This is a genomic window from Pseudomonadota bacterium (assembly GCA_022572885.1).
Taxonomy (GTDB): domain Bacteria; phylum Pseudomonadota; class Gammaproteobacteria; order Steroidobacterales; family MnTg04; genus MnTg04.
This window is the reverse complement of the sequence record JACZVC010000014.1, coordinates 1-57,671: the sequence shown is the minus strand read 5'-3', so window position 1 is coordinate 57,671 and position 57,671 is coordinate 1. Positions and strand designations below refer to the sequence as shown.

Here is a 57,671-nt window from a genome sequence, read left to right as displayed (position 1 = left end):
ATAAGAATACTCTTTTTTACTCTTTTAAAATCAATGCATTATGGTGGCGATCAGACTTGGAAATGAGAATTTTTTGCGCGCGACACGAGTGATATTTTTTTGCATTTTCTTCAATTCAAACCTCAACACATTGCAGCAACTCTTTGATAAATCGCATCTAAATTTTTCTCAAAAAAGGGTAGGAAGTGTGCTTTTCTCCATCGAAAACGAATGAAAACGAAGAAAAAAGTCCCCGAATCATTCTTTTTCTGATATGCACCGCTTATCCACAAACTTCCCACAAGTTTTGCTATTGGCAGGATTATTTTTAGTGATATATTAAATCCACGGCAACTGGAAAACCTCGGTTGGAAGGAAGCCGGGCTCCAATTGGCTGGGGCAGGGTCACACGCCAGGAGTGACCAACCGGTAGACGAAGTCTACACGTGGGTAGGGCCCGAAAGGGCAATATGCGCGGCAGAGTAGTCGGATGAATAATCGGGCTGCGATGTAGAGGGAAGCTGCCAGGGCTCGTGAAAGCGTTACCGGAATGCTTTGGCGGGGGACGTAGCTAAGCGTCCAAAAAGAAATTCCAGGGGACTGAGGTTCCCGAGCCGGTATCGGGCTAAGTCATGGACTACGTCGGTGGCTAAGTCAGGGGCCGAGTTGGAACCGACCGGGACAGAAGCGATTCACCTCGCGGATGAACTGGAAAGAGAAAACTGAACGGGGGATGAGGTATTCGTACTTCATCCCCTTTTTTATTGCCTGGATCTTTGGTGGCCAGCAGTTTTCCTGACCCCAATTTTTTCCAGGCCAATATCACCTTGGACGGAAACAGCATTTGATGGCGATACTCCCTGCTATCGACATCGAATCCATTGTGACAGGCTGATCTTACTTGCCCACCACCTGGTCACGAAGCGACAGCAAAATTGCCTGCACCTCGTCACGCTCGGCCTGTCCATCGTCGACGTTAGCCATTACTGCAGCCAGCACGTCTGACACGGCCGCGTCAAATTCTTCGTGGCTCAACATCATGCCGGCATGCGCAGTGGCCATGTCCGGGCCCGTATAGTTGTTTGGTCCGCCGGTACCCGCGGAAAAAAATGCCGATACGGAGGCCACCAGGTATTTCAAGTCAACGCCTTCCATCCGGTGCTTGATTGTCGGGTTCTCCAGATGTAACGAGATCGCATCGCTAATGATTTTCTGTACGCCCTCGCCACCACCCAAGCGCTCATACAAGGTTGGGCCCGTATCGACCACTGGATCGTCGGCTGTTTGTTCGGCGAACGCTGGCGCACCGATCAAAACGAGCGTAGCCATAATCACGCCAAAAAAGAAACTCGAAATTTTCATATCCTGCTTCCCCCCCTTTTTTTCCGGTTGCCAGTTTTCCTTTATTGTGCAGTATCTGACCCCGGTGTCTGTCTTTAACTTTACAGCATCGAATAAGGCACTGCCATACAGTGAAAATGCTGTGCCTGTGTTTATGCCATTGCCTGGCTTCGTTGGATTATTCTTCCAGCGAAGGTATGAATTGCGGATTTCTCCTGGCTTTTGTGGCCTGTTCCAGCACGAAGGCGTACCGGATCAGTTTTTCTTCGCTAAACGGGACGCCAAACAACGTAATGCCCACCGGCAGGCCCAATACATCACCCGCAGGCAGTGTGATTGCCGGGTAACCGGAGACCGCTGCCGGCTTGGAACTGGAAAGGCTGAAGCGGTCACCATCGAGGAAATCCGTCTGCCATGCCGGTGCATTGGTTGGCGCAACGATCGCATCCAGCTGGTGCCGACCCAAAACCTCATCGAGCGCCTGGCGCATCGCTAACTGACTATCCTGCAAGGCCTGCAAATACCTGGGCTCATCCAGCTTACCCTTGCCCGCGGCCTTTTCCAGGATGTCCTGGCCAAACCAGGGCATCGATTGCTCAGCGTTATCGCGGTTAAATGCGATGATCCCGGACAAATCGTTGATAGACGGGTCGACGCCGGCATCAGCGAGATACTTGGTGAGGCCCGCCTTGAATTCGTACAACAATAACTCGTACTCAGCATCGTTGGCGCCTACCGGGATATTAAAACCGATCGGATCGATAATTGTCGCGCCAAGATCATCAAGCCGGGTAATAGTGCGCTCGAAAATTGCTTTTACCCTGGGGCGACGATCGGCACCGTGATACTTACGCCAGACGCCAATGCGCACGCCATCGAGGGAAGCTGAATCAAGCCCCGCTGTGTAGTCCCGATCACCCGGATGGTTCGAGGACGCTGGATCCGTTTCGTCCTCTTTCGCCATGGCGGTCAACAGAATGGCCGCATCCCGGACGCTTGTCGCCATCGGACCGGCGGTGTCCTGCGTATGAGAGATCGGGATGATCCCGTCACGGCTGACCAGCCCTACCGTTGGCTTGATCCCGACGATACCGTTGATACCGGATGGGCAGGTGACCGACCCGTCGGTCTCGGTACCGACTGCCAGCGGCACCAGCCCCGCCGCTACTGCAACCGCCGATCCACTCGATGAGCCGCAAGGGTTGCGGTCCAGCACATAAGGGTTTTTGGTCTGCCCACCGATCCCGCTCCAGCCGCTGGACGAATCGGAAGACCTGAAATTAGCCCATTCGCTCAGGTTGGCCTTGCCCAGGATGATCGCGCCCGCTTCCCGCAATGCCGCAACATGGAATGCATCGTCCGGCGCTCGATGACCGGCCAGCGCCAAAGAACCGGCGGTCGTCGCCATGGCATCGCCGGTATCGATGTTGGCCTTTAACACGACCGGTATGCCATGCAACGGCCCTCGCACGCGCCCTGCCCTGCGCTCATCGTCCAGGGCAGTCGCGATCGCCAGGACATCGGGGTTGATCTCGATGATCGAATGAAGACCGGGTCCGCTGCGATCGATTTCTTCAATGCGTGCGAGCAAGTGAGACACCAGTTCCGCAGAACTGAACTCGCCGCTCGTCATCGCCTCCTGAAGCTGGCCAACGGACAGGTATGCGGGGCTTCTATCCGGGCTGTCTGGCGCACAAGCGATCATGCCCGTCAGAATCGTTGCAATAACTGCCCATCTGATTGTCATTTCATTCCCATCCGTTTCATTCCGCAAACAGTATAGATAATGATCTGCTAAACTGCACAACGAAAATATTTCGGGTAAATCCGCCCGCGCCTGGTAAAGGAGACTGGCAATGATTGGTTACGTAACCCTGGGGACTAACGATATCGAACGCGCGGCCGCATTTTATGATGCGCTCCTGGGTGAGCTGGGTGCGAGCCGGTTCATGGAATCGGCAACCTTTATCGCGTGGAGCGTTTCCCCGACCACGCCAGCTATATCCGTGATCAAGCCCAATGACGGCAACCCGGCGACCGTCGGCAACGGAAGCATGGTAGCTATCAGCGTCGATTCTCCAGACAAAGTGGATCAACTGCATGCCAAGGCATTGGAACTGGGCGCAAAGGACGAGGGGGCGCCGGGTAAACGTCGCGACGGCGGGTTCTACGCGGGTTATTTCAGGGATCTGGACGGCAACAAGCTGAACGCTTTTTGTATGAAGTGACTTTGGGAACCTCTGATTTATTTATGAATCGTTGCCTACTTGCTTCGGTAGACATCCTTGCGATCGCCGATTTTGATTAGGTGGACGATCAATACCGCATCCTCGATGGTGTAGAGAATGCGATAGCGACCCTGGCGGATTCGATAACGCTCGAGGCCTGACAACTTCAATGCACCAGGAGGTCTTGGATTATCAGCGAGTGATTTTATACGCCTGATAACGCGCCGCCGATCCGCCTTCGTGGCGATCAATTCAAGTTCTTTACGGGCCGATTTCTTAATCCGCAGACTATATTTTGCCACGTCGTTTCAAGTCCTTAACGACGTCCTCAAACGCATAGTCTGGTTCTTTTTCCCGAACTTCGAAGGCCTCAATGTCGCTGGCGTCTTCCGCAAGGGCGGCTTTGACGGCCTCGTTGACAAGTTCGGAAATACTGCGATCGGTTGCAGCCGCTTTTAGACGCAGCGCGCGATGTAGTAACGGGTCGAAGTAAACGGTGGCTCTTTTTTGGGCGGTTTCGTTCATAACTCAACACTAGCGTCTTGACGTCTTAACGTCAAGACGCTAGGGGCGAATATCAACACCTCGCAAATCAGTTGCCCGGCGTGTACCGGGCCAATGTGGAGATAGTTGATTCTCCGCTGGTTATTTCAGGCATTTTGATGGCGACAAGCTGAACGCGTGTTGTGTGAGCCGGGGCTGAGCGACGCTGTGCGAGCCTTTCCTGGGCGGAAACCCTTACTGCATTTCCAGATAGTGTTTTACTTTCTCGACGTCATCGTTCATCAGGTAGGCGTCGGCATGTTTCCATCCGGTCAGCGTGATCAGGTTGTCCTGGTTCGCGATCAGGTGGCGATCCGAACCATAATCACCGGTCAACCAGCCGGGGACAGCGATAACCGACATGACGCGGACCGGGTGGCCAAGCACACCGTTCAGTATCGTCGCAAAAGCCTTGAGCGTCTTGTTCCAGCTATCGAGGTTGTACGCGGGCGCGTTTTGACCAAATAAAAGCTTGTTGTCTCGGAGATTGACCGTGCCGTGTTTCTTCGGATTGCGGACCAGCACATGAACCGCATAGATACCATCCGATCCCACGACGACATGATCTATCAGCTCATCGCCAATCGCGATGGAATGGAAAATATGGTTGCCCTTGGTCGCAACGACTTGTAATCCCTGCGCGGCCGTGATCCTGGCATCCAGCTGTTTGGCGAGCAGGAAACGGGAACGCTGAAGCCGAATCAGGCTGACGATTTCCATTACCAGCAGGGTACTCAGGAAAGCAAAAACCACCCACCAGCTCATGTTGTCGAGCGGGGAATACCACGGTTCGCTCGCGAAAAAGAAAATGCTGAGAAACACCAAAACCGCAACGGCAATGGCGGCGGCATGTGTATTAATAGACGCTTCCATTTTTTTGAGCGTCTTGTAGTAATTGCCGACTGCTTCCCTTTTTATCATCGATGCGAACGGCGTCTGCGCCCGTAACCAGGTATCGGCGTAATCCCAGATTTTACTGCCGAGCAAAAATAAAACCGCCGCCGCGGCGGCAGCGCTCAAAGAGCTGATAATATGCGGATCTGCGTACATGGATTCACTTGCGAAAAAACCAAGGCTAATTGTAGTGACCTTACATAACGGCAATCAGTGACCTGGATCACAATCTGACGAGCTGGAGGCTTTGAATTGACTGGTTTTGCTCTATTCTTGGTCAATTTCCAGGGACCTGCCGCCAGGCGCTCCGAATCGGGCGAGCGATAGGGTAAAGTACTGACAAGAATGCTGAACGAGACGAAAACGGTACGGGCCTGCTGTCCTTACTGTGGGGAACAGATTACATTGGTCGTCGATTGCAGCGTTGATCATCAGGTTTACGTGGAAGATTGCGAGGTCTGCTGCAAACCGATCTCGATCGAGGCTACGGCAGACGAGGAAGGCACGGTGATTTTGAGCTTGATGGACGCAGACTCCTAGGCAGAATCAAGGACCAGCCGATGAGACCATTGTGCAGAATATTTGTTGTATTGCTGATGGCGATGGGCGCGGCGTGCTCAACCTTGCTGTTTGATATCCAGCAACCTGAAATCACCGTAAGCTCGTTTCGGGCTTTGCCCTCCGACGGTACTGCCCTGAATTTTGAAATCATGCTGCATATCAAGAACCCGAACCCGGTTACGCTGAGGCTGGAGGCAATCTCCTATGCGGCCAGTATCGAAGGCCATCGGATCATTAGCGGTACTGCCGATGCGCTGGGCAGTGTCGAGGCAAATGGGGAGGGCGAGTACCCGATCCTGGCCCAGGCGAACCTGGTAGCCAGCGCCGCCCTGCTTGTCGATCTGCTCAGAAACCCAAAGGAATTGGTGAGCTATGAATTTTCGGCAACGATCGACCTCGGTGGGTTGATGCCGGATATCCGCATCCGGAAACGGGGCGAACTTTCGATGTCCGGCACCTGAAAATTCCGCTGAGCGACACTGCACCCGATGATACTGGAATTCTTCGAAGCCATACTGAAAGCCGCTGTGCTGGTGGGCGCCTTTAGTTTCGGCCTGATCTACTGGGGTCTGCACCTCGGTCAAATCAAGCGGCCCGATCGAGTAGCAGACTTTCACAAAGAATTGAAGCGCATGTCCAAAGAGCGCAAGAAAGACAAACATAAATTCAAAAACAACCCGTTGTACAAAAAGTGGTTTGTATTTGGCGGTGGCTTTTACGGCGCCGTCGCCCTGATGACTTATGTCCTGGTTGAATGGTATGAATTCATTGACTTTCTAGGTGGGATAAGCGGTTTTGGCGATTTGATATCGCGGCTGAATCTAAACCTCCTCATCAACATCTTTGTCGAAGCGCTGGTCAATTTTATTGTCGCTGTCACGTGGCCGGCTTACTGGATGTCAGAAATAGAGACCAACCGGATATGGTTATGGTTTATCGCCGCTTATGGCGGTTACTATGCCGGCTCCGCGCTCGCCCATTATTTGACGGATCACGAAAGCACCGCGGAAAAATAGACGGTGGAATGCGTTATCGGCGATCCTCGCTATTCGCCAACCTGGGCTTGCTTTACACGCAATTGTTCCAGTTGCCCCGCCATGTCCGCTTTGATTTCGGCAATCATGCCCTGATAGCGCGGGTCATCACGCAACGATTCCATATTGGGATCCAGTTCGGCAAACCAATTCCAGCCGAATCGAAACCGGTTATCCACGGCGACTCGCAATGCCTTTATCGCCTCCTCGGTCCGTCCCGCTATAGCCAGGGCATGAACGTTGGCGATTCCGCGCGAACCATTGTAGAAATATGACCGGTAAGTGGGGTCATCAAACATCTGCACGGCGTTGTGCAACCGGTTTGCTCGCTCTTGCTCACCCGACTCGCGCAGCAACAAGGCCAGATTCACCGCGTCCCGCGTATTGAACTGGGTGATTTCAACGTGTTTTGCGAACAAATCCGGCATTAACTGCCGGTACCAATTCAATGCTTCTTTATAATCCCCGGAGCGCAACGCAGCATCTCGCAAAACTCTCAAATAGATCGTATGCGATCCCCAGCGATTATCGACCTGATTTTCCAACGCGGTTCGCGCAATCGCGGCCGCCTCTTCGTATTCGCCAGCATACACCTTGAAGGCAGCGGCCATAGCCAGAGGAAGGGCCTGACCCGTGCCGGTAGCCATCGCCCGATTCAGCCACTCAAGAGCTAATTGCTCGTCACCCAATTCCATGTAGTTCCACGCAATAAAGCTCATTGTCTCGGGATCGTCCGGATCCAGCCGGACGGCCTGCTCCTGTAAAATAAGAGCGTTGGCAAAATCGCCCAATGTCCCATAGACGCCTGACGCGCCATAGTACCCCTGCGGGTTGGTCGGTCTGAGTACGCGCAACTTCGCAAACGCGGCCAGCGCCTCATCGAAGCGGCCCAGATAAACATGCGCCCGGCCAAGTTCGAACAGGTGATCGGTGGCCAATGGATCGATAGCCAGACCCTTTTCGATATACGGGATCGCTTCTTCATAGCGCCCTTCTTTTCTCAGATACTTGGCATAGCCCTGTAGAACCATTGAATTATTCGGGCTTAGCGACAGTGCCTTTTGAAAAATTTCCTCAACGCTATCGCCATTGGTAAAAAATCGAAAAGCAGCCAACGCAGCCCAAACTTCACCCGACTGGCTATCCAGCACGATGGCTCTTTCAGCGATGGGCCCGGCCTTCTCCTCGAGTTCGGCGAGCGTAATGGCGCCCGTATCCGCAAGCTGGTTGTAGGTTCGCACCAGGCCCGTGTGGGCAGCCGCATAATCGGGATCCAGCTCAATCGCCTGCCGGTAGTAATTTTCGGCTTGAAAAAGATCGTCGAATCCCGATCGGACGTAGAACTGTCCGGCCATCAGGTAGGCGTTGTAGGCTTCCAGGTTCCCGGTCGGCCTTTTTTCCAGTAATTCCCGATCATCAGGCGACAGCGCCGCCTCGAGATGCTCGGCGATCGATGCCGCAATTTCACTTTGGATGGCGAAAAGGGTCTCGGCGGTCAGCGTGCGGTCATAGGTCTTGGCCCAGATGTGCTCATCGGTGCCGGCATCGATCAACTGCACATTGATGCGCACCTGGTTGCCGGCGCGCTGTACGCCGCCTTCCAGGATGGTCGCCACACCCAGTTCCTCGCCGATGGTTTTTATGTTCTTGGTCGTGTCGCGATATTCCATGACCGAGGTACGCGATATCACCTTCATCGAACCCAGGTTGGCGAGCAGGGTCAACAAGTCGTCGTGGATGCCATCGGCCAGAAATTGCGCGTTTTCCTGTGCCGAGCTGCGATTGGCAAAAGGCAGCACGGCGATGGAACGGCGATCGAGCGAGTGGTCGGCGGTGGTCTGTAGCTGATCGCCGGACAGGAAGAATTTGTCCGCGGCGAACCACACGATGATCGCGGCGAGGATAGCAATAACCGTAAAATCCAGTTTCCGGCCGGTGACATGGGTGATGGACTGACTGCGGTCGACGTCCTTTTCAAGCTTGATGCCCTCGGGCGTGATCTCGAACGCCCAGGCAAACACCAAAGCGACCGGGAACCCGAGGATCATCAAGGAAGTGAAGACCTGCATCACCCATTCGGGTGCGTTGAAGGTCGGAAAAATGACCGAGGCGACTTCGACGAGCAACCAGCCGACGACGCCATAGACGGCGGCAACGCGAAAAACATTTCTGCGTTTGAGTTCCTGGAAAAACCCGCCGTTTTGGTTCAAGACGAAGCCCCGCTCAATGGGATACCGGCTGAAATCATAGCACCAACCAAGCCCCTACTCCTGCGCTTCGGCCTGCGCGACCAGCCATTCGATCATTGCACGAATCTTGGGATCGTCGGCGTTTTGCTCCGGACAGACGGCGTAAGCCGCGACGTCGGTGGCCAGGATCAGGTCGAACGGCTGGACCAACTTGCCGTCGCGCAACTCCGTTTCGACGGTCCGCGGGTTGGCCAGGGCGACGCCCTGCCCCTGCATCGCCGCCTGGAACAGGACATTGGGGTCGTCCATGACCCAGCCCTCGTGTGGGTCCACATTGTCGATACCGGCGAAATCCAGCCATGACCTCCAGTACTGATAGCTGCCGTCATGCAACAGCCGGACCCGCGCCAGGTCCTCGGGAGATCGCAAAGCGTTGGGTCCATCCAGCAGCGCCGGCGCACAGACCGGCACCTCCTCATGGTCGAACAACCGGGTAACCGATAATCCCGGCCAGTTGCCACGGCCATAGCGGATAGCCACGTCGATCCGTTCGCGCTCGAAATTGACCAGCCGCGTGGTCGAACTGATGCGGATGCCATATTGCGGATAATCGCGCTGGAAAAGGTGCAGGCGCGACATCAGCCAGCCGACTGCGAACCGCGGCGTGGTGCTGATCGTCAGGATCTGCTTCTCGTCCGCACGCGTCCGGATGGCGTCCGAGGCCTCCGCCACCTGTTCCAGGGCGCGCCGGATGACCGCGGCGTATTCCCTGCCTTCATCGGTCAACTCGACGCCACGGGGCAGCCTTTCAAACAGGCGGCGACCCAGGAATTCCTCGATGTGCCGGATCTGGCGGCTCACCGCGCCATGGGTAACGAACAGATCGCTCGCCGCCGCCGTGAAGCTCTTGTGGCGTGCGGCGGCCTCGAAGGCTCGCAGTGCATTCAATGGTGGAAGTTTTTTCATAGCTGTGATTAAAACTCACATTAATAGGTGAAATTATATCGATTTTTATTGTTTTATCAAGGCATTACTATAGTTCCCGTGATTCAGATGCACATCTTTTGAAGGAGAGAAGCGATGAACCTTTACCAAGCAAAGACCCAGACCACTGATGAGAATCAGGTAGCCCGGGAACAAGCGCGGGCCAGGCGGATGCGTCGTCGTCACCAGAACCACAGCAACTTCGGCACCGCGCCGAGCGCTCCGTCGCTATTCACGCTGCGCTGGTGAGCGACACCAGGTCCACCGACCCCATGCAGGTCAGCAAAACCCCGCCACGGAGGGCGGGGTTTTGTTTAACCACAGCAAACTTCCCCCGGCCCGCTAACCTGACGGGCTGATATTCGCGTTCAGGCGAAACATGTTCTTTGGATCGTAACGATTCTTTATCTTGACCAGGCGCGGATAATTGGGCCCATAGTTCGAATGGGTCTTCTTTTCGCTTTCGTCGTTGAGGTTAGTGTAATAGCCGATCGTATGATCGTGCCAGCTGTTGTAGTAACTACGCACCTTCGCGATATTGGCTTCATTCCGTGCCGGTTCCGCCCATACGCCAAGAACTCCGATGAGGGCAAACGCATTCCGGTGCGCAAAAGCGGTTTCCTCCTGCCCGACGCTGGAAATGGCTCCGCGCAGGTGATCTGTAAAAATCATGACCGCCGCATCCTGAGGCAAATTGCCCAGCAAATCGTCAATCAACCCGGTTGAGAATTCGTCTACAAACCCGGATTTCAGGTAATACATCAATCCGTGACGTAACGCTACATCGGCGCCGGTTTGCAAAGTGTTGTATTGCATCAGGCCGATACTGTCCGACATCGGACTGCCATATTTTCGCAGCGGCTCGATCGCACGTTCGCCAGCGGCCGGGTCCCCGACATAAATCACTTCGATGCCAACGAATCGCTCACCCTCCGGTGAGGTACCCATCGAAATCTTCGCACTGAGTTCGTCCGGCGCTGCCGCCGCGAATTCCTGGTAAAAGCTCAGCAGATCCCTGCCCTGCTCGTACGGATATACCACAGTGCCAGCGAGCAACTCCGGCCCAACCGCGTGCAAATCGTATTCGAACGAAGTCACGACACCGAAATTGCCGCCACCACCGCGCAACGCCCAGTACAAATCCGGGTTTTCATCGGCGCTGGCATGGCGATGCCTGCCATCGGCCGTGACGATATCGGCCGATCTCAAGCTATCGATCATCAGGCCGTATTTACGGCTGACCCGGGAAAGACCACCGCCGAGGGTCAGACCGGCGATCCCTGTATGCGCGATAGCCCCGGTCATCGCTGCCAGCCCGTGCTGCTGGGTTTGCACGTCGAGCTCGCCGCCGAGCACACCCGGCTGGACCCTGGCGATACGTTTTTCGGCGTCTACCTCGATGCCTTTCATGCCGGACAAATCGATCATCAGGCCACCATCACACGAGGATTTTCCGGAAAAGCTGTGTGCGCCGCCCTTGATCGCGACCAGTAATTCGTGATCCCTGGCAAAAGAAACCGCGTGAGCGATATCGGCCGCGTTGGCGCAAAAAGCGATCAACGCCGGGTGTTTATCGATCATGCCGTTCCAAAGCCTGCGCGCGACTTCATAGGCGCCGTTACCGGGCATCAGCAACTGCCCCTGCAGGCTGTCCCTGAACTCTTTGATCGCGGCCTTTTCGATGACCGTCTGCTGACCACCGAGCTTGGTCGCGGTAATCGATGACAATACCGACATGGAGCTTATCGCGGCCGCCATGGCCTGCGACATCGGCAGCGATGCCAGCGTACCGGCGGCGAATGCGGACTTGCAAAATTCCCTTCTTTTCATTGTTCTGCTCCTGGTTTGCCAGCGGCGCCAGCAGATGCCCGGCCAAAAGACCCAACGTTTAATTGAATATAGACCATGCCCAGGGTTTGCGCTGGTCGATCGGTCATGCCCGGACCCGCTGATTCCTTGCCGCCCCGGCAAGCCTTCATTGCTATCATCCGATCCCATGCCACTCATTCGCCTCGACAAAGTCTCGCTTGCCTATGGGCACCGGCCCCTGCTGGACCAGGTCACGCTGGAAATCCATCCGGCGGAACGGGTGTGCCTGGTCGGCCGCAATGGCGAAGGCAAGTCCTCGCTGATGAAACTGATCAGCGGCGAAACCGCACCCGATGACGGTGAGGTCTGGGTCCGGCCCGGGATTCGGGTCGCACACCTGGCGCAGGAAGTGCAGCTCGAGAGCGAGGAGACCGTGTTCGAAGTCGTGGCCGGCGGCCTGCCAAAGCTTGGCGCCATGCTGTCCGCTTATCACCGGGCGGCGGCGGATCTCGCGAGCAAGCACACCAAGGCCACCGAAAAACGCCTGGCCGAACTGCAGCATGAACTGGAAGCCGCCGATGGCTGGCAAATAGAGCAGAAAGTCGAAACCGTGCTCTCTCGCCTGGGACTGGATGGCAGTGAACTTATGAGCACCCGCTCCGGCGGCTGGCGCCGGCGAGTGATGCTGGCGCGCGTGCTGGTCAGCGCGCCCGATTTGTTGCTGCTGGACGAACCAACCAACCACCTGGATATTGCGGCCATCCGCTGGCTGGAAGAATACATGCTCCGCTATGCGGGTTCCCTGTTGTTCGTTACCCACGACCGCGCCATGGCCCGGCGGCTGGCCACTCGCGTCCTCGACCTGGATCGTGGCGCAATATCGTCCTGGTCCGTCGGCTACGACAAGTACCTGGAGGGCCGGGCGAAACAGCTCGAAGAGGAAGTAAAGCGACATGCCGCGTTCGACAAGAAACTGTCGCAGGAAGAGGCGTGGATCCGCAAGAGCATCAAGGCCCGGCGCACGCGCAACGAAGGCAGGGTCCGCGCGCTCAAAGCCATGCGGGAAGAGCAGCGTCAGCGCCGCAGTCGATCGGGCAAGGCCAACCTGAAACTGGATGAAGGCGAGCATTCGGGCCGGCTGGTGTTCGAAGCCAGGCATGTCAGCTTTGCCTATGCGGATACGCCGATCGTCAATGACCTGAACCTTCGCGTGATGCGGGGAGACCGGGTTGGCCTGATCGGCGCCAACGGATCGGGAAAATCGACCTTGATCAAACTGCTGCTCGGCGAACTCGAACCCGACCGGGGAACCATACGCAAAGGCACGCAACTGCAGGTCGCGTATTTCGATCAGCAACGTGAGCAGCTGAATTTTGCAAAATCGGTCATGGACAATGTGGCCGATGGCAGCCAGTACATCATGATCAATGGCCATCGCCGCCACGTGGCCGGCTATCTGCGAAGTTTTCTGTTCCCGCCCGAACGATTCGAGTCACCGGTCAGCACCTTGTCGGGCGGCGAGCGCAATCGTCTGATGCTGGCAAAAAAGTTCGCTCAGCCAGCCAATTTGCTGGTCCTGGACGAACCCACCAACGACCTGGATATCGAGACCCTGGAGTTGCTCGAGGAACTGGTCGCGGATTACCCCGGCACACTGCTGCTGGTCAGCCATGACCGCGCCTTTCTCGATAATGTGGTCACCAGTGTGCTGGTTTTTGGTGGCGATGGCGTCATCAGCGAGCATGTCGGCGGCTATAGCGAATGGTGGGAATATCACCAGGCACGGGAAGAACAACGACGCCAGGAAAATCCAGCCAAAGCCGTTGCCGCCAGGAAAAAACCGCAAAGCAAGTCAGCGAAGCCGCGCAAGCTGACTTACCGTGAAAAAAACGAACTGGAGGCGCTACCCGAAACCATTGCCGCGCTTGAGACCGAGCAGGCCGAATTGATGGCCCGGGTCAATGAGCCGGAATTTTTCCGCCTGCCCCATGCGCAGACGGAGCCGGCGCTCGAACGGCTGAACGAAGTCAACGCCGAACTGGATCAAAGCTATGCACGCTGGGATGAGCTGGATTCTATAGCCAGCATGTCGCACGACAAAACGCCCTGAAAAACAGATTAACAGCAGCGTCCGGGCTTGCCGTCCGCGGCCGGTGCTTCTACGCTTGGCGGATAACATCGAAACCAGGGGTAGGCGACGGCCCTCGCATTTTACAACCTGCAGACTCGAAGGGTAAATCAATATGAGAATCAAACTGCTGCTGATCTTTTTTCTGACTGTATATTCCGGCGTTGGCTTGTCTCAGGATGAGGAAAACGGGGAATCCAAACAGGAGGCCAAAGAACCGAAGGCTGAAAGCTCGATCACCTCACACCAGGTCCGGATCGACGGAAATACCGTCCGCTACACGGCGGTAGCCGGCACCATCATCCTCAAGGATGACGATGGCGATCCGCTTGCCACCTTTGGCTATACCGCGTATTTGAAGGACGGTGTATCTGACCTGGCCGATCGTCCGATCATGTTCGCTTACAACGGCGGTCCGGGGTCCTCATCAATCTGGCTGCACATGGGTGTACTCGGCCCGGTCATCGTGAAAACGGAAGATGCCGGTTTTACCGGCCCGCCCTTCGAACGTGTCGCCAACGAATACAGCATCATCGACCGGACCGACCTGGTCATGATCGACCCGGTCGGCACCGGTTACAGCCGGCCGATCGGTGACGCCGAGGGCGAGGAATTCTGGGGCGTCGATGCGGATATCAAGACCGTGTCCGACTTTATCGAGCAGTACGTGACTGAAAACAGCCGCTGGCGTTCGCCAAAATATCTGCTCGGTGAAAGCTATGGCGGCATGCGTTCGGCCGGTGTCATCAACTATGTGCAGAGTAAACATGGCATGGCATTCGATGGCGTCATCCTGGTATCGCCGTTTCTCAATTTTGCGGTGGGCGTGGACGGCGCCGGTGAGGATTTACCGCATATCCTGTATTTGCCGACGCTGGCCGCCACCGCCTGGTATCACGATGCCATTGCAAGCAAGCCAGCCGACCTCGCGGCATTCTACGAGGAAGTGAAACAGTTCGCGGTCGATGTCTATGGCCCGGCGTTGATGAAGGGTAATCGCCTTGGCGCGGATGAGCGCCAGGCGGTGATCGCCCGAATTTCCAGATACCTGGGGCTAAGCGAAGACTATGTTGATCGCGCCAATCTGCGCATTTCACATCAGCAATTTGCGCAGGAACTGCTGCGTGACAGGAAACTGACTGCCGGAAGAATTGATTCCCGGTTTACCGGCAACAGTCTGAACCTGTTAGGCGAGGAAATGGATTATGACCCGATGTTTACTTCGGTAAGACCGGCGTTCGTCAGCAATTTCCTGGATTATTATCACAATGACCTGAAATTCGGCCGCGACAAGGACTACAAAATCAGCGGTCGGTTGTTCATGAAATGGGACTGGGGTCACTCGCAGCCTGGCAGCAATTTCCCGATGCCATCGCCGAATACGATGCCTGATTTGTCCCGCGCGATGAACGACAACCCGGAACTCCGGGTGCTCGTTCAACAAGGCTACTACGATCTCGCAACACCGGCTTTTGCCACCGAATACATGATCGATCATCTGACGATTTCTGCAGAGCAGCAAAAGAACATCACGATCGAGATGTATGAGTCCGGGCACATGATGTACCTGCACCCGCCTTCGCTGGTCAAATACAAAAAGGATCTGGCCCACTTTATCGATAGCGACTAGCCTGCATGTCACCGAGGCGCCAGCCGGTCAACCGATGGCCGCCTGGTGCGTTATTATCAGGACCTCGATTGTACGGAGCGCGACTATGAAAACCGCCTTGATTTCACTGCTTTGCACGGTCGGATTACTGGCCGGTTGCGCGACGCCGAATACTGCCGGCGAGGTCTACAGTCGCAAGGACACCTTGCGCGCCATGGATGTTCGTTACGGCGAAGTGCTGATGGTCGTTCCGGTCGTCATCGATGGCAGGGCAACCCGGCTCGGCCTGGTCGGCGGCGGCGCGATCGGTTATGAGATCGGACGCGAGATCGGCGACGGTGGCGGCCGGCAGGTCGCCGGGGCCGTCGGCGCCGTTGTCGGCGCGGTCGCCGGCCAGGCGATCGAAAAGAAAATCACGGAACAGGACGGCCAGGAAATTACCATTGAAATGGACAACGGCAGGGTAATCGCCATCGTTCAGGCCGCGACAGTCGAATTCTTCGAAGGGGAACGCGTTCGTGTACTGACCGGGCGTGGCGGACACGCACGGGTGCTAAAAATCCGTTAACAATTGTCGTTAAGCAAGTCAGGAACCGCCGCGAATTTTTTCGAAAGCCTCGATGAACTCCAGGGCATGTTCCTCGTCGAAGGTTTCCAGTATGTTGCCCCCATCACCCTGAACGTCGTCGAAGGAAATAAAATTCTCTTCCTCGACCTCGATGACGATTTCCCCGTCGTCCCAATACATCGATTCGATTTCCTCGAGCGGGTATTCGATTCGCTGCAGTAAGAATTTCTCTACGTTATCGAGCACAACGCTCTTTATCGCGCTGGCCAGCGCATTGTCTTCCTCATCCGCACGCTCGTCATCGAATTCGGCTTTGATTTCGGCCAGTTTTTCCGCGGACAATTGCAGGTAAAGCGATTCAGCCGTCAGCACCAGGTCGACTTCGTTATCATGGTTGCTGATACTTATTACGATTTCTGCATCAGCGCTGCCAGCAGCCTCGCCATGATCTTCTCTTGCCGTACCGTTATCCTGACTACAGGCGACAAGAAAAAATACTGAAGCAATCAACCATCCCGCGGTCAGCGATTTTTTCACGGCAAACTCCTTGCGTCATCGATTGTCGCTACGCCTGGCGTAGCGTATGGACCGGCGGGTGATTCAGCACCGAGCGAGTCGCGAGAGTGCCGGCCAGACCGACGATCGCCATGCCGGCAATCAGCCCGGTCAGCCATAACACCGGATCGAAATGATACTCCAGTTGGAACTGACTTTCCGCGAGAAACCACCCGGCCGCGCTGGCGCCTGACGCCGCCAGCCCTCCGGCCAACAGACCGATCACGGAAAATTCAGTGGCTACACCCCAAAGGATCTGCCTGCGTTTTGCGCCCAGCGTTCTCAATATCGCCGCCTCATACAGGCGCTGGTCCCGCGTGGCCTGTACCGCAGCCAGCAAGACCATCAGGCCGGCAAACAAGGTAAACAGGAAAACCGCTTGCACGGCGAGCGCCGCTTTGTCCATGACGCCGCGTACCTGGCTCATGATCGCGTCGATATCGATCACCGTGATGCTGGGGTAGCGGCGAACCAGGTCAAGGATTTCCGCGTCCTGCCCTTCGCGGGCATAAAAACTGCTGATGTAAGTCGCGGGATACGGTTCGAGTGCGCCAGGCGAAAAAATGATGAAGAAATTGGGTTTGAAAGAATCCCACTCGACCGTACGGAAGCTGGTTACCGTTGCCGATACCGTTTCTCCCGCGATATTGAAGCTAATGATATCGCCGAGTTCGAGCTGGAGGTCGTCCGCGTATCCTTGTTCGACCGAGATTTCGGGGTGCTCGGGAACGACCTCACCCCACCAGCGCCCGGCGACGACCTGGTTGTCGCCGGCTAAAGTACTGGCCCAGCTCAGGTTGGCATCGCGGCTGGCGCGCCGCCGTCCATCGGGATCGGTAAATTCACGATCGCGCAATGAGACGTCGTTAATGGCGGTCATCCTCGCGCGCACTATCGGCACGAATTCCAGGCGGCCAAGACCACGACTGGCCAGAAAATCATCGACGCCGGATACTTCATCCGGTTGGATATTGATTAAAAAGCGATTGGCCGCATCGGCGGGCAGGCTGTTGCGCCACAGGTCCATCAGGTCGTTGCGCACGACAGTCAGCAACAACAAGACCATGAGGCTCAGCCCGAAAGCCACAACCTGGATTGCGCTATCGCGGCCACGTCGAGAAATATTGGCCAGACCATAACGCCAGGCTACCCCGGCCGCGCCGCGGATTCCGCTGAGCATGCGCACCAGCAGCCAGCCGGCGCCCATCAGTATCATCATCGCGATGATGCTGCCGATGGCGATACGGATCAGCAATCCAGCGTCTCCGACTACCCACCAAAGGACCAGCAGCATCGATGCCATCGCGGCCCCGTAGGAAACCGAGTAGCGTAACGGCGGGGGTCCCATATCGTGTCTGAGTACACGCAGCGGCGGGGTCTGTCCCAGTTGCATGAAACCCGGCAACGCGAATCCGGTCAACACGCTTACCGATGTCGCCAGGCCGAGGAAAACCGGCTTCCATCCGGGCGGCGGCAATTCGCTGCCAATCAGGTCTCGCATAATAAAACTCAGCCCGGCCTGCGCGATATAACCGAACCAGACACCGAGCAACCCGGCAATCACCGACATCAGCAATAACTGAATGACGCTGACCCGCAGAATCAGCCCCTGTTTCGCACCCAGGCATTTCATCAAAGCAACTGTGTCCAGCCGCCGACTGACATATCGGCGAGCGGCCATCGCCACTGCGACCGCGGCCAGAAACACACTGACCAGCGCCGACAAGTTCAGAAAGCGCTGGGCCCGATCCATCGCCGAGCTGATTTGCGGGCCGACATCGGCTATATCCCGAAGACGCTCGCCGTCACCCAGCATTTCCCGCAATTCAGCCTTGAAGCGGCGGACCTGGCCGCGATCGCCCGCAAACAACATCAGGTAGCGAACCCGGCTGCCGGGCTGAATCAAGCCGGTGGCGTCCAGATCCGCTTCATTGATCAACAGGCTGGGCGCAATATCGATGAACCGCATGCCGCGATCCGGCCGGTATGTCAGGACCTGGGCAAGTTTTAGCCTGGCCGTACCCACCTCGATGGTGCCGCCTACATCGGCGCCAAGCCTGGCCAGTAACCGGGTCGACGCCCAGGCCTCCCCCGGCGCCGGGATCGCGTCCGCGGCCCGTGCCGGCAGCAACAAGCCATCGGCTATCTTCATGCGGCCGCGCAGCGGGTAGCCATCGCTGACCGCACGCACATTGGCCAACGCATTGCCTTCGCCGGCAAACACCACGCTGGCCATGGAAACGACATTGGCAATATCCAGGCCAGCCGCCCGCGCCGCCTGGCTGTAGTTCTGCGGCAATGGCCCGGTGCTCTGCAAGCTCAGATCCGCTGCCAACGCCTCGCTGGCCTGCAGTTTGACCGCCTGGGAAATTCTGTCGGTAAAAAACGAAACGGCGGTCAACGCGGCGACCGCAACCATGATCGCGAGCGACAAAACCAGCAGCTCACCCGACTTCCAGTCACGCGCCAGAGTCTTCAGTGCCAGTCGCAGACTGAGCATATCAGGCGACGGCCGGATCGAGGATGCGGCCGGATTCGATATGGATGGCGCGGTCGCAACGCTCGGCCATGGAAATATCGTGGGTGACCAGGACCAGCGTAGTACCGGATTCCTTGTTCAGGTCGAACAGCAGATCGATAATCAATCCGCCCGTCTTGCTATCCAGGTTGCCGGTCGGTTCATCGGCGAACAGGACCGCCGGCCGGGTAACGAACGCCCTGGCAATGGCGACTCGCTGCTTTTCCCCGCCCGACAAATGTCGGGGGTAATGACCTTTGCGTTGCAACAGCCCGACCTTGGTCAGCACGGACAGCGCCTCGTCCTCCGCATGTTCCCTGCCCGCCAGTTCCAGTGGCAACATCACATTTTCCAGCGCGGTCAGCGAGGGAATCAGGTGGAAAGACTGGAAGACGAAGCCCACGTGCTCGGCGCGGGCAACCGCACGGCCATCCTCATCCAGCGCCGTAATTTCGGTATTATTGAGCCAGACCTGACCGGTGCTGGGTTCGTCCAGGCCGGCAAGCATAGCCAGCAACGTCGACTTGCCCGCGCCGGAAACACCGATCACGGCTACCGACTCGCCGGCATAAATCTCCAGGTTGACATTATCCAGTATGGTTAAGCTGCCCTCGGGGCTGCTAACCTTCTTGGTCAGTGCACAGGTTTTCAAAACGGGTTCTGCGGAAGTATAGGGTGACATGATCAGATTATTGACACTGCTTTGGCTCACGGCGTTGCCGATTGACGTTGTCCATGCGGAAAACTCCACCATACTGGTCGTTGGCGACAGCCTGAGCGCCGCGTATGGCATGACGCTGGAACAATCGTGGGTGTCGTTGCTGCAAAACAGACTGCGCATTCAAGGTTACGATTATCATGTTGTTAATGCCAGCATCACTGGCGATACGACCCAAGGTGGCCGTTACCGGCTGCAGCGAGCGCTGGAGCGCTTTCGGCCAACTATCGTGATCATCGAGCTCGGTGGCAATGACGGTCTGCGCGGACTGCCGCTGGAAATAACCCGCGGCAACCTCGCAAACATGGTCGAGGCCTGCCAGGAGGCCGGTGCGATCGTCGTGCTCGCCGGGATCCGGATTCCGCCCAATTACGGTCAGGCCTATGGCCAGGACTTCCATGCGATTTACCGGGAATTGGCCGAGCAATACGGCCTGTTGCTGATTCCGTTTATCCTGGAGCACATAGCGCTCGATCCGGAGTTGATGTTGGCGGATGGTATCCACCCCAACGCGGCGGCACAGGAAGTGTTGCTGAACAATGTCTGGCCGGTCCTGTTGCCGGCGCTGGGAGCGGCCCCTTGAATAAATCGCGCCTCAGAAAAGCCGTTATCCCTGCTTTCTGCTGTTGCCTGCTGATGGCGGTGGCAGCGGATGAGACAGGCGAAGCGTTGTTCATCGAAGCCGGTAAGACCAGCGGACTGGACTTTGTCCATTTCAACGGGATGTCCGGTGAACTCTATTTGCCGGAAATCATGGGCGCCGGCGTGGCTGTTTTCGATTTCGATCGCGATGGCGACCTGGATATTTATTTGTTGCAGGGTCATATGATCGGCCCGGGGAAGACCCTGAGCGAGGCGATCCTGCCACCGGAAAAGGGTGTTGTTTTGACAGACCGCCTGTTTAGGAACGATACCGCCCCGGGCAAATCCAGATTGCGTTTTACCGATGTCACCAAAAAAAGCGGCATCAGGGCTCGCGGTTATGGCATGGGCGTCGCGACGGGCGATATCAATAACGATGGCTGGATCGATTTGTATATCAGCAACTTCTCTCACAACCAGCTATGGCTGAATAACGGCGACGGCACCTTCAAAGACATCACCGACAAGGCGGGCGTGGATGATCCGCGCTGGAGCGTCAGCGCCGCCTTTATCGATATCAACCTCGATGGCTGGCTCGATCTGTACGTCGGCAATTATGTAGCCTACGACATGGAAAACCCGAAGCCATGCCGTTCCGCAACCACCGCTCGCGATTATTGCGGCCCACAGGCGTTTGCGCCGCTCACCGATCGTCTGTTTCTCAACCGAGGCGACGGCAGCTTCGAAGATATCAGCGAAAAATCAGGCATCACCAAAGTTTTCGGTGGCGCGCTGGGCGTCATCGCAGCCGACTTCGACGGCGACCACTGGCCGGATATCTATGTCGGCAATGACGGCGTGGCCAACCAGTTGTGGATCAACCAAAAGGACGGGACATTCGAAGATACCGCGCCGCTGGCCGGTGTCTCGGTCAACCGTTATGGCATGCCCGAGGCGAGCATGGGCGTGGCTGCGGCCGACTTCGACGGCGACGGCGATGAAGACCTGTTCATGACCCACCTGGTTCGCGAAACCAACACCCTGTATGTCAACGACGGCACCGGCTGGTTCGACGACAAAACAGCAGAAACCGGCCTGGGCGTCCCAAGCCTGCCGTATTCGGGTTTTGGCACCGCCTGGCTGGATATTGACAACGATGGCTGGCTGGATCTGCTCAGCGTCAATGGCGCGGTTACCCTGTTCGAGTCACACGAACCCACCGACAAAGTATTCCCGCTGGACCGGCGCAACCAGCTGTTCGCAAACGATCAGGGCAAGGCATTCATCGAAATCAGCGATTTGGCCGGCGACGCGTTCAAACTGTCGGCAGTCAGCCGCGGCGCGGCGATCGGCGACATCGATAACGATGGAGATATCGATATTGTCATCAGCAACAACAGCGGTCCTGTGCGGTTGCTGGTAAACCAGGTCGGCACCAGGAACGCCTGGCTCGGCATCAGCATACTCGACGCTGCCGGAAAATCTCATGTCACCGGCAGCGAGGTCGCGCTGATTCGTGAAAACGGGCCGCCGCTGTGGCGCCGCGTGCATACCGATGGCAGTTACGGCTCGGCAAGGGATCCAAGGATTCTTTTTGGCCTTGGCGGTAATCGGGGGCCGCAAACCGTAGAGGTTAGCTGGCCCGGCGGCGAGCGCGAAACTTGGAACGGGTTGGCGACCAACCGTTATCACGAATTGAGGCGCGGCAGCGGAATACGAGTCAGCGAATGAACAGACCGATACAGCCTCGCGGCCTGCTGTTGACCCGCCTCGTGGCAGTGATGCTGCTCGCCTGCTGGCCGGTTTCTTCACCGGCACAAAGCGAAACGGCTTTGCAATTGATGCCGGTACCCGAGCCGGATCTCGAGCGATTGCAGCCGGCGACACAAGCCAAGCTTCGCCGCGCCCAGGATTATTTTCACCAGCAGAAATCCTCGCTCGATGGAAAATCGCTGGGCCAAGCATACGGAAAACTAGGCATGGTCTACCAGGCGCTGCAATTACAAGCCGCGGCAAAAGCCGCTTATGGCAACGCCATCCTGCTCGAGCCGGACGCCGCCCAATGGCCTTTTTATCTCGCCATTTATCACGAGGAAGTCGGTGAGTTGGCGGAATCCGCCAGGCTGTATTCGGCCAGTCTGAAAATAGCGCCGCAAATGGCCGGCACCTGGCTGCGCCTTGCTGAAGTGTTGCTGGAAGCGGGTGACCTGCCCGGCTCGGAAAAAGCATTCCGCGACGCGCTTTCCCTGGAACGCGGACAGGTCGCGGCCATCGCGGGCCTCGGCACCATCGCGTTGCGCAGGGATCAATACCGCGATGCGATCAACGCCTTCCAGGCCGCCTTGCGCATTCAACCCGAAGCCACGCAGCTGCATTACCGACTGGCAATGGCATATCGCAACCTGGGTGACCGCGACAATGCCACGGCGCATTTGGGGAAAAGCGGCAAACGGATTCCCTCCAGTTTTCATCCCTGGATCGAGCTGATGAAGGCGCGCGAAAAGGGAGCAGGTTATTATGTTCGCGTAGGCAGAAACGCAGCCACCGGCGGAGACCATCGAAGGGCGATGGCGGTCTATGGCCTGGCCCTGGACATCGACCCGGAAAACCTCGCGGCGTTGTATAATCTTGCGGCAACCTCGCTGGTCATGGGTAACTCCGAACGCGCCCACGGCTATCTGGAACAGGCGCTGGAGCTTGCACCGAATGACCAGCGCCTGCATGATTTGCGCGAACGAATCCGGCAGACAATGGATAGCGGAGAAGACCCCGCCCCCCGGTGAAATATGCAAACCAAATTAGCTGTGAAAAACCTGTGCCTGGCCCTGATAATTGCGTTGGTTCCGCTGGTCGCCGTGGCGAATTATCCGCTAACGATCACCCATTGCCTGGATAACATGTCGGTTGGGTTCGACTTTGGCGTGATCAACAACCAGGCTTTTGTGCGCGTGGAAAACTACGAGGGCAGGGAGATTTACTGTGAAACGAAGTTCAAGGCCGGCCCCGACCGACGGACCCGTAAAACCACGATTCAACCGGACAAAAATGGCGTGATGATCTATGCGCCGCGCCGCACGGTCACCCGGATGTACATCACAGTCTATTGCAGCGATGAAAAAGAAAGCATGGCGGACAAGACGCTGCTCGATTATTCCTGCGAGAAAGCCGCCAATGACTGAGCAGGTTCAAACGCCTGCCGTACTTGCCTTGAAAACCGGGATGGTCCATGGCGCACGGCGGCAACATTGTCAATACAGGGAATAGATCAGCTCTATTTTCTTTTGCTGCCGCTGCAGGCTCAGATTGATCAGGCCCTGTTCAGGCATTGAGCGCAGCGCATCCATGAAAATACTATCTGCGACGGCCACATGGTTGACCGCAGTTATCAGGTCACCGGCCCGCAAGCCCAGCGATTCCACTTCGCTGCCCGCGCGAACCGACACGACGCGCCACCCCTTCATTACGCCCGTCGCATCGACCTCGGGTGCAAGGTCAAGCTGATTGACCAAATCCTGCCGATCGCCGATCAGTTGGTGAAGAATATCCTTTTGAATGGCAAGGAAGGTGACTTCATCTGACGGGTTGTCTGCCTTGCCCTGCCCTGGCAACGAGCGGATGTGCAGTTCGCGAATGCCAGCCGGACATTTCAGCCGCAACAGGGTCGCGCGAACTTCGCCGACCCGGCACTCCCCCAGCGTATCGCCTGTACTGAGCAACCATTGTCTGCCGCTATCTTCGACGATGGCAAGAAAGGTTCCGTTGTTTTCCACCGTGCCGGCAAGTCTTTGCTCCTCTGCGGCTCCGGTCGATGGAAGCGTACCCAGGCTAGCGATTGCAAGCATCGTCAGCAGCGAACAGATTTTTTTGAATGTTACCGGCATGCCCGTCCTACGCAGGGAAGAAATCAATGGGTTTGGTCGCGGTAAACGCCGGGACGTCCTTGGCATCGAAACGGAACATCTTCACCCGCATGACCAGCTTGCGTTCAAGTTCGGCATCACCCAACTCGCTGGAAACCACTTCGCAGAACGTCACCTGCCCACCCGGGCTGATGGTCAGCCGAAGTACAAGTTTGCCCTGCAGAGAGGGATCCTTGCGTAGCGCTCGATTATAGAGTGCGAAAATCGCTCCCTTGTTGCGGTCAAAAACCATTTCAATTTCTTCCAGGCTGCGGCCAGCCGAACCGCCGCGGCCGGACCCGCCTCCGCCTCTGCCGCTGCCAGCACTGATCGTGGATACGACGGTGGTGGTATCCCGGCCGCTCAGGCCACCGCCGCCAGTATCGCGGGACAACCCGGAGGTGCGAATACCGTCACTGCCACCGGCTACTTTGGAGGTAATCACGGCGCGCTCGGTACGTTTGGCAATACCGCTACCCTGACTGAGCCGACCGTTGCTGACCACGCTGGCGACCGCGTCGTTGCTGCGAAGATCGGCCAAAGCCTCGGCAAACGGCAGCAACCCGGCCTTGCTGGCCCGCTCGCGAACTTTCTCAATCCGCTCCGGAACCACCTGCGGCGGTACCTCAACTGGCTTTGGCTGTTCCCTGGCCACCTGCTCGGTAACCGGTTCCGGTTCTTTTCTTACGACCACAGGCGGTGGTGGCGGCGGCAACGCTTTCCGTTCCAGCAGCAACTTGACAAAGCGTTGCGGGATCTCCGGGATATCATCCGGGCTTCTTTCCGGCAACGGCAACCAGGGTATGATCAGCGCCAGCAGGAGTATGATCGCCAGCGTGTTTCGCAATGTACGACGGAAGCGGGCTTCCTGCTCCGCATCCGGCGTCCATTGCAAATCGTAGATTCTGTAATAGGCATCCAAAATCCTTCTCCTAACCTGCCGTGGCGTCAGTTGCCGGCGTTACCGGCGACCGCTGCAAGACCGCCAGAGAAATTCGTCCATAGTCTGACTGGGTGCAGGTCGCCATCACTTTCTTGAGCAGACTGTAGGGGATTTCCTTGTCACCCATGATCGTGACTTCCCGTTTTGCGATGTCCGCAGCGAGGTCCTGACTGAGGAGTCGCTTGTTCTGATTCAACAGGGCGGTTTGTAGCGCCGGGATCAATAGTCCAGCGGTGTTCATGGCCTCATCGATCGTTGCCACGTGCCTCCCCTGGACCAGGATAGCGTGCTCGGTGACCAGCACGACCACTGTCTCGCGGGGTTTCTGCTCGGCGATGGATTCGGGCATCTGGATGTCTTTCACATTGGGCAATACCTGGACGTCTGAGGAATTGACCAGCAGGAAAAACACCAAAATGGTGAAAATATCCATCAATGACACCAGCTGCAATGTAACGGTGCGGTTGCGCCCGTGGTGTCTGCGCATTCGTTTGGCTCTTTTCGACTGTTCCATGTCGGGCTCCTTTACCTTGTACCCGGGGGTGCGTCGCCGATGGAAATATCAGGGAATAGCTCGGCCTGAACAAACCTTTCATTCTGCACCAGTTGTACAACCCGCACCGTGTCCATCACCTGGACCAGTGAATCGTAGGAAATGTCGGGTTCGAGCAACAAGGTCGCATCCAGCTTGTCCGGATATCGCGCCTTGACCTGCTGCAAATAGTCGCCTAATGCTTCCAGGTCGTACTCACCGTCTTTGCTGGCAAATACAGCAGCACGTCCGCTGTCGCGATCGCCAACTTCGATCCGGCCATCGCGAACAATAATCTCCAGTTGCAGCGATGCCTCTTGTTGCGGAGGCTCACTGTTTTCGCCGGGCAGGTTGAGTTCCAGCACGGCCATCCGGGAGAACACAGCGGTAATCAGCAGGAACGGAACCAACACCACCATCAGGTTCATGAAGGCGGTAACGTTGAGGTCGGCGGTTTCCCGCCGATGGTTCCTGTGACGGCGGCGAATCATGACGCGGACTCTGCGGCCGGCCTCTCAGATACCGTGTTGAGAAACTTGACTGTCGCCATTTCCAGGCTATCGACCAGCTCGTTGGTCTTGGTCTGCAAAACAGCGTGAATGAACAACAGTGGTATCGCGACCATCAGGCCAAGCGCGGTCGTATTCATCGCGACCGAAATGCTGGCCGACAACATGTCTGCTTTTTCGGCCGGGTTGGCGGCCGCCACGGCGGTGAATGCGTTGATCAGACCGATGATGGTGCCAAGCAGCCCCAGTAACGTTGCCAGGTTGGCGAAGGTCGCGAGGTAGTGCGTGCGTTTTTCCAGCCTGGGCATTTCTTCCATCAGGCTTTCTTCCATCGCTTTTTCGATGTCGTCCCGTCGGCGGGCGTTCTTTATCCGCCCCAGCCCGTAACTCAGGATGTTGCTGACTGCCGCCTTGGATTTGCTGCAAATCGTATAGGCCTGCTGATACTTGCCCTTGCTAAGCAATGGCTGCAACTGGTTCCAGACCCGGCGATTCACCATTCGCGATCGGGTCAGATAAACCCAGCGCTCGATGGCAATTCCCGCACCCAGGGCCATGACCAGAACGATCGGGTACATGAAGAGCCCGCCCTCCTGGAAGAAGCCGACTATAGTTCTGTAAACGTCCATTTTCCTATCTCCTCTTTGTGGTCACCTAAGAAGCAGCGAAATAAATCTATTTATCGCTTGCCTCACTTTGATTCAATGCATCGAAATAACGAAGCTGCCGCCGGAATTCCCCGCGGTCGATTGGCTGCAGGACATCGTCGAGCAGACTGTTCACCGGCTTACCCATCAGGTCGCCGGGATTGGCTTTTTTCCACGGCACGATATACAGCACGCGCGGCAACTCCGCGTTACCCGTGACTATGGTCGTCCTCAAAGTACCGCTTTCCGCGTCGTATACACCGGCGCTGGTATCGACCGCCGGGTTGATGTCATCCACATCATCTGCGGCCCCCTCTTCCTCGGCCCCTTCTTCCTCGGCCCCTTCTTCCTCGGCCCCTTCTTCCTCGGCAATAACCGGGCTTTCGTAGGCCGGCAGTTCTTCCGCCACGGGCAATTCCTGCGACCAGGCCAGCCCCATCGGCCAACCGGCAAACAAGACCAGACCGACCGTAATTCGCAAACTGGTCATGGAGACACCTGCGCGGTTTTTGTGGCGACCCGGCGTTCCAGTTCAATAATCCAGCGGCGGACCCGCTGGTCTTCATCGCCTTGCAGTTCCTGGTAGCGCTGGAAGTACACGAGGGCGCGTTCGGGCTGCTGCAGGTACAGATCGGCAAGCACTCCGTAGTTCAGATAGGCCAGGCTGTATTCGGGATCGAACCTGATGGCCTTTGCATAGGCCTGGTCTGCCTGCTCGAAGCGGCCATCCCTGCGCAAAAGAATGCCGAGGTGGTTGTAGGCAACTGCGCTGCGCGGGTCCAGCTCCAGGGCGCGGTTCAATGCTTCCTCGGCCCGGTTGTAATGTTGAGTTTGCGAGTAAATGATCGACAGATTGATCCACGGCCCGGCAGACCGACGGTAACGTTTTGTCAGGCGCAGCAGGATGGTTTCGGCGGCCTCGAGGTGACCGCTATCCATCAAGGCCAGCGCTTCTTCGTACGCTGCGGGGTTATCGCTCCTGGTCGAACTCGAAGACCAGCCATGCGGCAGCGTCGAGCAAGCGGTGAGCATGACCGACACCAGCAGACCGGGTAGCAAGCCCCTACATTGTGTTGATATAGTCTTCACTGATTTCCGCCTTCGCATATCGTGCCGGCGAGAGTTTCGCCAGTTCCTCGAAACTGGCGCGCACCCATTCGTTGTAAAATCCGCTGGCCGCCCTCACCGTGTTCGCCTGGTGAATTTCGATTGCCTGTTCTTCAAACGGGTATGCCTGTTCCTCGAGCAAGATGTCGTACTGCTCAATCTCCTCTGCGCTCAGCTCGTTCGGCCTTTCCGAATCCATCAGATCCCGGCTTAGCTGGTGATAAATTTCTGCAATTTGAAATGTTGCCTCCGTTGTCACTTCGGCGATCCCGTAGTCAGCGGCCGCCGCATAAGCCACCAAAGCCTGCTCCATGAAATTCTTTTTCATCGCCAGGCTGTCCTTTAACGGAATTTTCAGCTTGATGGCGACAAACGAAGTCAATTTTGGCTGCGCCAGGGTGAGCGACGCCTTCGCAGCGACGGTACGGCTGTAGTCACTGCGCGTTTCGCCAGCCGCGGCATCGGCGGCAACGATTGCCTGTAACCACGAGATCCGTTCTTTGTCGTCAGCTCGACCGGCGTGATAGGCAACCAGTTTTTCACGCAGTTGCATCGAATCGTCGATCGGTGACGGGTGGCGTTTGATAAATTCCTGCCAGACTTCAGCCGCATCATCGGCAGCCGCATGACTTTCCAGCAACTCGGCGGTATGCCACAGTGCCTCGCGCCTGACATCGGCGCGTTCTGTTTCGTCGTCTGCAATACGCCGGTACTCAGTCGCGGCCGCCAGTCCCTGCCCCGATTTTTCGTAGCTTTGCGCCAGGCTGCGTCCGATATCGGTGATTGACTCGTGGTCGGGATACTTGCGGCGAAAGTCTTCCAGTGCGGGCGCGGCCCGATGCCAGTCTTCCATCGCCAGTAAAGCCGCGGCTGCGTCGTAATCAGCGGTCACCACGATCTTCGATTTGGGCGCCATTTCGCCGACTCTTGCAAAGTGCATGACGGCCATTTCCATATCGCCGCCGGCGCGCTCGATTTCACCCTGCTTGTAAACAGAAGAGGCAATCCGCTCTTCGAGATCAGGCAGGCCAGGATGATCGGCTGGCGTCAGACCGCGTACCTTGAGGTAGGCGACTTCTGCCGCCATATAATTGTTCAGGTCGAAGTTGCTGTGGCCATCCACGGTCCAGGCGACGCGCTGCAGCTCATCGGGCGCGTCCGGATCGCCCAGCACCGGCTGTGCGGCTGCCAGTGCACCCTGTAATTCGCCGAGTTCGTACAAGGCTTCGGCTGCCTGTGTCTGCACGGGCAGGCTTTCCGGGTGTCCCGGGAACCGCCCGGCAAAGCGCAATGCGGAATCGATTCCCATCAGATGCCAATCGGCACGAGCCTCACCTTCTAAAGACGGCTCATGGGCCTGGTATGCCAGGACCGCGGCGTATGCCGCTTCCGCCGCATGCGGCGACAACGGATAGGAATACGCGGCGCGTTCGTACTCGATCGCCGAATCTGCGTACTCACCGGATTCGAATAGTATCTCGGCCAGCAGGAAGTTGGCTTCTGCAGCGGCCGGATCATCCGGGAAAGCGCGGATCAGGCGGCGATAATAATCCGCGGCGAGAGCATAGGATTCCGGTTCTTCGGCAGCCTGCGATACTGCGTGGTAATGGGTTGCGAGATCATCGAGATGCTCCTGCAACAGACCAGTCACTTCGATTCGGGACTGCCACTCGTGTCGAGTCCAGTACGCGCTGTCCACATCGTATTCGTCCACAAACTCCTGTTTGGCCAGCAAAACCAGGGACGGGAAATCGCCTGCTTTGTAAGTTTCGATCACCCGCGTCCGCATCAATGGCGCCAATTCGTGCATTGGCCGGTTTACCGCAAAGGAACGATAGCTTGCGGCCGCGTCCTGGTAACGTTCCTTTTCCAGGTACAAGTCGCCAAGACCCTGGTAAAGACGGTAGACATAAACCGGCGGCGTATCGCCCGCGATCCTGCGGTCCAGTGTCGCGGGTCCTTCGAGATAGGAAATACTGATGCTGCTGACGCGGAACGTGTCGTCTATCAGCTCACGCTCCGGGCGGGTCATGAATTCGGTCGATATCAGCTCACCGTTTCGATCGACCAGGCGACGATCGAGCAACTCGAAAAACGCATCCAGGCCGCCTTCGTACTCGCCCTGCTTGAACATCGACCAGCCGAGTTTGTACAGGGACTGTTCGTAATAGCGAGACTCATCGTCACGGGCGACCACACCGGCATAGGCTCGCTGTGCCGGGTAATACTGCTTGGCGACAAAAAGTATTTCGCCGCGGCGGAACTGCGCCTCGATCACCATCGGCGAATCGGGATACCGGTTGACCAGTTGGTCAAGCGTGGTCAGCGCCTTCTCCGTCTGGTTGGTGTTTTCGTACGCCCGGGCAAGCTGGTAGAGGATACGATCGTTACCCGGGGCTGTCGGATTCTGCTTCAGCAGGGACTCGTAAAGATGCACCGCATCGCGGTACTCGATGCCCTGCAACATCGCCAGGTCACCCTCGATCATCCGCTCCTCGCCGGCCTCAAGCTGCAGATCGGCCAGCCTGCGCATGGCCTCGGCACGTAACTCCGGAGCATCCGGATAAAGCCGCAGGAATTCGCGATAGTTCTGGATCGCGCTCTGCCCGCTCGCGTCGGGGTTGTCCTTTTCAACCAGCACCGGCTTTTGCCGATCGAGGCTGTCGATAGTCCTGACATCCGCATCGTCGTTCTTGTCGCCAAACGGCCACAGCGACAAACCCGCGATCACTATCCAGGCGGCGTTCATGGCGAAAGCCCCTGTGTCGTCGCACGATCATAAATGGTCGCCAGGGCGAATCGTGCCTGCACGCGATAGGTGTGCAAGCGACCTTTCTGCGCTTCCAGCTCGGTGACCGCCAGCGACTGCAAAAACTCCTGCTGTTTTGCAGCAACGATTGCAGCCTGCTTGATCAACGCTCGCAGCCGCGGCCGCAAGCTACCGATGGTATGCCGATAGCGGATGAATTTGACGGGCATTTCCGTTCGCGCCCGGGAAACTTTCGCGCTGCGTTGCCGCGCGTCCTGCATGGCAATATCAAGATCGTTCAGGGTTTTCTTTTGACGCCACAACCGCTCTTTGAATCTCGCTTCCAGCCGCCAGCGCAGCACCCCGGACAACAGACGCCGTTTTTTGCGCAAATCGCTGGTTTCCGCGCCAAACGGCAGATGGTTGAGTTTCTTTTCGACCAATCGCAAGCGATGGTGCTGGCTTTGCTCGGCGGCGCTGGCCAGCGCCAGGTAGTCGCTGTTTTCATCGATTCTGGAAATCCTGGCCGCAAACTCAAGCTGCCGCCTTGCCAGCGAATCCAGATCGACTTCATCGATCGCGCGGACCACCGCGGGTTCACGCTGCGCGTAGGCGAGCTCACGGGTGTCCAGCATGTCGTCAAACGCAGCCAGGCTCTGCAACCACTGCCCCAGGTTGTATTGCAGGAAACGCAGATCGCGATAATTTCTCAGCCCTTCCTGGAAACGATGGCTGGCGACGAGCAAATACAGGTAGCGACTCTCGTTGCTGTCCGGGATCGTCTGCAGCCGCCAGCTCCAGCCCGGATCGGTCAGCTCATCGCCTTGCAGCAGCTGGTCGAGAAACTCGCCCGAACGCATGCGCGCGATTGCCTGGTCCAGTTGATCGGTCTCCCTGGCATAGGCCTGAATTGCACTCAGATAGGCATCGGCCGCGTGCCGGTTCGCCTGCAATTTTCCCAGCGCATAAGGCACCGCCAGTAAGGATTCCAGCACCGCCGGGTCGAGCAGACGATGATCTTGCAACGCACGCCAGGGAACCAGCGCCCGCTGGTAGTCCTCGGCCAGGATGTCGGCCCAGCCCGCACCCAGTAACGCCTTGTTGGAAAATGGCCCGGACAGGCGGACCCTGCCGAGCACTTTCCGTGCGGCCTGGGCTTGTTGATCCTGGATCAGCGCGAAGCCCAGTGCGAGATTGGCACGATCTCTCAATGCGAGCATTTCCAGATCGGTGGTACGGATGCGCCCGACCTGCTCAAGCTGGCGAGTGGCCTCGCTCAGCCTGCCCTGGCGTACCAGGGCCACGCCCAGGTTGTAGCGGGCGAAGTTCGCCAGATCGCCATCGCTCCGCCAATCATCCAGCAGGCGGGAGGCGGCATTGAAATCATCGCGCGCCATCATGACCTGAGCCCTGAGCATCATGTGGCGCTCCTGCATGTGCTCCGGCAAGGGTGCGCGTATGCGAGCCAGCGCGGTCTCGGCGCGTTCGTAATAACCGCGCTGGAACCAGACCCGGGCAAGAAAATACCAGGCCCTGTCCTTGACTGACTGGGGCGCCTTGCGATCGAGCAAGCGATTGAAAATCTCGCCGGCATCGCGGTGCAGACCGTATGACAGCATCATGCCACCACGCAACAACTCGGCGTCATCGTCATGCTCGTCCAACTCGCCCCGATACTGTGCCGCCATCAGCCGGGTCAGGGCCGGGAAATAATCATCCTGGTAGAAATAAAACAACACTTCACCAAACGGCAGATCCCGAACCGGGCCTATAGCCAGGGAATCCTCATCCGCATGCAGCTGCGCCGCGCCGGCAAGGCACAGCGTAATTGCGATCAAAAACCGGTGACAGCGTCTCTTCATCTACTCCCATTCCTCGATCAAAAACTCCGGCTGCAGATTGCGTTGCCGGTCGCTGATTTTCAGTTCGACAAACTTCGCCCCCACGCCTTTTTCGAATTGCAAACTGGCCCCCCGGCGGTAATCGCGGTCGTGCGTTCCTTGACCGGTGAAAAAGGCGACCAGCTCATGTTTGCCGGTACGCAGATTGCCCAGGTAAATACGGTGAACGCCGCCGTTTAACAGCGCCTTCGATTCGCGTTCGGTATACAGGTAGTTGGAGACTTCCTTGTCGTCCAACTTGATCTGTACGGAGTCGAGGCTGAAAAAAGTACCGACATCCATGGATACGAATATCGCGACCTGGGTGTTCGCCGGAAAAAGCAGTTCTTCCTCGAGGATGAACAGATCGCGATTGAGCGCCAGCACCTCCTGCTTGAGATCCTGTATGTCCTCGTCGAGACTACGAAACTCTCCGCTGTCGCCGCTGTTGACCGCGGCCAGTTGTTCCTGCGCCGAGCTTGTGACGGGCATGCCCAGCATCAATACCAGGGTTAGCAAGAAATGGTTTGCAGAATTTCTACTGTTCATAATCAATACCAGGCAGAAAAAAACAACTGGAAGACATTCGCGTTGAACTTATAGAGCTCGCCGCTGCGAACATCGCTAAAATTGTCATAGTTAAAATGGATACGGTCGAACATCAGCGTTACCTTGCCTTTTGCCAACCGTCCCCGGTCGCGGAACAACTCATAACTGACTCGCCCGCCAATCGAGGCGCTGGTAAAATCACTCAGTTCCTTGTCGCGCGCCATGTAGCGAAATTCCTGGGCAAAGTTATCGCTGTAAAAATTGGCGGCGGTTTGAGTGTAAAAACGACCCCCCAACCCAATCTCGGTTTTTTCGCTGAGGCGGCGCGAAAATACGAGTTCGATGTTGTTCGCGGTAATACCCCAGGTGTCGTCATAAAAACGGTATTTCAATTGCGTCACAAAACTGCGGTCGCCCCAGTACTTGCTGGCCTGAATGCCAAGCGCGTTGCTGGTCCTGGTCCGTGGGTAGCGTTCCTGGACCGATGCTCCCAGTACCCGCGCCGAGCGATAGGGGTTATTCAGGAAACCTTCCTCTGAAATGCCTTCGTAGCTGAGCGCGGCAACCAGGGTGGGGGACAGGACCTGGGTCCAGCCCAGCCGGTACTGGAAACGGTCGACAGTGTCTTCGAACGAGGTGTCGACACGCATAACCGTATCGTCGCCGCGGCTAAACCCCATCGCGAGCGTACTCATGCCACCGAAGAAATCATGACTGAGCCCGACATCCAGTGTCTTGGCTTCGTAGTCGCTCTCATCACTTTGCGTGTAGGAAATACTCATCAAGGTATCGCCATAGAGATAATCGAACCCCAGCCCGAACTGGTTGCGTTTTTCGGTGTAGGCGCTGGCGTTGGTCACCACGTCGATCGAGGCGCCGCTGATGCTGTCCACGTAGTAACTGGCGTTGAATGAATATTTCTCTGCGAAATTTTTACGAACCAGCAGCGCCGGTCCCTGTACATCTATGCCGCCACCACTGTAATAGTGGTAAAGCGCGTCGGCCCGTTCCTCCGGCAATGCGGCCGCAACGACAGGCCCGGCGACCATGGCGGTAAACAGCAAGACCAGTATCCTTTCGCTAATTGCAGCCACAACCGCCTCCGTGCGACTGTCCGGCGCCGCGAGCGCCTTCGCGAACTTCAAAAACGTGCGTTCTGGCGCTGTCGGCCAGCGGATCCTGATTAAACGACATCAGCGGATCAGCCAGAGCTTCGCGCTCGTACGGCCGGACCCACGGCTGCACGGCGCAGGCGCCAAGCAACAGGACAATCAGCAATAAAGTCAGTTTCCTCATGCCCGCGTTACTCTCTCAGCAATTCACGTATTTCATCGACATAACTTTGCTCATACCCGGATCTGTAACCATGGTGGATGTAGCGGACGATGCCCGACCGGTCGATCAGCAGGGTCGCCGGCATCGCGTCGACGTCGTACAGGCGGCTGACATGCTTGCGTTCATCCAGCAACACCGGAAAACTTATGCCAAGCACACTTACCATCTTGATCGCGCTGCGCTGGTCGTCGTCGATGTTGACGCCGAGCACGCGGAAACCCACTTTCTCATAGCGCTGATATAGTTCATCGAGCAAAGGCATCTCCTGCCGGCAGGGGCCGCACCAGGTTGCCCAGAAGTTGATCATGACGACCTCACCCCGGAACTCACTGAGCCGCAAGTTTTCGCCAGCAAGGCTCTTCAGCGCGAAGTCAGGCGCGGGTTGCCCCACCAGGCCGGTCATACCGGAAGCGCTGGCGAGCGGCAGCAACAAGCTAATCAGCAATATTTTCATTCCACGCATCGAGCCACTCCTTTAAAAGAACACGCTGAATCCAAGATTGAATTCCAGGTTGTGTTTGTACTCGTTGGTGCCCAGTAAATCGGCCTCAAAAATGTTGTCCTTTGCCTCGATTCGCAGGGCCAGGTAATCCCGCGGCAGCACACGCAGCCCGAAGCCGATGCTGTAAGTCAGATCGTCTTCCCCGATAAACTCGGTATTGCCGACCCCAAAAATGAAATACATGCTGCTGGTCATTGCCCATTTGGTGCCGACGAACACTTCGCCGGGCAGGAAGTTGTAGCCGAGAGAAAAGCTGTAAAAAGTCAGGTCTTCTTTTTCGTTCGGAAATATCGGCAGACCGATGTTCCGGAAATTGGTATCCGTAACCGTCGATCTCGCATAGGCGCCTTCCAGGAAAAAATCCTCGCTGACGTGATAGGCCGCGCGTACGCCATAAATGGCTCGCGAACCAAAATCGTCCACACTGAGCACGCCGGCATAAAGGCCGATCTCCCAGTTCTCCGTGTCGATTTTTGGCACGGCGATCTCGCGCCGTTCCACAGCCGGAGCGATTACCTGGCCCGGCGCCTCTTCGAGCGGCAATTCCTGCGCCCCCTGATCGTTTCCCCGGCCCGGAAGCAGGCTGCATCCGGTGGCCAGGAAGCTGGTCAAAAATAACAGTACCGGTATTTTGCAGAATCCTTGATCAAACATTGCCTCGCCTCAGAAAAAAAATGAAAAACCCGTCATCCATTGCTGAAATTCCTCGTTCCGGTCCGCATCTATCATTACGACGTAGTCTTTGAAGTCGGCCCTGACAATGAATCGCCGGGTCAGGTAGATACGCAGGCCGACGCCGACTACCGCCGTTGTCGCGCTGGTATCCACCGCGTTTACCAGCGTGGCCTTGGGTTCATTCCTGAAGTGGCCGAAGCCAAGGTTGAAATACGGTGAGAAACGGTTGTCGCTGTAAGGTGCAATCTGCACATTGAGGTCGGCTATTCTGGAACTGGAAAAAACACCCGATACCTGGCTCAGGTTAAATTCGCCGATGATAAAATTGTTGAACCGGTAACTGGCGCGCACCGTTAGCGATGGGTCACCGTCAAAACGGCCAGCCGCAAAGCCTATCTCGAGACGGCGGCTCAGATAGTCGTCCATCAGGACATCGCGAAAGTTTTTCGTTACGCCCGCTTCTGTCAGCGTTTTTTCCATCTGACTTCTGTGCACCCATCCTTCCTTGCCTTGTCCGCTCCTGATCTTGAACCAGTCCGTCTTGCGCTTGAGTATCTCCACCCATTCGCCGCGCTCGACGACCTGGACAGCCGGGAAACCACGCCCCGGCCCCGTATGCAGATCCATATATGGATCCTGCACCTGGACCCGCTGATAGGCGGCAGCGCCCATCACCAGCGGAATCAGCAGCAGCAGGCAGACGAGCCGAATCGCATTCATCGGTTTTCCAGTGTCATTAACGATTTCAAGCTCCATTTCCTCATTAATGCCTGGCTCGTTCCGTTACCCGCCTCACAGTTTTTTACATAAGGATCGACCACCGCCCCGGTTCAAAACCCGCAACTGGCCAGTGCAACGGCCGTGCAGACACCGCAACTCGATGAGTTCCGGTCATCCACGCGTGTCGATATCCAGCTAAAAATTGCCTGGTAGCACAGATCGGCGGAGTCCGGAAAAATATCGCCGCCGGTATGCGTGCCGCTGATCGAGGACACGCCCTGTAGCGGCTCAAGCAGAAGTTTGCTCTGTGCCGGGTTATCCAGGTTGGCAAAAGACTTCGCCGCAAAAAAATTCGCCAGCATCTCGGTCGATCCTGGCTGTGCATTGGCAAAAATCTTGAAAGCGCCACCCGAACCGGCGGCCTGGTTGTGGCAACCACTGGCCGAGCAGGTAACCAGCCCCACGCTGCCATTCAGTGTTCCGTCAAAAATCGGATTGACGCAGACCTCGAAATCGGCAATGCAAAGCGATTGCGCCACCTGTGCCTGCTCCTCGTTCTCCACCTCATTACAGGCGACGACCGACACGAGCAGGCCCACTGCGATTAAAAACCTCAATTTAGCAATCACCAATCAATCTCCAGGACGTTTTTCCGCGCCTGCTCATGGAATACAAACGCCACCCGAAACCCAGTTGAAAATGGTCTGATAATCGGGGTCGGCAATGTTCAACACCGTGATATCGTCAGCGAGCGGATCAGCAGGATCGTCGACAACATTTGGATCGTCGATGCGCGGATGCGGCGGATTGGCAAGCTCGTCGCTGACCGGTCGTTTGAGCAAGCTGCTTTGTTCCGGCATGCAAACGTTTTCGACCATGCTGACGGTAATGTTGAAATCGCCTTCCTGGCTGCCGGTCAGCACGAAGCGATTGGGGATAAACCCGGGATTTTGCGGGTCGGATGGCGTGCCATTGCCGGTGAACGGCTGGTGGCAAGCGGCACAATGCGCCATCAGGATCGGGTGGACCTGTGCGTTGAACTCGCTTTCGCTAAGACCCCGCACTCCGCCACGAACCTCGCTGAGACTGTTAAAACCGTCTCCATTCGCATCGTCGAATGGGTTGTTGTAATACTGCGCACCAACATCTATCCACTCGGCCATCAGGCGCCGTTCGGACGCATTCATCATGCCGCTGTGGTCAACAGTCGTCGCCACCAGGTCCTTGCCTGCGCGCAGCTCCTGTTCATAGATTTTTTCTACCAGGTGGCTGGTCCGCGAACTCTGGCGAGGGGATCCGGTCGCTACCAGCGGTGCCTGGCGCACGACTTCAATCTCGCCATCTCTGACCCGCAGGACCGGTAGACCGGTAGCCGGATCGATGACCGGATCGCCAATCAGCAGTTCCTCGTAGGACAACAAACGGCCATTGCCTGCCGAGAGGCTGCGAAGATCCAGGCCGACCGATACCGGGTCGCCCACCAGGTTGCTGTTGTGACAGGCGGTACAAGTATCGGCACCGCGGTCTTTGGTCCACAACGGGGCAATATGGTCCGGATAATTGATCAGTCCGCTCACCGGGGCCGGCGTGGTAAGCCCAGCGTAATTCAGCACCAGGTCCGGATCCGGCGTCCGGATCGCCGGGTCGGTCCAGACATCCTGGAAAACCATATCGGCGATCAGGTCCATTACCTGCGGATCCAGGCGGGTACGGGTTTCGGCCATCGATTCGCCGGATTGCGCTGCCAGCAAGGTATTGGGATGGTCGCCGGCGATCGGTGCGGAATTGATCGCGCCGCCACGGCGCGGGGAGTGGCAGCCATTGCAGGTGCGGGTTTCGCCGGGGCGAACCTGCAGCCAGTTGGTATGTGTCTGAAACGCGCGGCCATTGGAATCCACGACTGCAACGCCCAGGGCAATGTCAGCCGGTACCTTGAAGCGGAACGAGCCATCGGGCTCCTCAACCCCGTAACCAACGATGCGTTGCATCTCCATGTCGGTCTCGCCAATGGCATCCATCGATATACCGCGCGGCGTGGACACGGCGCGGGTAATCCGTATAAAACGGCCGACCCGGCCGGCGGCCGTGGTCAGCAGCGGGTCCTTGATGGTTGCCAGGTCCGCAACCATGGAACGTGAATCCCCGGGCGGCGCCGCTATCATCGGGATAGTTTCGCCAGCAATCAGCATGCTCGCGCCCATCAGGTCCTGGCCATCGGTGTCATAAACGCTCTTGACGTTGATGATGCCCATGCCCTGGGCTGCCAGGGCGGCATCCAGCGGTTTGTCGGCAATCGTGTTTGGCGCGGCGCGTGGCTGCAATGGAATCGCGTCGGTATAGGCCACGCCGTCGGGCGGCAAGGCGATCGGACGCATCGAATTGGTGTCCATGTCCAGCATGTAAATGCCGTAAAGCGGATCGCCTTCAACCTCAATTTCCACACCGGAAAAGGGATCGGTCTCCATTTCGGGGCGCAACGGCGACCAGCTAACCAGCGCACGGTTGGTGCCGTCCCAAAGCGGAAACGGCGTCGTGAAGCGTCCGTTTTCGGATACGTCATCGCCAAATTCGATCGGCAATGGCGTTACTTCAACTTGGCCGACTGCGCCGGCGGGCGCCCCAGGCGCAGGCTCGTTGAACTCGGAAAAATTACGGATATCGACGGCGACAACGGCGCCGCCTTCAAAGGTCCCGGACAGCGGCATCAGCGAAGTCATGACCCGCCCGTCAGGCATTTCACGCGGGTGCAGCATGCTGTTTCCGGGACTGAATGCACCGTACTGGATAAAAATGTTGGTGCCATCGGGGTTGGTGAAGAAAATCGGGAAATGGTTGCGATTACCGACATGATCCCAGCGCGAGAACATGATTTCTCCAGTGACCAGGACCGTCGGGTTGCGGTCGTGGCTCTGGTTAAATGAAATCTGGTGAATATCGCTGCCATCGCCATTCATGACGTGCAGGACGATCGAGCGTTCGCGTTCGTACTCGTCGAGAAACGCGTATTGCTCGGTATTCTCGGCAGTCAGGATCTGGCGCGATTTTTCCTGGCGATTGGAACTGAACACGATTCGACCGTCAGGCAGATAAGCCGGGTCGACATCGTCACCGTCGTTGGCGACAAGATCGTCGCTGACGATACGGGTCAGCGCAGCGGTAGCCATTTCGTATTCGAAAATACTCCAGGTCGGGTCATTGGGCCCGCGCATGGAGAACAGCACGCGCTCGCCATCGAAAGACACTTCCGGGTCCGAGACATCGCCGGCGCCCAGCGTGTATGCCTCAGTCAGATTGGTCATCGTCGCGCTCGGCGAGGAAAGGTCCATGCTCATCAAATCGCCGCCGGCCTGAAAAATAATGCCATCGGTCGGGTTGCCGACCGCGCCGACGCCGCGTTGCACGAAAACGATCGCCAGGGCGCCTTCGACGACAACCTCTTCCCTGGTGCTATCGCCACAGCTGCTGAGCAATAAAGCGACCGCCGCAAGAATCAAAACTCCGGCTGACTTTTGCCTGTTTACTTTGTCCATATCCGTACCCGTCCCGTCGATGTAACCCGGAGGCAACAAAGCAAAAGAACCCGGCGCCAGGCTCACCACTCCCATTGGCATGGGTAGTGAACTCAGGCCAAGAACAGACCGGTTGGGGGTTTCGCAAAGAAGGTCGAACGGCTGCAAAAAAAAACTGGCAGCCCCGCCATCATAGGAATTCCCTTAGACCGGGTGCTTTGCGTCCTCACCTTTCGGCGAGTTTGCCTTTATCAGTACCGTGCACCGTGCACAGGCTTTCGTCTTATGTCAATCGAACGCCGCACGCTTTAAAACCCTCGGCTTAAAGGGTTGCCGGCAGACGGCGCTCGATCCGTATCGCCTCGCTAGACGACTCCTTGACGAACACCTGGTGGTTGATAAAGAAACGCCACACACTATTAATGGCAACTTTCGTGCCAGTTTGAGTAATCGGTCGCGAAATCATGGGCTTAGCGGACCAACGCGAAGCCCGGACGTGAGCCGTGCAGGTTTTTATGGAAAATAGCGTCTACAAACGTCGCAAGCTGCAAACAGTTATTTCCTGGTTTTTTTCAAGTTACTGTTTTTAAAGGGATTGTCTTGTCGCCAGTCAGAGACAGGGAGCGGCTCGCGATCGGCAATCACTGACTTTGATACATAAGCGGGCAAGGCCGGCGGGAAACCGGCCAGTGTCACGACTGTTGCTTATTGTTTCGGTGGTAGAAACCCGCCGGACCGGTGCAACTTTCCGTGCTTGTCGACGATCACCGCTTCAAAGTCGTCCAGCGAATCGATCAGTTGCAATCCATCTTTCAAGCCCATCACGAAAACACTGGTGGAAAGACCGTCGGTCATCGTCGCGTCGGGCCCGATAATCGTGACGCTGCGCACTTCGCTGGCCGAGTGGCCAGTGGCCGGACTGATAATGTGGTGATAGCGAACCCCCTCCTCCTCAAAAAACCGCTCGTAGTCACCGGAAGTGGAAATCGCTTCGTCGATCAGTGGCAACCTGGCGACAACCCGATCGCTGTTTCTCGGGTCGCGAACGCCAACTATCCATGGCGCACCCCGCCGATCACCCAGGACCCGGCTGTCGCCGCCCGCGCTGACCAGCCCGTGCTCAATACCCTGCGCGCGCAGGATGCCCACACCGCGTTCGACCGCGTACCCCTTGGCGATGCCACCCAGATCGATCCGCACCCCATGCCTGACAAAGAATACGGTGCGCTCCATCAGATCCAGTTCGATGAACCGGTAATTTATGGCGGGCAAGGTGGCTGCTATCTGTTTCTCATCGGGCCGGACACTGGCGCGAAAATCATACAGCTGGCCTACGCTGGCATAAGTGATGTCAAATGCGCCGTGGGTCAGCCGCGACATCTCGATTCCCCTGGCAATGAGATCCAGCAATTCGGCGCTGACCCTGACTGGTTCTTTCGCCGCGTCCCGGTTGATCCGCGAAATCTCGGAATCCGGCTTGTAAGTACTCATCGACCGGTCAATGCGGTGCATTTCTTTATTCACCAGCCTGATCGCTTCTGCGGCCCTCAGCGGGTCATCGCTCCATAACTCGGTGCGAATGACCGTGCCCATGATCGCCTGCTCGTTCGTATACCACTCGGCTGTAGCGACAGCGGATGACAGCAGGCAGCCTGCAAACATCATAAACCGGCGCAAAACCACTGCTCCTTCCATACGATCTCCGCTACAAAAACCACAGGCAGCTTGCACAGTGTAGCCGGACCCGTGGGCGCTGGATATTCCCGCCACCATTCAAGTAAGCTGGCCATGCCGGCCTCGACGGGAACCTTGCACGGGATTTGGGTTCACACCCAGAAACGCGGAGAGATAAAGATGGCCATGCCCAGAAGATTCAGTCTGCTTGCGGGCCTTGTGGTTCTGTGTCTCGCACCGTTGCTGGTGCAGGCGCAAAGCAAGGAAGAAAAACGTATCAACGATGCGGTCGTGACCCTCGATCAAATCATGCGCATCAGAGAGACGAGTATCCCGGAGTCCTTGCTGGCAAAGGCCTACGCAGTTGCTGTCATACCAGGGGTCATACGGGCGGGGCTGGGTTTTGGCGGCCGCTTTGGCAAGGGCGCCATCAGCGTGCGCAGAGCGGACAACAGCTGGAGCAATCCAATCTTTATCAAGCTGACAGGCGGTAGCTGGGGATTACAGATTGGCATTTCCGAGACCGATCTGATCCTGGTTTTCAAGAACAAGAAGGGCGTGGACGGGATCACCGGTGGCAAACTGACCCTCGGTGCCGATGCATCGGTGGCTGCGGGACCGGTCGGCCGCTCCGGCAGCGCCGCAACCGATATCAAGTTCGATGCAGAGGTTTATTCATACTCCAGAAGCCGCGGGTTATTTGTTGGCGTGGCATTGGCGGGCTCGGTGATTTCCATAGACGACAAGGCAAACGCCAGGTTTTACCATCGCGACTCCGTTGATGCCGGCGAGATCATCTATGGCGACATCAGGCCGCCGCAGCCAGCCCGCGAGTTCATGGCGACGCTGGCAGAATATGCGCCGGCCCCCGGCAGCGCTATCCAGTATGGCGAGCCGGGCATCGACGACGGCGAGAGCAGCAGCGGCGTCAAGACCTTCCCGGTCTATACGCCCGAACCGATACCGGAAGCCGACCCCGACCCAGACGAATAACCAGGCCGCGGTCTAGCCGCCGTCACCACCGGATGACACTTCTGCCGGTTTGTCTTCTTGTGGGCCGCCCGCGGCTCCGGCAGGCCCAACGCGCGACTGGCGAAACTGCCATTCCTCCTGCAACGCAATCAGCAACGTTTCAAGATCAGCAGCGGACAAGGCCGCCGGGTCGATTGTGCAAATCTCAGACTCACCCAGCCCCGGCAGCGGAGCGTCCTCGATTATTTCCGGGTCGATCACGGCACCGATCGGGGTGGTCGGCGGCAAGACCGCCTCTTCTCCAATCAGCTGGTCAGCATAATCGGCAGAGCCAGTCAGCTCTTCAGCTTCTTTTGCTGCCGCTTCGATCTCGGCTCGCTCCTCGCTAATCTCTCTTTGCTGGTCCACGCGCTCCCGCTCGCGGCGTAATGCGGCACGCTTGCGTTCGGACTGGGCTTCCAGGTCGACCGTTTTCTGTTCCTCGGTCTCCGCGGCAGCAACAGCATCGACCGCGCGACGCGCGTTTTTGCATTCCCGGCTGGCACGAAATTCCTCGTCCCCTACCGTACACCGTGCCAGCACCGTGTCGAGCAAAGCCGGGTCTTCGATCAGCGTCGCAATCGATGCGGGTGGCTTTTCAGGTTCGGCGCAGCCCATGAAAATGAGCGCAGGCAATAAAACCAGCGACAGTCTGATCATTTGTTCGGCCCGTGACTATGCATTGCCGAATTCTACTCTGCCGGGCTGATCATTAACAAATGTCGTTTTTTTCGGGACATTATTCGCTGCGGCTTGCGCATTGCAGGCATTTGGTGCTGTACGGCAATACCTTTAGCCGTTCGACATGAATCTCCGCGCCACAATCGCTGCAAGACCCGTACTCTCCGTTCTCGATGCTCGCCAACGCCCGGTTAACCTGGGTCAGCTCCTGGCGGGTTGCCTCGCCCAGCGCATCAATGACCTGGTCATTTTCCCGCTGTACAGCCAGTTCGGCAAAATCCGATTCGACCGGTTGATTTTCGTGGCGAACATCGCTGGTGATCCTGCCCAAACGGTCAACCAGTTCCCCACGTTTTTCGATCAGCGAATCCCTGACAGTGTCTGTGTCGGCCATCAGCATGCTCCCGCTGCCCGCTTTCATGATGTATCTCGTTGCGCTGCGGCTCTATACGCAAAATTGCCCAGGAGCCAGCATCGCAGGCATAATTTTTGCCGCTCCTTGAACTTCCTTATCAGTATAGGACATCCCCGGGTCAATAATTATGGCTGGGGGCCCCCTTAAGGGGCGGTTACGACCGATAAACCCCGGGTGCCGGAGGACATGGCTGAGCCGGAAAAGCAACGTATCGGTAGCGGTTCGAGCCATACGCCAGGGCGCCGCCGATTTTGTCGAAATACCCTGGGTGGACCGAAAACTGGTGAATACCGTCGATAAGCTGATGCGCAAACAATAACCGAGCCACAGCCAAGACTTGCAGCCGCTGGATCGACTGCTACGGCGATGCCTCCTGTTGTTTATCCAGACTACCGTCGAGATCGAAAACCGAGTCGCCGGCCCGAATCTGCCCGTCCGCGTCTATAGCAAGGTTGAGCAGATCCTGCCAGCGCGCGGTCAAATCACCACTATCGCCAGACCAGCCTCCCAGTTCCGCACTGTCCATTTCCAGGGTCCGGATCCGGTGTGCGCCGCCATCGACCCAGTCCAGGTATTGCAGACCGAGCGGCTCGTCAGCCGACAGGAAAAAGCCGCCATGCGGAATGCGTTCGGGCAAAAAGCGGCTTTGCACAACCCTCGGTCCGGTAAGAGGCAGCGACAGCAAATGCGCCCAACCATCGCTGATCGCAACCAGCGACCTGCCTGTGCCGGTGTAGGCCATCTCCCTGACCGGGCCCCCCAGTTGTACGGCTGGCCAGACCACCGAGCCATCTGCGAGACTCCAGAACTGCAACGTACCGTCCCTGGTGCCGGTGGCCAAAACCGCCTGATCCGGACTGAATACCGCCGCGCTAACCTGGCCCTGCGGCCGGACGCTCCCCGCCGAGTCACCCGATGCGGCATGCCAGACCGACAACTCGCCGAGCTCCGGGCTGATCGCCAGCAGGCTGCCATCCGCGCTGAAAACCAGGTTAGAAACCGGGTCCTCGCTGCCCATCGGGACCGATTCGCCGATCCTGTCAACAAACCACAGGCGGGCTCCCAACTCGCCGGCGGCCGCCAGGCGGGAGCCATCCGGACTGAACAACAAATGATCGACGACCCCAGCCTGACTGCCGAGCAGACGGCTGCCCCCGCCAGCAGGATCCAGCAGGCGGATCGCACCCGCCCGGTCGGCCACAGCCACCAGGTTCGAGGCAGGGTCAAAAGCCAGCGCGCTTACGGCGGCGGAAAACGCGCTGTCGGCGGGCAGGTGTTGCGAACGCACCTCATCATCGATCCGCTGCCAGATTCGAATGCCGCCATCGGGTAAGCCGGCAGCCACCCTTTGCCCATCCGGGCTTATCTTGACCGCGGTCAACTCGTCGCCACTGCCATGGCGCGAATCCCTGCCCGACCGCGAACCGGTCTTGGGAATATCCCACAGCCGCAGGGCATGCCCCTCGCTACCGGTCATCAGTTTGCCGTCGGTGGTCACCGCGGCCAGGCTGGCGCCGCCGCCGGCATGGCGCAGAGGTGGCGACAAGGCTTCTCCCGCGGGCAGCCCCAGTAGCTGCCAGGCACCTTGGCGCAGGATCAGGACCGCGTCCTCCGCCGGGTGAAAAATCAGCGCCGCGGGCTCGCCGATAACGATTCTCAACGACCGTCCGTTGCCGCCGTCAATGGCGCGAATATCGACTGAGCCGTCCGCCCCAATGGCGGCCAGCCAGCGGCCGCGTAAGTCAACCGACAGGCGATCGACCGGAAAATCCAGCAGGTATTCAGCCACCAGTTCCTCGGCTGCCAGATCCCAGACTTCCACGGCACGATTGCCGGTGGATGAGGCCAGCCAGCGGCCCTGCCTTGGGTCTATCGCCAGCGCCCTTGGTTTCTGCGCAAACGGGATTCGGGCCAGTTCACTGCGCTGGTCCATCGCAAAGACCCGCAGCAGAGGCAGCCCCTGCTCATCCCGGTCCTCGACCATCATCAAATTGGTGCTTGGATCCAGTACCGGCGCCGCCGCGAAATGTTCCAGCGCTTCGATGGTCATCTGCACGGAACCGTCCTGAATATCCCAGGCGAGCAGATTCCCGCCGGCTGCATCCAGCGCCAGCAAAAGCCGGTCGCCATCGGCAAACGCAAACGGAGCCAGGCCGGCGACACGCACCGGCCGGGATAGTTGCACGCCATCATGGAGATCCCAGATGTTGACCAGGCCGCCCAGCGTCTCGCTATCACTGTAGGCCGCCGCATAACGCCCGCTGGCGCTTAACACGATGCGGGTTCTTTCGGTGCTGCGCGGCTGCGGCAAATTGACTGGTGTGTCCAGCATTTCCTGTTGCGCTTGCTGACCGAAGCCGGCAAAGCGTAACCGCCAGCCGATGAGCTTACCCTGCACCTGCTTCTGGTGATCCTCGATATGCAGCTGCCAGTCTCCGCGCATCTCTTCGCGATTCAAGCTCGCCAGCGCGCGGTGACTGCTGGCATCAAAAAGCAAGCCGTCATTCGTGGTCTTCGCCGCGGATGGATTCAGGATCACCGATGTACCCTGCGGTGAAGTAACACGAACCATGAGCGCGGTCGGGTCCGGGTGGTCAATCTGCAATTCCAGGCTCACGCCACGAATGCGGCCCTCCAGGGCCACCAGTATCTCGCGGTCCAGACCCACGTATTCCTCGGCCGCAAGGACTGTTGTCACCGGGTTCATCGGCGTGCCGTCGCGACCATCCCAAACCTGCAACGAACCACCGGCAGCCAGCGTCGTCACCCGCTCGCCATCAGCGCTGATGATCGCCCGTTGCAAGGCGCCCACCGGACGGATGGTCGCAGCCAGGACCGGGTAATCGTTGCCGATCAGTTCCGCGATCTGCCGCCTGCGGTAGGGCCGGTCGTCGATCAGGCTGTAGAGGCGGAACAACAAGGCCTCGTCGCGCTGCTCGGCCTTCTCTGCCTGCTGCGCCTGGCGGTCCCAGAATCCAGCGAGCAACTGATCGGCCAATGCACTGTTATCCGGCATCGTGCGTAAACCCTGGTCTGCTTCCAGCGCCTGCGGCAAGCTCATGGCACGCAGACTCCGCCTCATCAATACACCGGACAAGAGGCGGTCCGCGGTATCGCCATAACCTGGTATCGAGCGCAAATCGTTATATGCCGCCATCGCTAGCTGGTAATCCTCGGTCGCGGCGCCCAGCGTTTCGATATAGGGGCGCGGCAGGATCTGCGTGTACCAAAGAGGTACGCCCAGCAATAACAGACCGACCACCGCCGCCTTGCCCAGGCCCTGCCAGTCGAACGGCAACTGCTGGTTGACCCAGCGCGGCGTAAACACCTGTTTGTAGATGCGGTTTCTGACCACCAGCTGGTGTTGTTTATTGGCCCGCACCAGGCCAGCAAGGCAGAGTGTCTGGTGTATTCGCGAGCGCGGATCATGGGCGATCGCCGTCCCCTTGCACAGTTTTCCATACAATTTCAGCGCCACTGCGTCCTTGCGCCGTGCTGATAATCGCCGCCTGACCATTGCGAGATTCGGTTCCTCGCGCGCGCGGTTTCTCGCCAGGAATTGCTCGTTGACTATCTCATCGACGGTATCGCCGATGTCTGCTCCCGCTTTGCGCCTGGATACCGCACGACAAATTTTCTGGGTCAGGTAGGGATGCCCACCGGTCCAGTATCTGATCCGTTCAAGCGCCCGGGCCGCCCGTTGCGCATCGAGATCCAATCCTGGCAGCAGGCCACAGGCCTCGGTCATCGTGAAATCGTTGAGATCAATCTGCCGGCTGATCGGAAACGGCGCATGTGCCTGGTTCGGGCATAGCTGCATCGGTGTCGCGACACCAATAACGACAAACCGCAGGCGCTCGAAATCGGGCTCGGCCGCCCGTGAGTTATGGCAGGCCCTCAGGCCGGAGAAAAACTCCTCCGCAAAGGGCAGACCCAGCGTGTCTTCTATTTCATCGAAAAACACGGTGACCGGGCGGTTCGTGTTCGCCAGCACGATCTCCCAGAAAAAATCGAACAGGCGATGCTGCATGGTCAGCGCACCGCGTTCCTGCCACCACGATTGCAAGTCGACATGAAGCCTGAGATCGCGAACGATTCGGTAGGCGACGCCGTAGAACCAGCGGGATGGGTCGGTGCCTGCCTGTCGGGAAATCACCTGGGTCAGATCGACGACGGCAACCAGTTCGTCTTTATCGCTGAGACGACGGGCAGTGGCCGCCATCAGGCTGGACTTGCCCGTTTGCCGCGGACCCAGGACATAGCAGTAGTCGTTTTCACGCAGACTGTCGAACAGCTTTTCGTCAGCCATGCGCAGTATGTAGCAAGACCGGTCCGACTGCACCGGGCCACCCACGACATAAAAACTGCCGGTCGCAGATCTACCGTCGCCGGCAGCCAATTTACGATGGGTTCCGCTCATGGTCCGTCACATTCTGGCTAAACCCGGACACTTGTACCAGCATGCGCTGGTCAACCGGCCGCGCCGGGACTAATCTTGTTCCAATAAACAAAGGCTTACAATATTGAACAATAGTCACAAGAGCGCTGAAACCGAGCTCAAATCCGATCTGTTTGGCCGAATCACGAGAGTCGAGCAAAACGGCGAGCAATGGACAAGGCGCGACACCACGGCTGCCCGGGTGTGGGCTCGCCCCATCGCGCGCTGGCTCGCGCGCCGCGAAGCCCGCGCTTTGCTGCATGCGGACGGGATGGCCGGGCTGCCCGCGCTGCTCGGCTGGGACGGGGCTACGCTTGAGCGCGGCTGGATAGAAGGCCAGCCGATGCAACAGGCAAAGCCTCTCGACCCGGGCTACTACCGCCAGGCACTGACGCTGTTGAGACGCCTGCACCGGGCGGGGATCACCCACAATGACCTTGCCAAGGAGGCCAACTGGCTGGTCACACCCGACGGCTCGCCGGCACTGGTGGATTTCCAGCTCGCCTGGTGCCCGGCAAAGCGCGGCGCGGTTTTCCGGATGCTGGCGCGGGAAGACCTGCGCCACCTGCTCAAACACAAACGCAATTACATCCCGGAAAAACTGACCCGGCGGCAAATTGCGATCCTCGATACGCCGGCCTGGCCCGCCCGCGCCTGGGCCGCCACCGGCAAACGCCTGTACCTGTTCGTCACGCGAAAAATCCTGCGCTGGCAGGATCGCGAAGGCGCCAACGACCGTCGATTCCATTGAAAATGGGACAGACCTCTTTTGCGACTGGTGCTGCCAGACCGGTATTTCTTTGCCCGAAAAAAATGACTTCGCCGGTTTGAGACTGTGCAATAATATTGCTGCCGGAGCGTTCTTTTAACAACAACTGCAACAGGAACCGCATGGAAATTTCCGACGAACACAATCTCGCCGAGCAACGCGGGCTGCCGCGGCCATTCGGCATCAAGGTGACGTTAAACCGGGAAGATCCCTTTCGTAACCTGGTAGATGAGGGCTGGGAGAAATTTCTCTGGTACCCTAGCGCCGAGCAACGCGATGCCGCTTTCGAGGATATGCGCAGCACGCACCGGTATTCACGTCGCGGAGACCGCCCGTCGCTGGTCTACGACAAAGTGGACAAGTCCGGCTAAAAATGACGCTAATTTTCACGCAGGAGCGCCTTCAGGCCCGATAAGCCAGAACCAACCGAATATGACTGAAGGACAATCCGACAGCATCGCTGATCCCAGCTGCCCCTCCTGTGAAGTCCGCGGCATGGACAAGATCGTCTCGCGAGCCAGTTCCGAAACCGCAAAGAAAGGCCAGCCGTGGTTCTTTGTCGCCCAGTGCGCCGACTGCGGCCACGTTTATGGCGTGTTTGCCAAACATACTTTCGGACCGCCCGGTGGGCCGCAACTGGTGGTCAAGGAACGCGGCAATTGAAAGTCCTCGATGACTACCCGGTGGTCATCGAATTGCCCGTCGTCTGGGGCGAGATGGATGCTTTCAACCATGTCAACAACATCATCTATTTTCGCTATTTCGAGTCTGCGCGCCTTGCCTATGTTGAGCAGACCGGTTTGCTGGAATATATGAGCAAAACAGGCATCGGCCCAATCCTGTCGCATACCGAGTGCCGGTTCAAACTCCCGTTGAGCTACCCCGACACGGTCTCGATCGGCGCCAGCGTTGCCGAGCTGAAAGAAGACCGCTTCAAAATGCTGTATGCCATAGCCAGTCACGCAACCGGGAAGATCGCCGCCGAAGGCAGCGGAACGATAGTGTGTTTCGATTACAACAACAATTGCAAAGCACCCCTCCCGGATGAAGTCCGTGACCGGATCGAACGAATTCAGAGTCGCTGACGGCTCGAAAAAAGGGGGGCGCGTTCTCCCTAGTGTGCTATTTGTCTTGGTGCTGGCAGCGCCATCAATAGCGGCCGCGACCAAACCACCACGATCGGCAGCCATCGATGAAGTCGTCGTCACCGCGATACGCGGCTCGCAAGACCCACTCAAGCTCGCCGGCAATGCCACGGTAATCGACCGGGATTCGATTCAAATACTCGCCCATACGCATGTCGCCGACCTGCTGGTGCAGGCACCCGGCGCCTGGGTTACCACCGGCAGCGGCCAGGAGCACTTGAGCGCGATTCGCTCGCCTGTTTTCACCGGCCCCGGTTCTTGCGGCGCATTTTTATTTCTCGAAGACGGCGTAGCCATACGCCCGGCCGGTTTCTGCAACGTCAACCAGCTCATGGAGATCAACAGCGAACAAATGCAGGCCGTCGAAGTGATCCGTGGACCCGGCAGCGCGCTGTATGGCGCCAATGCCTTGCACGGCTTGCTGAATTTTCTGACCCCAGCCGGCAGCCCATCGGGACCGTCGACCTCTTTCGAAGCAGGCCCCGACAATTATTACCGCGTCAAACTCGATAGCGGTGGGCGATCCAGCGACTGGCGCCTGCTCGCCAACGGCACACACGATGGCGGCGCACGCGCCGACTCAGGATATGATCAGGGCAAACTGAATCTTTTTTACCAGCACGAACTGGACGACAGCCTTTTCCGTGCCAGTCTCGCCGCGACTTATCTCAATCAGCAGACCGCCGGCTTCGTTTTCGGTCAGGACGCGTACAAGGACGAGACCCTGAGCGCAGGCAATGATGCAGCCGGCGCCTATCGCGATAACCGCGCGTTGCGCCTGCTTACGCACTGGTCATGGGATAACGACGCGGAGCAAAAACAGGATCTCAGGCTTTATGCCCGCCATTCCAGCACCCGGTTCCGCCAGCACTTCCTGCCAGGGGAACCCGACGAGGACAACGGCCAAAACAGCATCGGCTTGTTATTCAGCCGCCATGCAGCCCGGCCATCGGGCGCCTTGATATACGGCCTCGATCTCGAATACACGCATGGTTTTCTCAAGGAAACTCAGGCCGATACCATCGCCAATGGCTCGGCTTTCCTGATCGAAACACGCCCGGCCGGCAAACACTACGATTACACGGTCAACGCCTACATGGCCGCGCCGTATATTCAGATGCAACGCGAAACCGGTCGCTGGGAATTCAACGCCGGGCTGCGCGCTGAATATTTACGTTACGATTACGACAATCGCATGGCAGACGGCAACGACCGCGACGATGGCACGCCTTGTGGTTTTGGCGGCTGCCTGCACACCCGCCCGGCCGACCGGAAGGACGGATTTTTCGAACTCGCGCCCAAGCTCGGCGCGTTGTATCACCTTGACCGGCAACGCACCCTCTATGCTTCGCTAAGCCGCGGATTCCGCCCGCCGCAAAGCACCGAGTTGTATCGCCTGCAAAGCCAGCAGCAGATCGCCGACCTCGATTCGGTGATCCTGGACAGCCTGGAACTCGGCCTGAAAAGTATCGGCGGCACACTCGAATACGACGTCGCCATTTACGCGATGAAAAAGCGCAACCTGATCTTGCGCGACGCGAATGGCTTCAACGTCGACAATGGCAAGACCCGGCACATCGGTTTGGAAACCAGCGTGCACTGGAGGATCAACGGCGCCTGGTCGTTGCAGGCCGCCGCCAGTTACGCCCTGCACCGCTATGATTTCAGCCAGCAGGTTGCCGGCGGCAACACCATCAGCTCAGGCGATGAAGTGGATAGCGCCCCGCGACGTCTGGGCAGCGTAAGATTGCGGTGGGCTGAGGGCAGCTACACCGGCGAGCTCGAATGGGTGCATATCGGGCGCTATTACATCGACCCCGAGCAGGCCAATAATTACGCTGGCCACGATCTGCTGAATCTCAGGCTGGACAAGCGCTTGAGCCCGAGCTGGTCAGCGACGCTCAGGCTCAATAACCTGGCCGACATCCGTTATGCCGAGCGCGCCGATTTCGCCTTTGGCCGCTTCCGCTACACACCGGGGCGTGCACGCAGCCTGTTTGTGGAAATACGTTACGCACAACCATAAAATGGGCCCATCAAATCTTTCAGTTACAGCAAAAAAAGGCACTGACTCAAGATGAACAATCCGAAATACGAAGCCCCGAGCGGCGGCGCAAAAATTACTGTTGAAAACGGCGAACTTAGCGTACCAAGCAACCCAGTCATCCCCTTTATCGAAGGCGATGGCATCGGTCCGGATATCTGGCGCGCCGCGGTGCGCGTGCTCGACGCAGCCGTGGAAAAAGCCTATGGCGGCAAGCGGAAAATTCACTGGCTGGAGATCTTTGCCGGCCAAAAAGCTTACGACCGGTTCGCGAGCTGGCTGCCCGATGAAACCGTGCAGGCCTGCCGTGACTACCTGGTCTCGATCAAGGGCCCGCTGACTACACCGATCGGCGGCGGTATCCGATCGCTCAATGTCGCTCTGCGCCAGATGCTCGATCTGTATGTTTGCCTGCGACCGGTGCGCTGGTTCAAAGACGTGCCCTCGCCGGTCAAAAACCCCGGCGCCGTGGACATGGTTATTTTCCGGGAGAATACCGAGGACATTTACGCCGGCATCGAGTTCGAGGAAGGCACCGAAGACGTCCAGCGCTTCATGGAGATTTTCATGGAGGCTTTTCCGGAGCGCTTCAAGAAAATCCGTTTCCCGCAGACCTCCGGCATCGGCATCAAGCCCGTTTCACGCCAAGGCACCGAAAGGCTGGTGCGCTCGGCTTTGCAATACGCCATCGCACAAAAACGCAAAAGCGTTACTTTCGTGCACAAAGGCAACATCATGAAATACACCGAAGGCGCGTTCCGTAACTGGGGTTACGCGCTGGCCGAAAAAGAATTCGGTGAATTCGTCTATACCTGGGAGCAATGGCAACGGACCAAGGCGGAAAAAGGCGAAGACGAGGCGAATGCCGAACAAAAAGCGGCGCTGGCCACAGGCAAGATCCTGATCAAGGACACGATCGCCGATATCATGCTGCAACAAATACTGACCCGGCCCAACGAGTTCGATGTGATCGCGACATTGAATCTGAACGGCGATTATCTCTCCGATGCGCTGGCTGCCCAGATCGGCGGCATCGGCATAGCCCCGGGCGGCAACATCAACTACAACAATGGTATCGCTATTTTCGAGGCCACCCACGGCACCGCGCCCAAATACGCCGGCCAGGACAAGGTCAATCCCGGCTCGGTGATACTCTCCGGCGAACTGATGCTGCGCTACATGGACTGGAACGAAGCGGCGGACAAGATCCTCGCTGCGATGGACCAGACCATTGCCAACAAGACCGTAACCTACGACTTCGAACGACAGATGAAAGGCGCGACCTTGCTCAAGTGCAGCGAGTTCGGCGATGCGTTGATCGGGAACATGTAGTCAGATTAGAAATACCAGACAAGTGCGGATTGCAGGAGGCAGCCACGGGCAATAAAGTTAAGGCTCTAATCCACTTCGTGCTGGCAATGCTCTTGCTTGCGACGGGCATCTGTCTGGCTGAATCTGATCAAGACTTGACCAACAAGGCGCTGTTCGATTTTGTCGCCGAGCGATCACGCGAATTTGGTTCTGTTTTCTCCGGTGGCCTCAAGGCGGTCAACCGGCATGTGCAAGCCGCGATTTATGAAAGTCGCGCAGGCAATCGTCGGACGTTGGAAGCCATATGCGCTGTCGCGGTGAACGAAGTCATTGATGACGCCAGTCGAAACGAACTCCAACTGGCGTGTGAAAAACGCTTTCTTTACATGATTGCAGTAATGAGCCAGACGGATCGCATGAGCCCGTACAGGGTCGCCGGGGGTAACGAGCTCGAGTGGCGGTCGCATTACGCGTCCATCGCCTCCGGTGACCTGGCATTTGTCCTGGAAGGCCATTATCGGTTTCCAGCCGGGCACTACTCCTGCAGGTCGACCAATAATTGCTGTGATATGGATGGAGCTCTATATTTGAATTCATGCCGGACGCCTACGGCCGACGAGCAAAAAGCAATCGACATTTGCGCGGCGGAGTGCTCTTGCTATCGCTCAGAAGAATATATGAATTGCCTCCGGGATCAGGGTGTTACGGTCGGTTGCGAAGATCAGGACGATGGCTCGCGTCTTTGTTATTGATCGAGGAGAAAATCCCATGAACGAAGAAATCAAACCGGATACGCAAGCAACTGAGGAGCCGGCGCTGTCCGATCAGCAAATGCAGATGGCCATGGATTCCTTGCGGTCGGAGCAAAACATAGTCGCCGGCGCGCTGGCTGGCCTCGCGGCGGCACTGCTCGGCGCCGGTATCTGGGCCGTCGTTACGATCGTGACGGAGTATCAAATCGGCTGGCTGGCCGTGGGTATCGGCGTATTGGTCGGATTCTCGGTGCGCTTCGCCGGCAAAGGCATCGACCAGACTTTTGGCATTGCCGGCGCAGTACTCTCGCTGGTCGGTTGCGTCGTCGGCAACGTTCTGACGATGGCCTATTTCATTTCCGTTAGCGAAGGAATGTCGTTCATGGACATACTGGTGCAACTGGATTTTGCAATCACTTACGAGTTGCTGGCATCGACGTTCGAGATTATAGACGTACTGTTTTACGGGATGGCCGTATACTTTGGTTACAAATATTCGTTTCGTCAGGTTTCCGAGGATGATTTCAATCGCGCTTTAGGAAAGGCACCCTGAAAAATCGCTGCGTGATTTGCATTACTTCAGAGCGACAGCTGAAAAAATGAAAAAGCCAAACCTGCCGACAAACAGGGACGGAAAGCCACGGGTCCTCACGTCCTCCGAGAAGCCACAGAAGACTCCCCGAAGGACCTTAAGACCACCGGGCGCGCGCGCGCAGCAAGACCGGTATGCGTTGTCCGGTTTTCTTTCGTCGGCTGGCGCAACCATCGGTCAGGAAGTAGAAGTACCCAAGTCTGTCCTAATCGTGGTCGATTCTCGGCAGGTAGGATCGGTCGCCGTACCGCCCATCCCACACCAACGTGAGGTCGGTCCAACTTCAGGGTCGTCGTCGGGCGGCTGGATGAATTGTTCGCCGTATTGCGAGAAGACCTCTTGCTCGGTCTTCGTCTTCGTCTTCTTCCCTTTGCTGCTGAGTACTACAACAACGTCCCCATCGATCCTGAAGAAATCCGCGTCGAACGTAACCGTCGCGGATTCCAGCGAAGTATCGCCATCGGCAACCTTTCCGTATTCACTGTCGGGCAGCGGGTATATTTCATCTTCGTAGGCCTGGACTACCCAGCCGATCCGCAGATGGTGTTCGAGTCCTGCAGCGTTGAGCCATCTCATTTTGAACTGGACCCGATTCGGGGGCTCCTTGTCGCGATCGAGACGGATTGTCCAGGTCACGCCGCTGTTCTCATCATCTAAGAGGACCGCAAATAAAACGGAGCAATTTCCGTTGCACATGACGGTGGCTCCAGTTGGCAGGATCGAGAAATCTGGATCATCAAGTTCTGCCAATCCTGCACCGGCATCGCCGCCAACGGTAATGGTCTCACCCATAACCAATTGCCCATTCATCGTGTCGAAGCCGCCGTTGTTGACAAGCTCTCCCTGCAACCTCCCGTCCTTAAGTCCAGAAGAAATGATGTCTCTTGTAAAGACCGCGGTGGCATCAACCGGCTGGTTGCCCTTGGGAGGCTTGCCCTTACCCTCCGGCGGAGCGGCCAGGGCGTAGGTGCCAAAACACAGCAACAACGCTGCAGCCAGGCTCAATATTTTCGTATCTGTGTGGATCATCGTCTTTACTCCTTGTTTGAAATGGTTCCAATGGACCGGCATCAACGACAAAGGCCGCCTGATTCGGGATGATGAATCCCGAGCAGGCGGCCTCCAATCGTTCGGTCAGCCGGGCTGATATATCGCTATATGAGCTTGATCTTCTGTGTCGTCATCTCCGCTGAAACGGGTAAGCCGTCCTGAATCTTTAACTTCTCGATCTCGCCATAGCCCAAACGCTCACAGAGCTCGATAAGCGCACACCACGCAGGGTGAAGAACTTCGGCCCGGTTTCGTGAGTTCGAATCCCTGCGGACCTTTGTCGGAGTCTGCGTCTGTCGATTCATTTTCGCTCAGTTTCATAGTTCTTTGGTTCTTATACACGGATAGAACTGCCGCTTTTGCGTTTTTGGTGGCCGTTGGTGCGAAATACCAAAAGAGAGGAATTACAGCCATAAATCGTGGTTCGCAAGTTGATTGCCCAAGCAAGTGGCCCGAAATGTGTTCTGTCAGAAAAAGGTCAGAAGTCCCTCAATATTTCGAGCATTGATCCAAGATGTTTTTCATACTTCCGCCATTCATCCGAACCGCCTTGATACATTTTCTGTCGAACTTGCGTCACTGAGGCAGTCTGAATCGCACGTCTGGTTTTGTGAAAATCCAGGCAACGGTCATCCCATTCCAATCCAATATACTCGATGAGTTGTCGGCTGACTTTTTCCTGATTCATAACCAATTCTTCATACTGCACTCCCAATATTTCAGACGGAAATAGACTGTTCCAGTGCGCCATCAGTCTTTCGTAATCCAGATAATAATGTCCCAATTCAGACAGGTCGAAAGAGTACTCATTACCGACGGCAAAATAATTCATGAAATTAGACGTACAAGTATCCAGGGCATTGCGTTGGCAATGGATGGTTCGTGCAATTGGAAAAAGGGTCTTAATCAGGCCAATTCTTGCAAAATTAACAGGCATCTTGTCAGTAATACGCTTCGCATCAAGCGAGTGATTCCGCAATTCTTTCAGATACTTTTTTGAAAAATCAAGTGTAATAGACTCGTTACATAGAGCCATACATTCCGGATAAGTGTCTGAAGATTTGAATTGTTCGGCTATTGACTCTTCAAAACATCCAAATGAGGCGAGTTCGCCAGCCCCATACACCAGGGGATGACTTGAGATAATTTGCTCGACCAAGGACGTCCCGGAACGGGGCATTCCAACAATAAATACAGGCAACTCTGAATCAGACCCGCATGCCGTTATTTTCTCAAAGTAATCCCTTGAATAAGCTTCAATCAGTCTGTCTACATAAGCAGTATATTCTTGTGAATCATATGTTATTGCCCTGCGTTTCAGAGTGTTGGCCTTGTCGTAGTGTTTGAACGCTTTGTTGAACGTCTTAACATCGTTATAAATATTCCCAAGTGCAAAATGGTAATGAATCGCGTCTGTTTCTGATAGTGAAGGACTTTTCAATAGTTTTTCGATTGTTGATACCTGCTCTTGCTTTGGTTTTATTTTGGTTAAATTGCGATGCGCCTCAGCATAATCAGGCCTGATGGCAAGGGCCTGCTCATAATGCGTAATCGCTTCTTCCTGGCGGCCCAGTTCATCAAGGGCATTTCCTACGTTATTGTGGGCCTCGGCATAGTCAGGTTTGATTGCGAGGGCCTGTTCATAACGCTTAATGGCTTCCTTCGGTCGGCCCAATTCATCAAGGGAAATCCCCAGGTTGTAATGTGCCATAGCAAAGTCAGGCTGGATGGCAAGGGCTTGTTCATAATGTGCAATGGCCTCTTCCGGTCGACCTAGTTCTTTGAGGGCATTGCCCAGATTGCTATGCGCCTCGGCGTAGTCAGGTCTGACGGCAATGGCCTGTTTATGGTGGGCGATGGCCTCTTTCGGTCGGCCTAGTTCCTGAAGGACATTTCCCAGACTGCTATGTGCCTCAGCATAATTAGGCATGATGGCAATGGCTTGTTCATAGTGCGTTATGGCCTCTTCCAGTCGACCCAGGTCTCTAAGAGC

55 protein-coding genes and 1 riboswitch are annotated in these 57,671 nt (G+C 57.2%); of the genes, 21 read left to right on the top strand and 34 right to left on the bottom strand.

Features of this window, described 5'->3' with window-relative positions; translation table 11 throughout:
• Nucleotides 1–876: 876 nt before the first annotated feature.
• Together IIA05_06985 and IIA05_06980 are read right to left on the bottom strand one after the other, a co-directional pair.
• Nucleotides 877–1,341 (bottom strand): group 1 truncated hemoglobin, encoded by a 465-nt coding sequence (locus tag IIA05_06985; protein MCH9026843.1) that lies wholly within the window; start codon nt 1,339–1,341, stop codon nt 877–879.
• Nucleotides 1,342–1,498: 157 nt separating this feature from the next.
• On the bottom strand, nt 1,499–3,025 hold the full coding sequence (locus tag IIA05_06980; GenBank protein ID MCH9026842.1) for an amidase: 1,527 nt from the start codon (nt 3,023–3,025) through the stop codon (nt 1,499–1,501).
• Nucleotides 3,026–3,176: 151 nt separating this feature from the next.
• On the opposite strand from IIA05_06980, the gene IIA05_06975 reads away from it, so the two are divergent.
• Complete coding sequence (locus IIA05_06975) at nt 3,177–3,548, top strand: VOC family protein (protein MCH9026841.1); 372 nt, start codon at nt 3,177–3,179, stop codon at nt 3,546–3,548.
• A 35-nt stretch (nt 3,549–3,583) separates the two neighbouring features.
• Here IIA05_06975 and IIA05_06970 read toward each other — a convergent pair whose 3' ends face one another.
• The 3 genes from IIA05_06970 to IIA05_06960 all read right to left on the bottom strand — a co-directional run bounded on the left by IIA05_06970 (nt 3,584) and on the right by IIA05_06960 (nt 5,141).
• A complete protein-coding gene (locus IIA05_06970) occupies nt 3,584–3,850 on the bottom strand; it encodes a type II toxin-antitoxin system RelE/ParE family toxin (protein MCH9026840.1) in 267 nt (88 codons plus the stop codon).
• Entirely contained in the window at nt 3,837–4,073 is a 237-nt protein-coding gene (locus IIA05_06965) for a CopG family transcriptional regulator (GenBank protein MCH9026839.1), read from the bottom strand. The genes IIA05_06970 and IIA05_06965 overlap by 14 nt, the downstream gene beginning before the upstream one ends.
• A 213-nt stretch (nt 4,074–4,286) precedes the next feature.
• Complete coding sequence (locus IIA05_06960) at nt 4,287–5,141, bottom strand: hypothetical protein (protein MCH9026838.1); 855 nt, start codon at nt 5,139–5,141, stop codon at nt 4,287–4,289.
• A gap of 189 nt (nt 5,142–5,330) precedes the next feature.
• Here IIA05_06960 and IIA05_06955 point away from each other — a divergent pair, with 189 nt between their 5' ends.
• The 3 genes from IIA05_06955 to IIA05_06945 are packed head-to-tail and all read left to right on the top strand — an operon-like array spanning nt 5,331 to nt 6,562.
• Nucleotides 5,331–5,525, top strand: coding sequence for a CPXCG motif-containing cysteine-rich protein (locus IIA05_06955; GenBank protein MCH9026837.1), 195 nt, complete (start codon nt 5,331–5,333; stop codon nt 5,523–5,525).
• Nucleotides 5,526–5,545: 20 nt separating this feature from the next.
• Nucleotides 5,546–6,007 (top strand): LEA type 2 family protein, encoded by a 462-nt coding sequence (locus tag IIA05_06950; GenBank protein MCH9026836.1) that lies wholly within the window; start codon nt 5,546–5,548, stop codon nt 6,005–6,007.
• Nucleotides 6,008–6,034: 27 nt separating this feature from the next.
• Nucleotides 6,035–6,562 (top strand): hypothetical protein, encoded by a 528-nt coding sequence (locus IIA05_06945; GenBank protein MCH9026835.1) that lies wholly within the window; start codon nt 6,035–6,037, stop codon nt 6,560–6,562.
• A gap of 29 nt (nt 6,563–6,591) precedes the next feature.
• On the opposite strand, the gene IIA05_06940 is transcribed toward IIA05_06945, so the two are convergent.
• Entirely contained in the window at nt 6,592–8,790 is a 2,199-nt protein-coding gene (locus tag IIA05_06940) for a tetratricopeptide repeat protein (protein ID MCH9026834.1), read from the bottom strand.
• Between the two features lie 54 nt (nt 8,791–8,844).
• Nucleotides 8,845–9,735: a transcriptional regulator GcvA gene (gene gcvA / locus IIA05_06935; protein MCH9026833.1), complete on the bottom strand. Its 891-nt coding sequence runs from the start codon at nt 9,733–9,735 to the stop codon at nt 8,845–8,847.
• 114 nt (nt 9,736–9,849) lie between these two features.
• Here gcvA and IIA05_06930 point away from each other — a divergent pair, with 114 nt between their 5' ends.
• A complete protein-coding gene (locus IIA05_06930; protein MCH9026832.1) occupies nt 9,850–10,002 on the top strand; it encodes a hypothetical protein in 153 nt (50 codons plus the stop codon).
• A 93-nt stretch (nt 10,003–10,095) separates the two neighbouring features.
• On the opposite strand, the gene IIA05_06925 is transcribed toward IIA05_06930, so the two are convergent.
• The gene (locus IIA05_06925; GenBank protein ID MCH9026831.1) at nt 10,096–11,583 is read right to left on the bottom strand and encodes an FAD-binding oxidoreductase; all 1,488 of its coding nucleotides are present in this window, start codon (nt 11,581–11,583) and stop codon (nt 10,096–10,098) included.
• 166 nt (nt 11,584–11,749) lie between these two features.
• On the opposite strand from IIA05_06925, the gene IIA05_06920 reads away from it, so the two are divergent.
• From IIA05_06920 to IIA05_06910, 3 genes are all read left to right on the top strand, one after another.
• Nucleotides 11,750–13,672 (top strand): ATP-binding cassette domain-containing protein, encoded by a 1,923-nt coding sequence (locus IIA05_06920; protein MCH9026830.1) that lies wholly within the window; start codon nt 11,750–11,752, stop codon nt 13,670–13,672.
• Nucleotides 13,673–13,805: 133 nt separating this feature from the next.
• On the top strand, nt 13,806–15,320 hold the full coding sequence (locus tag IIA05_06915; GenBank protein MCH9026829.1) for a carboxypeptidase: 1,515 nt from the start codon (nt 13,806–13,808) through the stop codon (nt 15,318–15,320).
• Nucleotides 15,321–15,405: 85 nt separating this feature from the next.
• Complete coding sequence (locus IIA05_06910; GenBank protein MCH9026828.1) at nt 15,406–15,867, top strand: glycine zipper 2TM domain-containing protein; 462 nt, start codon at nt 15,406–15,408, stop codon at nt 15,865–15,867.
• 18 nt (nt 15,868–15,885) lie between these two features.
• Here the strand turns inward: IIA05_06910 and IIA05_06905 are convergent, their stop codons facing one another.
• From IIA05_06905 to IIA05_06895, 3 genes are read right to left on the bottom strand one after another with little or no spacing between them, the layout of a single operon-like run.
• Complete coding sequence (locus IIA05_06905) at nt 15,886–16,404, bottom strand: hypothetical protein (GenBank protein ID MCH9026827.1); 519 nt, start codon at nt 16,402–16,404, stop codon at nt 15,886–15,888.
• A 28-nt stretch (nt 16,405–16,432) separates the two neighbouring features.
• Complete coding sequence (locus IIA05_06900) at nt 16,433–18,922, bottom strand: FtsX-like permease family protein (GenBank protein ID MCH9026826.1); 2,490 nt, start codon at nt 18,920–18,922, stop codon at nt 16,433–16,435.
• 1 nt (nt 18,923) lies between these two features.
• Nucleotides 18,924–19,622, bottom strand: coding sequence for an ABC transporter ATP-binding protein (locus IIA05_06895; GenBank protein ID MCH9026825.1), 699 nt, complete (start codon nt 19,620–19,622; stop codon nt 18,924–18,926).
• Between IIA05_06895 and IIA05_06890 the strand changes: the two genes are divergently transcribed.
• From IIA05_06890 to IIA05_06875, 4 genes are read left to right on the top strand one after another with little or no spacing between them, the layout of a single operon-like run.
• The gene (locus IIA05_06890) at nt 19,621–20,241 is read left to right on the top strand and encodes an arylesterase (protein ID MCH9026824.1); all 621 of its coding nucleotides are present in this window, start codon (nt 19,621–19,623) and stop codon (nt 20,239–20,241) included. The two genes, IIA05_06895 and IIA05_06890, sit on opposite strands and share 2 nt — an antisense overlap.
• Nucleotides 20,238–21,971 carry a CRTAC1 family protein gene (locus IIA05_06885; protein ID MCH9026823.1) on the top strand — a complete coding sequence of 578 codons (1,734 nt, stop codon included), beginning with the start codon at nt 20,238–20,240 and terminating at the stop codon, nt 21,969–21,971. The genes IIA05_06890 and IIA05_06885 overlap by 4 nt, the downstream gene beginning before the upstream one ends.
• Nucleotides 21,968–23,023 (top strand): tetratricopeptide repeat protein, encoded by a 1,056-nt coding sequence (locus IIA05_06880; protein ID MCH9026822.1) that lies wholly within the window; start codon nt 21,968–21,970, stop codon nt 23,021–23,023. Before IIA05_06885 ends, IIA05_06880 begins: the two co-directional genes overlap by 4 nt.
• 3 nt (nt 23,024–23,026) lie before the next feature.
• On the top strand, nt 23,027–23,419 hold the full coding sequence (locus IIA05_06875) for a hypothetical protein (protein MCH9026821.1): 393 nt from the start codon (nt 23,027–23,029) through the stop codon (nt 23,417–23,419).
• A 69-nt stretch (nt 23,420–23,488) separates the two neighbouring features.
• On the opposite strand, the gene IIA05_06870 is transcribed toward IIA05_06875, so the two are convergent.
• From IIA05_06870 to IIA05_06785, 18 genes are all read right to left on the bottom strand, one after another.
• On the bottom strand, nt 23,489–24,121 hold the full coding sequence (locus IIA05_06870) for a hypothetical protein (protein ID MCH9026820.1): 633 nt from the start codon (nt 24,119–24,121) through the stop codon (nt 23,489–23,491).
• A gap of 7 nt (nt 24,122–24,128) precedes the next feature.
• The gene (locus IIA05_06865; protein ID MCH9026819.1) at nt 24,129–25,061 is read right to left on the bottom strand and encodes an energy transducer TonB; all 933 of its coding nucleotides are present in this window, start codon (nt 25,059–25,061) and stop codon (nt 24,129–24,131) included.
• 10 nt (nt 25,062–25,071) lie between these two features.
• A complete protein-coding gene (locus IIA05_06860; GenBank protein MCH9026818.1) occupies nt 25,072–25,596 on the bottom strand; it encodes a biopolymer transporter ExbD in 525 nt (174 codons plus the stop codon).
• 11 nt (nt 25,597–25,607) lie between these two features.
• Entirely contained in the window at nt 25,608–26,105 is a 498-nt protein-coding gene (locus tag IIA05_06855) for a biopolymer transporter ExbD (GenBank protein MCH9026817.1), read from the bottom strand.
• Nucleotides 26,102–26,752, bottom strand: a complete 651-nt coding sequence (locus tag IIA05_06850; GenBank protein MCH9026816.1) for a MotA/TolQ/ExbB proton channel family protein — start codon at nt 26,750–26,752, stop codon at nt 26,102–26,104. The genes IIA05_06855 and IIA05_06850 overlap by 4 nt, the downstream gene beginning before the upstream one ends.
• A gap of 46 nt (nt 26,753–26,798) precedes the next feature.
• A complete protein-coding gene (locus IIA05_06845; protein MCH9026815.1) occupies nt 26,799–27,260 on the bottom strand; it encodes a hypothetical protein in 462 nt (153 codons plus the stop codon).
• Nucleotides 27,257–27,859, bottom strand: coding sequence for a tetratricopeptide repeat protein (locus IIA05_06840; GenBank protein MCH9026814.1), 603 nt, complete (start codon nt 27,857–27,859; stop codon nt 27,257–27,259). Before IIA05_06840 ends, IIA05_06845 begins: the two co-directional genes overlap by 4 nt.
• A complete protein-coding gene (locus IIA05_06835; GenBank protein ID MCH9026813.1) occupies nt 27,834–30,626 on the bottom strand; it encodes a tetratricopeptide repeat protein in 2,793 nt (930 codons plus the stop codon). The genes IIA05_06840 and IIA05_06835 overlap by 26 nt, the downstream gene beginning before the upstream one ends.
• On the bottom strand, nt 30,623–32,488 hold the full coding sequence (locus IIA05_06830; protein MCH9026812.1) for a hypothetical protein: 1,866 nt from the start codon (nt 32,486–32,488) through the stop codon (nt 30,623–30,625). The genes IIA05_06835 and IIA05_06830 overlap by 4 nt, the downstream gene beginning before the upstream one ends.
• Nucleotides 32,489–32,968, bottom strand: a complete 480-nt coding sequence (locus tag IIA05_06825) for an AraC family transcriptional regulator (GenBank protein MCH9026811.1) — start codon at nt 32,966–32,968, stop codon at nt 32,489–32,491.
• A gap of 89 nt (nt 32,969–33,057) precedes the next feature.
• Nucleotides 33,058–34,104, bottom strand: coding sequence for a DUF3570 domain-containing protein (locus tag IIA05_06820; protein MCH9026810.1), 1,047 nt, complete (start codon nt 34,102–34,104; stop codon nt 33,058–33,060).
• Nucleotides 34,105–34,135: 31 nt separating this feature from the next.
• Nucleotides 34,136–34,351 (bottom strand): DUF4266 domain-containing protein, encoded by a 216-nt coding sequence (locus IIA05_06815; protein ID MCH9026809.1) that lies wholly within the window; start codon nt 34,349–34,351, stop codon nt 34,136–34,138.
• Nucleotides 34,352–34,358: 7 nt separating this feature from the next.
• A complete protein-coding gene (locus tag IIA05_06810) occupies nt 34,359–34,853 on the bottom strand; it encodes a TlpA family protein disulfide reductase (GenBank protein MCH9026808.1) in 495 nt (164 codons plus the stop codon).
• A gap of 12 nt (nt 34,854–34,865) precedes the next feature.
• Nucleotides 34,866–35,546 carry an outer membrane beta-barrel domain-containing protein gene (locus IIA05_06805; GenBank protein ID MCH9026807.1) on the bottom strand — a complete coding sequence of 227 codons (681 nt, stop codon included), beginning with the start codon at nt 35,544–35,546 and terminating at the stop codon, nt 34,866–34,868.
• Nucleotides 35,547–35,555: 9 nt separating this feature from the next.
• Nucleotides 35,556–36,287 (bottom strand): SH3 domain-containing protein, encoded by a 732-nt coding sequence (locus tag IIA05_06800; protein MCH9026806.1) that lies wholly within the window; start codon nt 36,285–36,287, stop codon nt 35,556–35,558.
• Nucleotides 36,288–36,397: 110 nt separating this feature from the next.
• A complete protein-coding gene (locus IIA05_06795; GenBank protein ID MCH9026805.1) occupies nt 36,398–36,916 on the bottom strand; it encodes a hypothetical protein in 519 nt (172 codons plus the stop codon).
• A gap of 33 nt (nt 36,917–36,949) precedes the next feature.
• Nucleotides 36,950–39,817, bottom strand: a complete 2,868-nt coding sequence (locus IIA05_06790) for a PD40 domain-containing protein (GenBank protein ID MCH9026804.1) — start codon at nt 39,815–39,817, stop codon at nt 36,950–36,952.
• Nucleotides 39,818–39,970: 153 nt separating this feature from the next.
• Nucleotides 39,971–40,053: riboswitch (cyclic di-GMP riboswitch) on the bottom strand.
• A gap of 448 nt (nt 40,054–40,501) precedes the next feature.
• Nucleotides 40,502–41,461: an FAD:protein FMN transferase gene (locus IIA05_06785; GenBank protein MCH9026803.1), complete on the bottom strand. Its 960-nt coding sequence runs from the start codon at nt 41,459–41,461 to the stop codon at nt 40,502–40,504.
• A gap of 195 nt (nt 41,462–41,656) precedes the next feature.
• Here IIA05_06785 and IIA05_06780 point away from each other — a divergent pair, with 195 nt between their 5' ends.
• The gene (locus IIA05_06780; GenBank protein MCH9026802.1) at nt 41,657–42,463 is read left to right on the top strand and encodes a lipid-binding SYLF domain-containing protein; all 807 of its coding nucleotides are present in this window, start codon (nt 41,657–41,659) and stop codon (nt 42,461–42,463) included.
• Nucleotides 42,464–42,475: 12 nt separating this feature from the next.
• Here the strand turns inward: IIA05_06780 and IIA05_06775 are convergent, their stop codons facing one another.
• The 3 genes from IIA05_06775 to IIA05_06765 form a co-directional block, all read right to left on the bottom strand.
• On the bottom strand, nt 42,476–43,141 hold the full coding sequence (locus tag IIA05_06775) for an EexN family lipoprotein (protein MCH9026801.1): 666 nt from the start codon (nt 43,139–43,141) through the stop codon (nt 42,476–42,478).
• Nucleotides 43,142–43,220: 79 nt separating this feature from the next.
• The gene (locus IIA05_06770) at nt 43,221–43,556 is read right to left on the bottom strand and encodes a TraR/DksA family transcriptional regulator (protein MCH9026800.1); all 336 of its coding nucleotides are present in this window, start codon (nt 43,554–43,556) and stop codon (nt 43,221–43,223) included.
• 379 nt (nt 43,557–43,935) lie between these two features.
• Complete coding sequence (locus IIA05_06765; protein MCH9026799.1) at nt 43,936–47,997, bottom strand: AAA-like domain-containing protein; 4,062 nt, start codon at nt 47,995–47,997, stop codon at nt 43,936–43,938.
• Nucleotides 47,998–48,100: 103 nt separating this feature from the next.
• Between IIA05_06765 and IIA05_06760 the strand changes: the two genes are divergently transcribed.
• From IIA05_06760 to IIA05_06725, 8 genes are all read left to right on the top strand, one after another.
• Complete coding sequence (locus tag IIA05_06760) at nt 48,101–48,766, top strand: serine/threonine protein kinase (GenBank protein ID MCH9026798.1); 666 nt, start codon at nt 48,101–48,103, stop codon at nt 48,764–48,766.
• A 140-nt stretch (nt 48,767–48,906) separates the two neighbouring features.
• Nucleotides 48,907–49,155 carry a hypothetical protein gene (locus IIA05_06755; protein MCH9026797.1) on the top strand — a complete coding sequence of 83 codons (249 nt, stop codon included), beginning with the start codon at nt 48,907–48,909 and terminating at the stop codon, nt 49,153–49,155.
• Nucleotides 49,156–49,240: 85 nt separating this feature from the next.
• The gene (locus IIA05_06750; protein MCH9026796.1) at nt 49,241–49,447 is read left to right on the top strand and encodes a transcriptional regulator; all 207 of its coding nucleotides are present in this window, start codon (nt 49,241–49,243) and stop codon (nt 49,445–49,447) included.
• 53 nt (nt 49,448–49,500) lie between these two features.
• Nucleotides 49,501–49,869 (top strand): acyl-CoA thioesterase, encoded by a 369-nt coding sequence (locus IIA05_06745; GenBank protein ID MCH9026795.1) that lies wholly within the window; start codon nt 49,501–49,503, stop codon nt 49,867–49,869.
• The gene (locus tag IIA05_06740; GenBank protein MCH9026794.1) at nt 49,838–51,955 is read left to right on the top strand and encodes a TonB-dependent receptor; all 2,118 of its coding nucleotides are present in this window, start codon (nt 49,838–49,840) and stop codon (nt 51,953–51,955) included. The genes IIA05_06745 and IIA05_06740 overlap by 32 nt, the downstream gene beginning before the upstream one ends.
• A 51-nt stretch (nt 51,956–52,006) precedes the next feature.
• On the top strand, nt 52,007–53,305 hold the full coding sequence (gene icd, locus IIA05_06735) for an NADP-dependent isocitrate dehydrogenase (protein ID MCH9026793.1): 1,299 nt from the start codon (nt 52,007–52,009) through the stop codon (nt 53,303–53,305).
• Between the two features lie 77 nt (nt 53,306–53,382).
• A complete protein-coding gene (locus IIA05_06730; GenBank protein MCH9026792.1) occupies nt 53,383–54,036 on the top strand; it encodes a hypothetical protein in 654 nt (217 codons plus the stop codon).
• 16 nt (nt 54,037–54,052) lie between these two features.
• Nucleotides 54,053–54,589 carry a hypothetical protein gene (locus IIA05_06725; GenBank protein MCH9026791.1) on the top strand — a complete coding sequence of 179 codons (537 nt, stop codon included), beginning with the start codon at nt 54,053–54,055 and terminating at the stop codon, nt 54,587–54,589.
• Between the two features lie 216 nt (nt 54,590–54,805).
• Here the strand turns inward: IIA05_06725 and IIA05_06720 are convergent, their stop codons facing one another.
• Entirely contained in the window at nt 54,806–55,657 is an 852-nt protein-coding gene (locus IIA05_06720) for a hypothetical protein (protein MCH9026790.1), read from the bottom strand.
• A 499-nt stretch (nt 55,658–56,156) separates the two neighbouring features.
• Nucleotides 56,157–57,671 (bottom strand): tetratricopeptide repeat protein (locus IIA05_06715; GenBank protein MCH9026789.1); only part of this gene is annotated, 1,515 nt, incomplete at its 5' end.

Coding starts and splice junctions, on each gene's coding strand:
- IIA05_06985 (MCH9026843.1), bottom strand. CDS start 1,341: ATGAAAATTTCGAGTTTCTTTTTTGGCGTGATTATGGCTACGCTCGTT.
- IIA05_06980 (MCH9026842.1), bottom strand. CDS start 3,025: ATGATCGCTTGTGCGCCAGACAGCCCGGATAGAAGCCCCGCATACCTG.
- IIA05_06975 (MCH9026841.1), top strand. CDS start 3,177: ATGATTGGTTACGTAACCCTGGGGACTAACGATATCGAACGCGCGGCC.
- IIA05_06965 (MCH9026839.1), bottom strand. CDS start 4,073: ATGAACGAAACCGCCCAAAAAAGAGCCACCGTTTACTTCGACCCGTTA.
- IIA05_06960 (MCH9026838.1), bottom strand. CDS start 5,141: ATGTACGCAGATCCGCATATTATCAGCTCTTTGAGCGCTGCCGCCGCG.
- IIA05_06955 (MCH9026837.1), top strand. CDS start 5,331: ATGCTGAACGAGACGAAAACGGTACGGGCCTGCTGTCCTTACTGTGGG.
- IIA05_06950 (MCH9026836.1), top strand. CDS start 5,546: ATGAGACCATTGTGCAGAATATTTGTTGTATTGCTGATGGCGATGGGC.
- IIA05_06945 (MCH9026835.1), top strand. CDS start 6,035: ATGATACTGGAATTCTTCGAAGCCATACTGAAAGCCGCTGTGCTGGTG.
- gcvA (MCH9026833.1), bottom strand. CDS start 9,735: ATGAAAAAACTTCCACCATTGAATGCACTGCGAGCCTTCGAGGCCGCC.
- IIA05_06930 (MCH9026832.1), top strand. CDS start 9,850: ATGAACCTTTACCAAGCAAAGACCCAGACCACTGATGAGAATCAGGTA.
- IIA05_06925 (MCH9026831.1), bottom strand. CDS start 11,583: ATGAAAAGAAGGGAATTTTGCAAGTCCGCATTCGCCGCCGGTACGCTG.
- IIA05_06920 (MCH9026830.1), top strand. CDS start 11,750: ATGCCACTCATTCGCCTCGACAAAGTCTCGCTTGCCTATGGGCACCGG.
- IIA05_06915 (MCH9026829.1), top strand. CDS start 13,806: ATGAGAATCAAACTGCTGCTGATCTTTTTTCTGACTGTATATTCCGGC.
- IIA05_06910 (MCH9026828.1), top strand. CDS start 15,406: ATGAAAACCGCCTTGATTTCACTGCTTTGCACGGTCGGATTACTGGCC.
- IIA05_06900 (MCH9026826.1), bottom strand. CDS start 18,922: ATGCTCAGTCTGCGACTGGCACTGAAGACTCTGGCGCGTGACTGGAAG.
- IIA05_06890 (MCH9026824.1), top strand. CDS start 19,621: ATGATCAGATTATTGACACTGCTTTGGCTCACGGCGTTGCCGATTGAC.
- IIA05_06895 (MCH9026825.1), bottom strand. CDS start 19,622: ATGTCACCCTATACTTCCGCAGAACCCGTTTTGAAAACCTGTGCACTG.
- IIA05_06880 (MCH9026822.1), top strand. CDS start 21,968: ATGAACAGACCGATACAGCCTCGCGGCCTGCTGTTGACCCGCCTCGTG.
- IIA05_06875 (MCH9026821.1), top strand. CDS start 23,027: ATGCAAACCAAATTAGCTGTGAAAAACCTGTGCCTGGCCCTGATAATT.
- IIA05_06870 (MCH9026820.1), bottom strand. CDS start 24,121: ATGCCGGTAACATTCAAAAAAATCTGTTCGCTGCTGACGATGCTTGCA.
- IIA05_06860 (MCH9026818.1), bottom strand. CDS start 25,596: ATGGAACAGTCGAAAAGAGCCAAACGAATGCGCAGACACCACGGGCGC.
- IIA05_06855 (MCH9026817.1), bottom strand. CDS start 26,105: ATGATTCGCCGCCGTCACAGGAACCATCGGCGGGAAACCGCCGACCTC.
- IIA05_06850 (MCH9026816.1), bottom strand. CDS start 26,752: ATGGACGTTTACAGAACTATAGTCGGCTTCTTCCAGGAGGGCGGGCTC.
- IIA05_06845 (MCH9026815.1), bottom strand. CDS start 27,260: ATGACCAGTTTGCGAATTACGGTCGGTCTGGTCTTGTTTGCCGGTTGG.
- IIA05_06835 (MCH9026813.1), bottom strand. CDS start 30,626: ATGAACGCCGCCTGGATAGTGATCGCGGGTTTGTCGCTGTGGCCGTTT.
- IIA05_06830 (MCH9026812.1), bottom strand. CDS start 32,488: ATGAAGAGACGCTGTCACCGGTTTTTGATCGCAATTACGCTGTGCCTT.
- IIA05_06820 (MCH9026810.1), bottom strand. CDS start 34,104: ATGGTCGCCGGGCCTGTCGTTGCGGCCGCATTGCCGGAGGAACGGGCC.
- IIA05_06815 (MCH9026809.1), bottom strand. CDS start 34,351: ATGAGGAAACTGACTTTATTGCTGATTGTCCTGTTGCTTGGCGCCTGC.
- IIA05_06810 (MCH9026808.1), bottom strand. CDS start 34,853: ATGCGTGGAATGAAAATATTGCTGATTAGCTTGTTGCTGCCGCTCGCC.
- IIA05_06805 (MCH9026807.1), bottom strand. CDS start 35,546: ATGTTTGATCAAGGATTCTGCAAAATACCGGTACTGTTATTTTTGACC.
- IIA05_06800 (MCH9026806.1), bottom strand. CDS start 36,287: ATGAATGCGATTCGGCTCGTCTGCCTGCTGCTGCTGATTCCGCTGGTG.
- IIA05_06790 (MCH9026804.1), bottom strand. CDS start 39,817: ATGGACAAAGTAAACAGGCAAAAGTCAGCCGGAGTTTTGATTCTTGCG.
- IIA05_06785 (MCH9026803.1), bottom strand. CDS start 41,461: ATGATGTTTGCAGGCTGCCTGCTGTCATCCGCTGTCGCTACAGCCGAG.
- IIA05_06780 (MCH9026802.1), top strand. CDS start 41,657: ATGCCCAGAAGATTCAGTCTGCTTGCGGGCCTTGTGGTTCTGTGTCTC.
- IIA05_06775 (MCH9026801.1), bottom strand. CDS start 43,141: ATGATCAGACTGTCGCTGGTTTTATTGCCTGCGCTCATTTTCATGGGC.
- IIA05_06770 (MCH9026800.1), bottom strand. CDS start 43,556: ATGGCCGACACAGACACTGTCAGGGATTCGCTGATCGAAAAACGTGGG.
- IIA05_06765 (MCH9026799.1), bottom strand. CDS start 47,997: ATGAGCGGAACCCATCGTAAATTGGCTGCCGGCGACGGTAGATCTGCG.
- IIA05_06755 (MCH9026797.1), top strand. CDS start 48,907: ATGGAAATTTCCGACGAACACAATCTCGCCGAGCAACGCGGGCTGCCG.
- IIA05_06745 (MCH9026795.1), top strand. CDS start 49,501: ATGGATGCTTTCAACCATGTCAACAACATCATCTATTTTCGCTATTTC.
- icd (MCH9026793.1), top strand. CDS start 52,007: ATGAACAATCCGAAATACGAAGCCCCGAGCGGCGGCGCAAAAATTACT.
- IIA05_06725 (MCH9026791.1), top strand. CDS start 54,053: ATGAACGAAGAAATCAAACCGGATACGCAAGCAACTGAGGAGCCGGCG.
- IIA05_06720 (MCH9026790.1), bottom strand. CDS start 55,657: ATGATCCACACAGATACGAAAATATTGAGCCTGGCTGCAGCGTTGTTG.